This is a genomic window from Chryseobacterium sp. NFX27, assembly GCF_049887855.1.
GTDB lineage: Bacteria > Bacteroidota > Bacteroidia > Flavobacteriales > Weeksellaceae > Chryseobacterium.
Genome location: NZ_JAGEKK010000013.1, coordinates 57,672 through 115,342 on the forward strand (window position 1 = coordinate 57,672; position 57,671 = coordinate 115,342).

Annotated in this window: 53 protein-coding genes and 1 tRNA gene (2 of these 54 cut by a window edge); 38 read left to right on the forward strand and 16 right to left on the reverse strand. The window is 37.6% G+C overall.

Annotated features, from left to right (window positions below; translation table 11 throughout):
- The 5 genes from J4Q03_RS14840 to J4Q03_RS14860 all read right to left on the reverse strand — a co-directional run.
- Positions 1–387 carry the 5' portion of a hypothetical protein gene (locus tag J4Q03_RS14840; protein ID WP_426048916.1) on the reverse strand. Its footprint begins 255 nt before the window's first position, so 387 of the gene's 642 nt are visible here — the first part of the coding sequence; it begins with the start codon at positions 385–387; its stop codon lies beyond the left edge, outside the window.
- Positions 388–474: 87 nt separating this feature from the next.
- Positions 475–1,266, reverse strand: coding sequence for a hypothetical protein (locus J4Q03_RS14845; protein WP_426048917.1), 792 nt, complete (start codon positions 1,264–1,266; stop codon positions 475–477).
- Positions 1,267–1,415: 149 nt separating this feature from the next.
- On the reverse strand, positions 1,416–2,870 hold the full coding sequence (locus tag J4Q03_RS14850; RefSeq protein ID WP_426048918.1) for an LptF/LptG family permease: 1,455 nt from the start codon (positions 2,868–2,870) through the stop codon (positions 1,416–1,418).
- 109 nt (positions 2,871–2,979) lie between these two features.
- The gene (locus J4Q03_RS14855; protein WP_426048919.1) at positions 2,980–3,627 is read right to left on the reverse strand and encodes a LolA family protein; all 648 of its coding nucleotides are present in this window, start codon (positions 3,625–3,627) and stop codon (positions 2,980–2,982) included.
- Positions 3,628–3,691: 64 nt separating this feature from the next.
- Positions 3,692–6,238, reverse strand: coding sequence for a DNA translocase FtsK 4TM domain-containing protein (locus tag J4Q03_RS14860; protein ID WP_426048920.1), 2,547 nt, complete (start codon positions 6,236–6,238; stop codon positions 3,692–3,694).
- A gap of 619 nt (positions 6,239–6,857) precedes the next feature.
- On the opposite strand from J4Q03_RS14860, the gene ccsB reads away from it, so the two are divergent.
- From ccsB to J4Q03_RS14875, 3 genes are all read left to right on the forward strand, one after another.
- The gene (gene ccsB, locus J4Q03_RS14865) at positions 6,858–10,127 is read left to right on the forward strand and encodes a c-type cytochrome biogenesis protein CcsB (protein ID WP_426048921.1); all 3,270 of its coding nucleotides are present in this window, start codon (positions 6,858–6,860) and stop codon (positions 10,125–10,127) included.
- A 357-nt stretch (positions 10,128–10,484) separates the two neighbouring features.
- Positions 10,485–11,351 carry an SPFH domain-containing protein gene (locus J4Q03_RS14870; protein ID WP_426048922.1) on the forward strand — a complete coding sequence of 289 codons (867 nt, stop codon included), beginning with the start codon at positions 10,485–10,487 and terminating at the stop codon, positions 11,349–11,351.
- A gap of 139 nt (positions 11,352–11,490) precedes the next feature.
- Positions 11,491–11,685 carry an Arc family DNA binding domain-containing protein gene (locus J4Q03_RS14875; RefSeq protein WP_426048923.1) on the forward strand — a complete coding sequence of 65 codons (195 nt, stop codon included), beginning with the start codon at positions 11,491–11,493 and terminating at the stop codon, positions 11,683–11,685.
- A gap of 97 nt (positions 11,686–11,782) precedes the next feature.
- Here the strand turns inward: J4Q03_RS14875 and J4Q03_RS14880 are convergent, their stop codons facing one another.
- Entirely contained in the window at positions 11,783–11,935 is a 153-nt protein-coding gene (locus tag J4Q03_RS14880; RefSeq protein ID WP_040995320.1) for a histidine kinase, read from the reverse strand.
- Positions 11,936–12,071: 136 nt separating this feature from the next.
- Here J4Q03_RS14880 and J4Q03_RS14885 point away from each other — a divergent pair, with 136 nt between their 5' ends.
- From J4Q03_RS14885 to J4Q03_RS14935, 11 genes are all read left to right on the forward strand, one after another.
- Positions 12,072–13,622, forward strand: a complete 1,551-nt coding sequence (locus J4Q03_RS14885; RefSeq protein ID WP_426048924.1) for an aldehyde dehydrogenase family protein — start codon at positions 12,072–12,074, stop codon at positions 13,620–13,622.
- Positions 13,623–13,723: 101 nt separating this feature from the next.
- Positions 13,724–15,049, forward strand: a complete 1,326-nt coding sequence (gene lat, locus J4Q03_RS14890; protein ID WP_426048925.1) for an L-lysine 6-transaminase — start codon at positions 13,724–13,726, stop codon at positions 15,047–15,049.
- Positions 15,050–15,111: 62 nt separating this feature from the next.
- On the forward strand, positions 15,112–15,342 hold the full coding sequence (locus tag J4Q03_RS14895) for a DUF2007 domain-containing protein (RefSeq protein WP_426048926.1): 231 nt from the start codon (positions 15,112–15,114) through the stop codon (positions 15,340–15,342).
- Positions 15,343–15,647: 305 nt separating this feature from the next.
- Positions 15,648–16,160: a GNAT family N-acetyltransferase gene (locus tag J4Q03_RS14900; RefSeq protein WP_426048927.1), complete on the forward strand. Its 513-nt coding sequence runs from the start codon at positions 15,648–15,650 to the stop codon at positions 16,158–16,160.
- A gap of 116 nt (positions 16,161–16,276) precedes the next feature.
- Positions 16,277–16,732 (forward strand): transcriptional regulator, encoded by a 456-nt coding sequence (locus tag J4Q03_RS14905; RefSeq protein WP_116011749.1) that lies wholly within the window; start codon positions 16,277–16,279, stop codon positions 16,730–16,732.
- Position 16,733: 1 nt separating this feature from the next.
- On the forward strand, positions 16,734–17,918 hold the full coding sequence (locus J4Q03_RS14910; RefSeq protein ID WP_426048928.1) for an efflux RND transporter periplasmic adaptor subunit: 1,185 nt from the start codon (positions 16,734–16,736) through the stop codon (positions 17,916–17,918).
- A 3-nt stretch (positions 17,919–17,921) separates the two neighbouring features.
- Positions 17,922–21,068, forward strand: coding sequence for an efflux RND transporter permease subunit (locus tag J4Q03_RS14915; RefSeq protein ID WP_426048929.1), 3,147 nt, complete (start codon positions 17,922–17,924; stop codon positions 21,066–21,068).
- A 90-nt stretch (positions 21,069–21,158) separates the two neighbouring features.
- Entirely contained in the window at positions 21,159–22,574 is a 1,416-nt protein-coding gene (locus J4Q03_RS14920; protein WP_426048930.1) for an efflux transporter outer membrane subunit, read from the forward strand.
- A gap of 158 nt (positions 22,575–22,732) precedes the next feature.
- The gene (locus J4Q03_RS14925; RefSeq protein WP_426048931.1) at positions 22,733–23,230 is read left to right on the forward strand and encodes a GNAT family N-acetyltransferase; all 498 of its coding nucleotides are present in this window, start codon (positions 22,733–22,735) and stop codon (positions 23,228–23,230) included.
- On the forward strand, positions 23,227–23,706 hold the full coding sequence (locus tag J4Q03_RS14930; protein WP_426048932.1) for a MarR family winged helix-turn-helix transcriptional regulator: 480 nt from the start codon (positions 23,227–23,229) through the stop codon (positions 23,704–23,706). Before J4Q03_RS14925 ends, J4Q03_RS14930 begins: the two co-directional genes overlap by 4 nt.
- A gap of 170 nt (positions 23,707–23,876) precedes the next feature.
- Positions 23,877–23,950 (forward strand) — tRNA-Ala (locus J4Q03_RS14935).
- A gap of 165 nt (positions 23,951–24,115) precedes the next feature.
- Here the strand turns inward: J4Q03_RS14935 and J4Q03_RS14940 are convergent.
- Positions 24,116–24,589 (reverse strand): hypothetical protein, encoded by a 474-nt coding sequence (locus J4Q03_RS14940; protein ID WP_426048933.1) that lies wholly within the window; start codon positions 24,587–24,589, stop codon positions 24,116–24,118.
- Between the two features lie 2 nt (positions 24,590–24,591).
- Positions 24,592–24,948: a hypothetical protein gene (locus tag J4Q03_RS14945; RefSeq protein WP_426048934.1), complete on the reverse strand. Its 357-nt coding sequence runs from the start codon at positions 24,946–24,948 to the stop codon at positions 24,592–24,594.
- A 168-nt stretch (positions 24,949–25,116) separates the two neighbouring features.
- On the opposite strand from J4Q03_RS14945, the gene J4Q03_RS14950 reads away from it, so the two are divergent.
- Complete coding sequence (locus tag J4Q03_RS14950) at positions 25,117–25,761, forward strand: hypothetical protein (RefSeq protein WP_426048935.1); 645 nt, start codon at positions 25,117–25,119, stop codon at positions 25,759–25,761.
- A gap of 249 nt (positions 25,762–26,010) precedes the next feature.
- Here the strand turns inward: J4Q03_RS14950 and J4Q03_RS14955 are convergent, their stop codons facing one another.
- A complete protein-coding gene (locus J4Q03_RS14955) occupies positions 26,011–27,645 on the reverse strand; it encodes a hypothetical protein (RefSeq protein WP_426048936.1) in 1,635 nt (544 codons plus the stop codon).
- An 858-nt stretch (positions 27,646–28,503) separates the two neighbouring features.
- Here J4Q03_RS14955 and J4Q03_RS14960 point away from each other — a divergent pair.
- Both J4Q03_RS14960 and J4Q03_RS14965 read left to right on the forward strand, forming a co-directional pair.
- Positions 28,504–28,707 (forward strand): hypothetical protein, encoded by a 204-nt coding sequence (locus tag J4Q03_RS14960; RefSeq protein WP_426048937.1) that lies wholly within the window; start codon positions 28,504–28,506, stop codon positions 28,705–28,707.
- A gap of 283 nt (positions 28,708–28,990) precedes the next feature.
- Positions 28,991–30,343, forward strand: coding sequence for a tetratricopeptide repeat protein (locus tag J4Q03_RS14965; protein WP_426048938.1), 1,353 nt, complete (start codon positions 28,991–28,993; stop codon positions 30,341–30,343).
- A gap of 1,410 nt (positions 30,344–31,753) precedes the next feature.
- On the opposite strand, the gene J4Q03_RS14970 is transcribed toward J4Q03_RS14965, so the two are convergent.
- Positions 31,754–32,287: a hypothetical protein gene (locus tag J4Q03_RS14970; protein WP_426048939.1), complete on the reverse strand. Its 534-nt coding sequence runs from the start codon at positions 32,285–32,287 to the stop codon at positions 31,754–31,756.
- Between the two features lie 26 nt (positions 32,288–32,313).
- Positions 32,314–36,000 (reverse strand): DUF6923 family protein, encoded by a 3,687-nt coding sequence (locus J4Q03_RS14975; protein ID WP_426048940.1) that lies wholly within the window; start codon positions 35,998–36,000, stop codon positions 32,314–32,316.
- 442 nt (positions 36,001–36,442) lie between these two features.
- Here J4Q03_RS14975 and J4Q03_RS14980 point away from each other — a divergent pair, with 442 nt between their 5' ends.
- The 6 genes from J4Q03_RS14980 to J4Q03_RS15005 all read left to right on the forward strand — a co-directional run bounded on the left by J4Q03_RS14980 (position 36,443) and on the right by J4Q03_RS15005 (position 40,827).
- Complete coding sequence (locus J4Q03_RS14980; protein ID WP_426048941.1) at positions 36,443–36,832, forward strand: cupin domain-containing protein; 390 nt, start codon at positions 36,443–36,445, stop codon at positions 36,830–36,832.
- A gap of 131 nt (positions 36,833–36,963) precedes the next feature.
- Positions 36,964–37,788, forward strand: coding sequence for a helix-turn-helix domain-containing protein (locus J4Q03_RS14985; RefSeq protein ID WP_426048942.1), 825 nt, complete (start codon positions 36,964–36,966; stop codon positions 37,786–37,788).
- 210 nt (positions 37,789–37,998) lie between these two features.
- Positions 37,999–38,820 (forward strand): alpha/beta fold hydrolase, encoded by an 822-nt coding sequence (locus J4Q03_RS14990; protein WP_426048943.1) that lies wholly within the window; start codon positions 37,999–38,001, stop codon positions 38,818–38,820.
- A 112-nt stretch (positions 38,821–38,932) separates the two neighbouring features.
- Positions 38,933–39,841 carry an alpha/beta fold hydrolase gene (locus J4Q03_RS14995; protein WP_426048944.1) on the forward strand — a complete coding sequence of 303 codons (909 nt, stop codon included), beginning with the start codon at positions 38,933–38,935 and terminating at the stop codon, positions 39,839–39,841.
- 129 nt (positions 39,842–39,970) lie between these two features.
- Complete coding sequence (locus tag J4Q03_RS15000; RefSeq protein WP_426048945.1) at positions 39,971–40,342, forward strand: Rid family detoxifying hydrolase; 372 nt, start codon at positions 39,971–39,973, stop codon at positions 40,340–40,342.
- A 317-nt stretch (positions 40,343–40,659) separates the two neighbouring features.
- Complete coding sequence (locus J4Q03_RS15005; protein ID WP_426048946.1) at positions 40,660–40,827, forward strand: bacteriocin-like protein; 168 nt, start codon at positions 40,660–40,662, stop codon at positions 40,825–40,827.
- Between the two features lie 301 nt (positions 40,828–41,128).
- Here the strand turns inward: J4Q03_RS15005 and J4Q03_RS15010 are convergent, their stop codons facing one another.
- A complete protein-coding gene (locus J4Q03_RS15010) occupies positions 41,129–41,884 on the reverse strand; it encodes an SDR family oxidoreductase (RefSeq protein WP_426048947.1) in 756 nt (251 codons plus the stop codon).
- Between the two features lie 225 nt (positions 41,885–42,109).
- Here J4Q03_RS15010 and J4Q03_RS15015 point away from each other — a divergent pair, with 225 nt between their 5' ends.
- Complete coding sequence (locus J4Q03_RS15015; protein WP_426048948.1) at positions 42,110–42,583, forward strand: hypothetical protein; 474 nt, start codon at positions 42,110–42,112, stop codon at positions 42,581–42,583.
- Between the two features lie 103 nt (positions 42,584–42,686).
- On the opposite strand, the gene J4Q03_RS15020 is transcribed toward J4Q03_RS15015, so the two are convergent.
- Positions 42,687–43,370, reverse strand: a complete 684-nt coding sequence (locus J4Q03_RS15020; RefSeq protein WP_426048949.1) for a hypothetical protein — start codon at positions 43,368–43,370, stop codon at positions 42,687–42,689.
- Between the two features lie 412 nt (positions 43,371–43,782).
- On the opposite strand from J4Q03_RS15020, the gene J4Q03_RS15025 reads away from it, so the two are divergent.
- The gene (locus tag J4Q03_RS15025; protein ID WP_426048950.1) at positions 43,783–44,151 is read left to right on the forward strand and encodes a hypothetical protein; all 369 of its coding nucleotides are present in this window, start codon (positions 43,783–43,785) and stop codon (positions 44,149–44,151) included.
- Positions 44,152–44,167: 16 nt separating this feature from the next.
- Here the strand turns inward: J4Q03_RS15025 and J4Q03_RS15030 are convergent, their stop codons facing one another.
- Positions 44,168–44,836: a hypothetical protein gene (locus J4Q03_RS15030; RefSeq protein WP_426048951.1), complete on the reverse strand. Its 669-nt coding sequence runs from the start codon at positions 44,834–44,836 to the stop codon at positions 44,168–44,170.
- Between the two features lie 153 nt (positions 44,837–44,989).
- On the opposite strand from J4Q03_RS15030, the gene J4Q03_RS15035 reads away from it, so the two are divergent.
- The 13 genes from J4Q03_RS15035 to hisIE all read left to right on the forward strand — a co-directional run bounded on the left by J4Q03_RS15035 (position 44,990) and on the right by hisIE (position 55,711).
- A complete protein-coding gene (locus J4Q03_RS15035; protein WP_426048952.1) occupies positions 44,990–45,562 on the forward strand; it encodes a C40 family peptidase in 573 nt (190 codons plus the stop codon).
- A gap of 22 nt (positions 45,563–45,584) precedes the next feature.
- Positions 45,585–45,911 (forward strand): LytR/AlgR family response regulator transcription factor, encoded by a 327-nt coding sequence (locus tag J4Q03_RS15040; protein WP_426048953.1) that lies wholly within the window; start codon positions 45,585–45,587, stop codon positions 45,909–45,911.
- Between the two features lie 103 nt (positions 45,912–46,014).
- On the forward strand, positions 46,015–46,386 hold the full coding sequence (locus J4Q03_RS15045) for a DUF2255 family protein (protein ID WP_426048954.1): 372 nt from the start codon (positions 46,015–46,017) through the stop codon (positions 46,384–46,386).
- A 139-nt stretch (positions 46,387–46,525) separates the two neighbouring features.
- Positions 46,526–47,338 carry a 2,3,4,5-tetrahydropyridine-2,6-dicarboxylate N-succinyltransferase gene (locus J4Q03_RS15050; RefSeq protein ID WP_426048955.1) on the forward strand — a complete coding sequence of 271 codons (813 nt, stop codon included), beginning with the start codon at positions 46,526–46,528 and terminating at the stop codon, positions 47,336–47,338.
- Positions 47,339–47,463: 125 nt separating this feature from the next.
- Positions 47,464–48,561, forward strand: a complete 1,098-nt coding sequence (locus J4Q03_RS15055; protein ID WP_426048956.1) for a glycosyltransferase family 4 protein — start codon at positions 47,464–47,466, stop codon at positions 48,559–48,561.
- A 253-nt stretch (positions 48,562–48,814) separates the two neighbouring features.
- Positions 48,815–49,672 carry an ATP phosphoribosyltransferase gene (hisG, locus tag J4Q03_RS15060; RefSeq protein ID WP_426048957.1) on the forward strand — a complete coding sequence of 286 codons (858 nt, stop codon included), beginning with the start codon at positions 48,815–48,817 and terminating at the stop codon, positions 49,670–49,672.
- A gap of 2 nt (positions 49,673–49,674) precedes the next feature.
- Positions 49,675–50,949 (forward strand): histidinol dehydrogenase, encoded by a 1,275-nt coding sequence (gene hisD, locus J4Q03_RS15065; RefSeq protein WP_426048958.1) that lies wholly within the window; start codon positions 49,675–49,677, stop codon positions 50,947–50,949.
- Between the two features lie 4 nt (positions 50,950–50,953).
- Positions 50,954–51,985: a histidinol-phosphate transaminase gene (hisC, locus tag J4Q03_RS15070; RefSeq protein WP_426048959.1), complete on the forward strand. Its 1,032-nt coding sequence runs from the start codon at positions 50,954–50,956 to the stop codon at positions 51,983–51,985.
- Positions 51,982–53,076, forward strand: a complete 1,095-nt coding sequence (gene hisB / locus J4Q03_RS15075) for a bifunctional histidinol-phosphatase/imidazoleglycerol-phosphate dehydratase HisB (RefSeq protein ID WP_426048960.1) — start codon at positions 51,982–51,984, stop codon at positions 53,074–53,076. The genes hisC and hisB overlap by 4 nt, the downstream gene beginning before the upstream one ends.
- A 1-nt stretch (position 53,077) precedes the next feature.
- Positions 53,078–53,656, forward strand: a complete 579-nt coding sequence (hisH, locus tag J4Q03_RS15080; RefSeq protein WP_426048961.1) for an imidazole glycerol phosphate synthase subunit HisH — start codon at positions 53,078–53,080, stop codon at positions 53,654–53,656.
- A 3-nt stretch (positions 53,657–53,659) separates the two neighbouring features.
- Positions 53,660–54,382, forward strand: coding sequence for a 1-(5-phosphoribosyl)-5-[(5-phosphoribosylamino)methylideneamino]imidazole-4-carboxamide isomerase (gene hisA, locus J4Q03_RS15085; RefSeq protein WP_426048975.1), 723 nt, complete (start codon positions 53,660–53,662; stop codon positions 54,380–54,382).
- Positions 54,375–55,127, forward strand: a complete 753-nt coding sequence (gene hisF / locus J4Q03_RS15090) for an imidazole glycerol phosphate synthase subunit HisF (protein ID WP_426048962.1) — start codon at positions 54,375–54,377, stop codon at positions 55,125–55,127. The genes hisA and hisF overlap by 8 nt, the downstream gene beginning before the upstream one ends.
- Positions 55,124–55,711: a bifunctional phosphoribosyl-AMP cyclohydrolase/phosphoribosyl-ATP diphosphatase HisIE gene (hisIE, locus tag J4Q03_RS15095; protein ID WP_426048963.1), complete on the forward strand. Its 588-nt coding sequence runs from the start codon at positions 55,124–55,126 to the stop codon at positions 55,709–55,711. Before hisF ends, hisIE begins: the two co-directional genes overlap by 4 nt.
- A 295-nt stretch (positions 55,712–56,006) precedes the next feature.
- Here hisIE and J4Q03_RS15100 read toward each other — a convergent pair whose 3' ends face one another.
- Together J4Q03_RS15100 and J4Q03_RS15105 are read right to left on the reverse strand one after the other, a co-directional pair.
- Positions 56,007–57,194 carry a M28 family peptidase gene (locus tag J4Q03_RS15100; protein ID WP_426048964.1) on the reverse strand — a complete coding sequence of 396 codons (1,188 nt, stop codon included), beginning with the start codon at positions 57,192–57,194 and terminating at the stop codon, positions 56,007–56,009.
- 80 nt (positions 57,195–57,274) lie between these two features.
- Positions 57,275–57,671, reverse strand: partial view of a M28 family peptidase gene (locus J4Q03_RS15105; RefSeq protein ID WP_426048965.1) — the 3' end only. 788 nt of this gene lie beyond the right edge of the window; 397 of the gene's 1,185 nt are visible here — the last part of the coding sequence; the start codon falls outside the window, past its right edge; its stop codon occupies positions 57,275–57,277.

Sequence of the window (57,671 nt, forward strand, 5' to 3'; positions counted from 1 at the left end):
CACGATTTCTTGTCTGAATATGAAGAAGGGTTCTCCGTTTTTGATGAAATATTTTTCAGATGCTGAAAAATGGCTGTGTTCAGCATAAAAATGTTCTATCACTTTAATTCCATCCTTATCCGAAAAGAAAGTAACCTTTCCTGAAGGCTCTTCGTTACAATTGTATGTAAAACCGTTGGAACTAAGTTTTTTTGCCTCCAGTTGCCTCTGCAGGACACCATATTTCTTTTTGATTTCGGTTATAGGATCAGCTGCATTTTTCCGGAGTGAATCCTTTTTTACAATCATACTGTCCATGGAAACGGGTGTTGTAGGAGCCGTTTTATCTTTGTCATTTTTACATGAAAAAGGAAGAAACAAAACAGCTGTGATGAATATTGTTTTCATATAATATTGATTTGATGGTTTATAAAATTACAAAAATTCTCCAGCTACAAAAAAAGAGACTCTCAATGGAAAGTCTCTGTTTATTTTTTATTTACAATTCTCGTTGTAATCTGTGATCACTTCCTCCACAATTTCCGGGACATTGGACATGACGTCATCAATCTGGCTTTTGATCAGCTTTCCTAATCCGGATCTTTTCTTTTCGTCGTTTTTAAGAGAAGCGTAGGAACCGCTTGTTAACTTCCCTTTTGCATAGCTGCAGTCTGAAATGATCATTTTGGCTTTGGCTAAAGTCAGCTCCTCAATTTTACCTCCTCTTTTAGAGTAGATGTAAGAAGGGGAATTTCTCATTCTTTCTGTTTCCTTTTCGGCTACCGCGATCTGGCCGCCGGCAGAGAATGTAGTAGGGTAGCCATATAACTTATAGACTTTGATTTTACCGTCTTTTACCACTTCTGCAAACTGATTGCTTTTTGTAAGGTTGTTGAATGCTTTGATATTCCCGCTTAAACCTCCGGTAGCTGTATTGAAACCTTCTTTGGTGTTCGTGTACTTGATCATTTCAAAGTGCCTTTCATCATTGTTTTCATCAAAAGCAACATATTCTTTAATATCGTCCGGATCAAGGGTCTTGAACTTTTGTTTCTTTTTAGACTTGTCGATCTCCGAAACCGCAACGAATTTTACTTTTTTCTGATTGCTCCACGGGCTCATGGCATCTCCGTTCAGTCTTACAATCCCTTCAATTTTCTTTCCGCTTTTATCGATGATATAGCCGTATTTTTCGTCGGTTCTCAATTCATAATCCGTGTTGTCTTCCTGGGCATAGGCATTGAAAGATATCAATGTAAACAGGCTTAATACTAATACTTTCTTCATGTAATTATCGTTTTTAACAAATTTTTGTAAATATAGCTTTTTAAACCTTATGGCGAACGAATGAATACCACAGCTTAAACAAAAAAGACCCGGAATTTCCGGGCCTGAATATCTTTAAATGATTAAATTCTAAAATCTTTTAATAAAATTTACTGATATCTCTGATGTTCTTTGCTTTTCGAGAATCTCTTAGTGATCGGCTTGAACAGTGCTTTATATTTTTCAGCATCAAACAGCTGTGAGTCGGTAAGCGCTTTGTAGGTCATCCATACTCCAAAAGGCAGAAGGATAAGGTTAGGAAGCCACGCAGCCAGATAAGGATCCATTCCGCCTCCCCATGCAATGTTTTCAATACCGAGGTTCATCACATAAAAAACAATGAAAATAACGATGGCAATAATTACGGGAAGTCCCATTCCCCCTTTTCTGATGATGGATCCTAAGCTGGCTCCGATCAGGAAAAAGATGATACACGTTACGGAATAAGATATAATCCGCTGCTGGTAAATAACGACCTTGCTGAAGTATTTCACATTGGAGCTGAATTCACTCTTTTTACCCATCGATGTAGATTTCAGATTATCCAGTCTGTTGTAGGCATTAGCAATGATCTCCAGCTTTTTTTGTTCTTTCACAGTGTCCAGTTTGATCTGTTGTTTCGCCACTGCTTTGGATTTTGTTTTATCCATATAGTTGATCACGGAATTGGTCTGGCTCAAAACATCGGCACCGATATTTGAAAAGAAAGTAGCATTTTCTTTCTTATTTTTAGCAACCGTTCCGTTAAGCTGTCCATATGTCTGAAAACGGTAATCGTCCGTGATCTGTTCCTTTTCAATGGCCTTATTAATAATCTCACTGATGTCAAAATGTGACACTAAAGTATCAAATTTGATGGACTGATCCGGCTGTTTAAGCCTTACATTCTCTCCCTTTCCTGCGAAATTGTCTTCAAGTATATAACCGTTATAAAGCTCCAGTTTCAGATAGTTTTTATTGGCTGCAGGAACAAATTTTCCTTTTTCTGCCACAATAGACTGCTGATTTTCATACGTGCCGGCTTTTCTATGTATAAAAACCCCTTCAATGCTTTCACCGTTCTCACCATTAATCTTGTCAAACTTTACCATATATCCCGGAATCTGATCGATGAACTGTCCGGGGGTGAAATTAAGTGCGGGTTTGGTTTGTGCAATATTGAAAAGCATATTCTTTGCCTTCTTCTGGAAATCCGGAATGATATTATTAGAGAAAAAGAAAAGCATGACTGCCAGTATGATTGATACTCCCATCAGGGGCGCCATTACTCTTGTCAGGGAAATTCCTGCTGCTTTCATCGCTGCGAGTTCATACCGTTCCCCAAATTCACCGAAGGACATGATACTCGCCAAAAGGATCGTAAGCGGCAGTACCATACTGATAACACTTACCCCAAGGTAAAAAAGAAGTTTAAGGATCTGCCAGTAGCTTAATCCTTTTCCCATGAACTGCCCAAGCTGAACCCAGATAATGTTTACAATAAAGATGAAAAACAAAACGCTGAATATAAAGAAAAACGGTCCAAAGAAGGTTTTTATGATATATCGGTCTAGTATTTTTAACATGCGCCAAAATTAATCAAAAAGCCACAAAGTTGTACTTGTGGCTCTTATATTTTTATTACTTTTTATTTAACAGGGGAAAAGCAAATCACTCCTTTCCGTCTTTCCCCATTTAAAGCTCTGTGATCACGTAGTTTTTAAACTTATTTTTGTCAAAAACGAACATATTGGAATCCAGTGTCTGGTTTTCTTTGTATTCCTTGATGGCAATTACAGCTACATCTTTATTATTTCCGTGCTGCTCCAGTTTTACCATCTGTTTTTTTGCAGAATCTACAAAAAGATATACGTGTTGAATTCCGTTAGATTTTATCGGGGTTAGTTTAATGAAATCTGCATTCACTCCGTTTACATTCTTTTTCCCGTTATAGGTGACGTTATAATCATTTCTGTAGGTTGAAAGATAATTGATAGGGGAGAACATGCTGCTGCTTCCGTTAGGCTTTGCAATGGTTACTTCCATATCATCTGCATTAATATTGTAGATTTTACTTCCGTCAAAGATCTGTTCCGTATCCATGATCTTCAGCTTGTATTTATCCCCTGCGGAATAGTAAATTCCCGGTTCTGTTTTGGTTACCTGTCCGTTCACGCCGGTTCCGAAAGAAAACTTGAAGTAAGAGTTCTTTTTAGATTTGTAGTTGGCTGTGATGTCGTCGAGAATTTTTTTAGCTTTTGCATCAATTTTCTGTGCCTGGACAAATCCTACAGCACCTATTAAAAAACTTCCGGCTATAACTTTTGAAATAATATTTTTCATTTTCTTATTTAATAAACTTTAAACATTCTAATGCTTCAAGGTTTAATTTATAAAGCATTTTCCTTTAACTACGCAAATCTTCCAAAAACTGTTCCAAAGAATGCAGGTCACTGATAATCACCTCTCTTGCTTTTGCTCCGTTAAATCCTCCTACAATACCGGTGGCTTCAAGCTGGTCCATAATTCTTCCTGCTCTGTTATAGCCCAGTTTCAGCTGTCTCTGTAACATAGAAGTAGATCCCTGCTGTGTAGAAACAATGATTCTTGCGGCTTCTTCAAATAAGGCATCCTTTTCATTCGGATCAAAAGCACCTACCGTGCTTGTGGAATCTTCGGAAACAAATTCCGGAAGAAGGAATGCGGATGAGTAACCTTTCTGCTCGCCGATATATTCTGCCAGTCTTTCCACTTCCGGTGTATCTACAAAAGCACACTGAAGTCTTAAGATCTCATTTCCGTTGAAATAAAGCATATCACCTTTACCAATTAACTGGTCTGCACCCGGAGAATCCAGAATTGTTCTGGAATCCACACTGGAAATTACTCTGAAGGCAGCTCTGGCAGGGAAGTTGGCCTTGATCATACCCGTAATTACATTTACAGAAGGTCTCTGTGTAGCCACAATAAGGTGGATTCCTACGGCTCTTGCAAGCTGTGCGAGTCTGGCAATCGGAAGTTCCACTTCTTTTCCTGCTGTCATGATCAAATCCGCAAACTCATCCACTACCAAAACAATGTATGGTAAATAACGGTGTCCGTTTTCAGGATTTAATTTTCTTTCTGTAAACTTTTTATTGTATTCCTTTAAATTCTTACAGAATGCATTTTTTAGAAGATCATATCTGGTATCCATCTCTACACAAAGAGAGTTCAGGGTATTGATTACTTTATTTGTGTCTGTAATGATGGCTTCATCTGCATCCGGAAGTTTAGCCAGATAATGTCTTTCAATTTTTGAATATAATGAAAGCTCTACTTTTTTAGGGTCCACCATAACGAATTTCAGTTCGCTCGGATGTTTTTTGTAAAGAAGAGAAGTAAGAATGGCATTAATTCCTACAGATTTACCCTGTCCTGTAGCACCAGCCATCAGTAAGTGAGGCATTTTTGAAAGATCGGCCATGAATACCTCATTAGAAATGGTTTTCCCGAACACCACGGGAAGATCCATATCGGTATTCTGGAATTTGTGAGAAGCAATAACCGAACGCATGGAAACCATGGTAGGATTTTTTCTCGGCACTTCAATTCCTATTGTTCCTTTTCCGGGCATTGGAGCAATGATCCTGATTCCTAAAGCAGAAAGATTCAGAGCAATATCATCCTGAAGTTTTTTAATAGCCGCCACTCTGATTCCGGCTTCCGGAACAATTTCATATAAAGTAACCGTTGGTCCTATCGTTGCCTTGATCTCGGAAATACCGACATTGAAGTTCTTTAAAAGGCCTACAATCTTATTTTTATTTTCTTCTAATTCTTCCTGATTAATTGAGATTTCTTCGCTGCCATAATCTTTCAGCAATTCCACTGTAGGCATCTGGAAACCTGCCAGATCAAGTTTATGATCATAAAGGCCGTGTTTTTCTACCAGTTCCTGGGATTTTCTGTCCGAATCATCCAATACATCTATCACCGGAGCGATCTCTACATTAAATTTAATGTTGTCCTGAGGTTGGGTGGAAACTGGTGGAACCGGACTAACAGCCGGACTTACCGGGGTCATATCAAAAGCCTGCTCCGGCGTTGAAGTAGGTACAGAAGGTTTTGCATTCAGATTTAAGCTGACAGGCTTTTCTTCCTCTTCAAAAGAAGTCTGATTAGGCGTTACGATAGTGTCCAGATCTGCTACAGGCTGAACTTCAGGAAAACCTTTAGGAACACTTACCGGTTCCTGTTCTTCAGTTTTAGCCTTATTCGGAACATCTGTAACGGTAACATTAAGCCCTGCTTCTTCAGCTTCCTCCTGGAGTTCGTCGTCTGCTTCAAAGTTTTCTTCTGAGCTTGGTATCATGGATTTTACTTTACCGATTGTACTGTCGTTAATCTTGTCCAGCTTAGCTTTAATAGAGCTCGGACGAAGATTGAATTCCAAAATGAAATATAAAAGAATGCTTGAAACAAGGACCACCCAAAGTCCTACAGGTCCGATAATGGCGTTCAGATAGTCCATGATCTGGTACCCGTAAACACCACCCAAAACACCTTGCCCTTTAGTTACCGCTCCCATAAAAATAGGAAGCCAGCAGATAAAAAATAAAGAATGTCCGATGGTTTTCCATGGCTTAAAGGTCCTTTTTTTAAGAATTAAGGTTCCCACAACCAAAAATAAGAAGGCAATGATAAATGATGCGATCCCGATGCTTTCGAATATGAAAATATTTCCCAGCCAGTCGCCCACCTTCCCAAAGATATTTGACGATTTTATAGTTTTGTCGGTCATGGTTCCTGCCTGGCTCTGATCTGCTTTCCAGTTCATCAAATAAGAGACGAACGAAAATGCCAGAACGACAGAGAAAAGTATAAAGGTAAGCCCGAAAAATATGCGCGGCTTAGATAATATTCTGCCTTTGTCAGGCGATTCGGTCTGTTTTGTCTGTGTCTTTTTATCCATAATATCAATGTGGCAAATTTAATGTTTTTTCAACATTAATAGAATCTTTTTTTCTTCAAAAAGATAGCGTAATTTAGGGTTATTTTTTAAAATTATACAGCGTTTTTAAGACATTTTTTTTGCTGAAATGTACTACAATAGGTGCTTTCGACCTAACTCAAAAAGTAAGCAGCTATTGCTCCACTAATTTTGTTCCATAAAATTTAAAAGCGTAAAATCATGAAAAAATCCTGTCAGAAATGCTCTGGCATTTTACGTAACCTTATTTATATTAACAATATTACATTAAAAATATTTCGACTGGCGCTGAGAATACCAGTAAAACTGGCTTCTTATTAATATCACGGTTCTTAAGAAAATAGAAAGAAAAGGTCTTGAGGGAAAAATTACTGTTTACCAAGGCTTATTTAAATTAAAGGATAGAAGATCTCAATCATAAGGATAGGTAAATTATATCCTGAATTTCATGATCTTAAAAATTGAATTTTCTTTAATGAATTTTACATTATTAAGAATGGTTCAAAATAACCTAAATAGGCTTTTAAATGACAAAAAACAGCTTTTTTTAGCCTCTTTGTTGTTTATCATCCTTATTTTTGCATGTCAAGTAAAATAAATCATGAAGAAGCTCCAAGATATTCTTATCTCAACCAGAACAATGGCTGTGCTGTTACTGGTGTATGCATTTGCGATGGCTTATGCAACGTTCTTAGAAAACGACTACGGAACTCCTACAGCTAAAGCTCTAATTTATGAAGCAAAATGGTTTGAATTAATCATGTTTCTGCTCATTCTCAACTTCATAGGAAATATCGCACGGTATCGTCTCTGGAGAAGAGAAAAATGGCCAGTTCTGGTATTTCACCTTTCTTTTATCCTTATTTTTATAGGGGGTGCTATTACAAGATACATCAGTTTTGAAGGAACCATGCACATCAGAGAAGGTGAAACTTCCAATGAGATTGTGACTGACAAGAATTTCTTTAAGATCCAGGTCGAAGAGAAAGGAGATGTTCTTAATTATCAGGATGTTCCTTATCTGATGTCTCCACTGCATAAAGACTTTAAGGCTACCTATGATTTCCACGGAAAGGAGATAAAGGTGTTTACAAAAGACTATATCCAGAGAAAAAAAGACAGTTTAATTGCTGAGCCCAACGGTGCAGAATACCTTCACCTGGTATCTACCGGAACTACCGGAAGACAGAATATTTACATCAAACCGGGAGAGACAAAATCCATCAACGGAACTTTGGTAACGTTCAACAGAGCAATTGAAGGTGCTGTGGAATTCAAAAAGGAAGATGGAAAACTGTTCATCAAAACACCTGTTGATGCAGCCTTTATGACCATGGCGACACAGGCTACCGGAAGCACCAAGAAAGATGAATTCCAGCCTTTGGTCCTGAGAAGCTTATATACCATCAACGAATTGAAACTGGTTGTTCCGGAAGGTCTTAAAAAAGGAAGACTGATGGCTTTTGAAGGGGATAAAAAGAAAGATGCCATGGTACCCGATGTAATGAGAATAGAACTTCAGGGGCCAAAAACAAAACAAATGGTAGACCTTTCCGTGGAAAAAGGAAATCCGAATGCATACAAGCAGGTGACAATGGACGGTCTGAATATTATGGTAGGTTTCGGACCTAAAGTATACAATACACCTTTTGCACTGAAACTGGATGACTTCGTGATGGAAACCTATCCGGGAAGTACCTCTCCAAGTGCTTACGAAAGCCACGTAAAGATTATTGATGAAGGAAAAGAAACCCCTTATAAAATTTACATGAACCACGTTCTTAACCATAAAGGTTACCGTTTCTTCCAGTCAAGTTTTGATCCCGATAGAATGGGGACAGTACTTTCTGTAAACCATGATTTCTGGGGAACAATTATTTCTTACATCGGATACGGACTTCTGTTCTTAGGGATGTTTGTGATCTTCTTCTGGAAAGGAACTCACTTCTGGAAACTCAATAAAATGCTGACTGATGTTAACAAAAAGAAGACAGCAGCAGTCGTTTTAGTGCTATTAAGTTTAGGCTTAAATGCACAGAAAATTGAAACACACGGGACCACTGACGGAAGCAGGGAACATGTACATGTAGAAGGTGATGGGCATACCCATGCACCGGCTCCGTCTGTCCAGCCGCTTGATGGCGCTGCTCCAAAACAGAACTCTCTGGCAACACCAATGAACAAAATGAGATCTATCTCTCCGGATGAAATCATTGCAAGAAACAGAATCAGCAAAGAACATGCGGACAAATTCGGATATCTTCTGGTTCAGAATTTTGAAGGCAGAATTGTTCCTATCAACACGGAGGCTCTGGATGTTTTAAGGAAATTATATAAGAAAGACGAATTCAAGGGAACAGATGGAAAGTCTCTTACGGCTAACCAATGGTTCCTGTCGATCAATACAGATACACCAAGCTGGACTATGGTTCCTATGATCAAAGTAGGAACAAAAGGAGGTGACGAATTAAAAAATAAAACAAAGGCCGATGATGAAGGATACACTTCACTGATGAACCTTTTCCCGGCAGATGCTAACGGTAATCTTACCTATATCCTGGAACATGATTACAATACGGCATTCCGTAAAAAACCTTCAGAACAGACCAATTATGATAAAGAAGTAATTTCTGTAAACGAAAGAGTGCAGATCTTCAACGAATTTTTCAGCGGTCAGTTTATGAGAATCGTTCCTGTAAAAAATGATGCCAACCATACATGGCATTCTTGGCTGGATCAGAAATTCGAGCCGGATATGGAATCTCAGCAGGTAATGGGGCCTTATTTTGCGGAAGCTCTTAACGCTCAGAAAACAGGGAACTGGAGCAAGGCAGATGCTGAACTGGCAAAACTTTCAGATTATCAGCAGAAGTGGGGTAAGGCAGTAGTTCCTGCAAAATCTAAAGTAGATCTTGAGGTCTTCATGAACAAAGTGAATATCAACTTCAAATTATTGATTTTCTATACTATAATAGGCGGACTGTTATTGATCTTAGGATTTGTAGAATTATTTAAGTCAAATAAAATTTTAAATAAAACAATCAAGGTAATCATTGCTATAGGTTTGGTTGGGTATTTATGCCACTTCCTAGGCCTTGTAGCAAGATGGTATATTTCAGGACACGCGCCTTGGAGTAACGGATATGAAGCGATTATCTTTATTTCCTGGGTCGGTATTACGGCAGGACTTGTTCTCTACAGGAACGCCAATGCTCTGATTCCTGCCGCAGGATTCATGGTGGCGGTTATTATGATGGGATTTGCGCACGGAGGTTCAGCGCTTGATCCGCAGATTACACCGCTTGTTCCGGTACTGAAATCTTACTGGCTGATTGTTCACGTAGCCATTATTACATCAAGTTACGGATTCTTTGCCCTGTCGATGATTATTGCTGTAATCTGTTTGGTATTCTTTATTATTGCCAACAAGGATACCCACAAGCTTCACCACGATACAACCCTAAAAGAATTAACTATCGTTTCTGAAATGTCACTGACGATCGGTCTTTTTGCTTTAACCGTAGGAAATTTCTTAGGAGGTATCTGGGCCAACGAATCATGGGGAAGATACTGGAGCTGGGACCCGAAAGAAACATGGGCTTTCATTTCCATCATGGTATACGCATTCGTATTGCACATGAGATTGGTTCCGGGATTAAGAAGCAGATGGGCATTCCACGTGGCAACCATGTTTGCATTCTGTTCTATGGTCATGACGTACTTCGGGGTTAATTATTACCTGAGCGGACTTCACTCCTACGCAGCTGGAGATCCGGTTCCGGTTCCGGCCTGGGTATATATCGGATTAGGAACAATGCTCCTTTTATCAGCAGTTTCTTACTTCAGATTTAAAGCATTAACGAAGAAATAAAACGTTTACAACATAACAACTGAAATCCTGGAATTTATTTTCCGGGATTTTTTTGTTACGGGATGCGGGGCCGGGTTTTCAGTTTTGAGTTATGAATAATGAGTCTGTTGTAAGATCGGGAATGCTGCCTGCAATGTCTATGGATCACCAATTTATCTGGACCCACATTCCCCTTCCATGAGGGGGTGGATTTTTGCAAAGCAAAAAGACGGGGTAGTTAAGAAGCTATCAGGATCCAAATTACTACTACCGTATCCTGAAACCTGCATTGAAAAAAACTCATCATTAATAATTCAAAATCCAAAACTTATATATATCTTTATGATATCAAATTAATATCAAATTAAAATTACAATCATGGAAAAAGTATTAAAGCCCATGTCGGGCTATCTGGCATTAGTATTCTGTCTGGTTTTATTTGCCGGAGCAGTTTATTTTTTTATTTCCGGAGTTGAGCAGAGTATCACTTTTGTGGTTATTGCTATGCTTTGCTTTCTGCTGTTCTGTTTCTTCCTGAAAGGACTGATGATCATTCAGCCGAACCATTCCCGAGTTCTGAATTTCTTCGGAAAGTATGTGGGAACCGTAAAGGACAATGGATTATTTTTTATCAATCCTTTGTACTCTTCACAGAAAATGTCATTGCGTTCCGAAAACCTTCAGGGGCAGACGCTTAAAGTAAACGACAAAATGGGTAACCCAATCGAAATTGCAGTGGTAATGGTTTGGAAAGTAGGAGATACCTATAAAGCGGCTTTTGATGTGGAGCGTTATTCGGACTTTGTAAGAATGCAGAGCGAAGCTGCAGTACGTCATTTGGCGATGAGCTTTCCGTATGATAATTTAGAAGACGATCATGCACCGATCACTTTAAGAGAAGGGGGTGATAAGATCAATTCTATTCTGGAACAGGAGCTTACGGACCGTCTTTCAAAAGCCGGAATTGTGATTCAGGAAGCCAGGATCTCACACCTTGCTTATGCTTCAGAAATTGCAGGAGCCATGCTTCAGAGACAGCAGGCAACAGCTATCGTAGCTGCAAGAACCAAGATTGTAGAAGGTGCTGTTGGAATGGTAGACCTGGCCCTGAAAAAACTTTCAGAGGAAAATATCGTAGAGCTTGATGATGAAAGAAAAGCGGCTATGGTGAGTAATTTAATGGTGGTGCTTTGCGGTGAAAAAGCTGCCCAACCCATCTTAAATGCAGGAACTCTTTATAATTAAATAAAGAATGAATACTTAGATTTCAAACAAACTTAGCTGAGTAAAACGCCTTTGCGAACTGGTATAAAGTTTATTTAAAAGAAATCTTTGCGACTTTTGCGTTATTAAAAAAGTATTATTAAACAGGCAAAGAGAAAAAATGAAATCGGAAAAAACTTCAAAATCCTCTGAAACTAAAGGCAAAAAGTCATTCGTCATAAGAATCGATGAAGCTACCTATAAGCTGGTGGAGAAGTGGGCGAATGACGAATTCAGGAGTGTAAATGGGCAGATCGAGTATCTGCTGCATCAAAGCCTGGTCAATTCAGGAAGAAAAAAGAAAGACGAAGAATAAGTTAAAATAAGAATGAAGATTGTTTACAGTCCATAAAGATATAACAGCAATCCAGTTAACCTTACTAAAAAAGAAAAGCAGAGAAATTCTCTGCTTTTTATTTTATACAGCTCTGAAGCGTGTCCGCTCCAAAGTAAAATATGACGAGCCAAATCAAGCCTTTGATCGTGAAAAAAGCAAATCCTGCCCAGCCTACACGCTTGAACCACTTCTTGAACTTAGAGTTGTTATTTTCCTGTGAATTTTCCATGTCCGAATGTCATAAAGATTACATCACAAAGATAAGCATGTTTATAATTAGTCCAAATAAAAAGCATGTTAAAAATTAAAATTTTGAGGTTCGCATAATATTTCTATCTTTAGAGGAAACGAAAAGTAAACATTTTATGTCTAAAAAAGTAAAGGATTTCGGAATCGAAAAAACACTCAAAAACCTTGGTATTAAAGAAGAAAATAAGGGGACTTCAGTGGGCGGAAAATATTTTGCTTCGGGGAAAACGATAGAAAGTTTTTCTCCCGTAGATGGCAGGCTAATCGCTAAAATTAAGACTTCCGGAGAAAGTGATTATGACAAAGTAATTGAGGCGTCTCAGAAGGCGTTTCAGGAATTTAGATCCATCCCTGCTCCTAAAAGAGGGGAGATCGTTAGACAGTTAGGTCAAAAATTAAGAACATATAAAGATGACCTTGGAAAACTTGTTTCTTATGAAATGGGTAAATCTCTTCAGGAAGGTCTTGGAGAAGTTCAGGAGATGATCGATATCTGTGATTTTGCAGTAGGGGTATCCAGACAGCTTCACGGCTACACCATGCACTCAGAAAGGCCTGGTCACAGAATGTACGAGCAGTATCATCCGCTTGGCATTGTGGGAATTATTACTGCTTTCAACTTCCCGGTTGCCGTTTGGGCATGGAACACAGCTTTAGCATGGATCTGCGGAAACGTTACCATCTGGAAGCCGTCAGAAAAAACCCCATTATGTGCTATCGCATGTCAGAACATTATGTCTGAAGTATTAAAGGAGAACAATCTTGCTGAAGGTATTTCAAGTGTACTGGTTGCTGATCATGAGATCGGACAGAAACTGGTTGATGATAAAAGGGTTTCCCTGGTTTCTTTCACAGGTTCTACAAGAGTGGGAAGAATGGTTTCTTCCAAAGTGGCAGAAAGATTCGGGAAGTCTATCCTTGAATTGGGTGGAAACAACGCGATCATCATCTCTAAAGATGCAGATATAGACATGTCTATCATCGGAGCTGTTTTCGGAGCAGTAGGTACAGCCGGACAGCGATGTACGTCTACAAGAAGACTGATCATTCATGAAAGCGTTTACAACGAAGTAAAGACAAGATTGGTAAAAGCGTACGGACAGTTAAAAATTGGAAATCCATTGGACGAAAATAACCATGTAGGACCGCTTATTGATGTAGATGCCGTGAATCAGTATGAAGAGGCTATCAAAAAATGTAAGAAAGAAGGCGGAAAATTTGTTGTTGAAGGAGGCGTTTTAAGCGGAAAAGAATACGAATCAGGATGCTATGTGAAGCCATGTATCGCAGAAGTTAAAAATTCTTACGAGATCGTTCAGCACGAGACTTTCGCGCCGATTTTATATCTGATCAAATACAAAACACTGGAGGAGGCCATTGCTATCCAGAATGATGTTCCTCAGGGATTGTCATCCGCTATCATGACACAGAATTTAAGAGAAGCAGAATTGTTCCTTTCTCATGCAGGTTCAGACTGCGGTATTGCCAACGTAAACATCGGAACTTCAGGTGCAGAAATCGGGGGTGCCTTCGGTGGTGAAAAAGAAACAGGCGGCGGAAGAGAGTCCGGTTCAGACGTTTGGAAATACTATATGAGGAGACAAACCAACACTATAAATTATACAGCTCAACTTCCTTTGGCACAAGGGATTAAATTTGATCTGTAAAAATTAGGTTTAAGTCAATTCAACAAAAAACTAAAAATTAATAACCTGAATGTTTAAGACTTTTAATCATTCAATTATTAAATCACACAACTATTTTAATTATGGAACAAACAATTGATATAAAAGTAAATAAAGTAAAAGAAACCGTAGGAAGACACGTTTTGGCAGACGGTTTTGATTTTGTGATGGATATAGAAAAATCCCACGGATCATGGCTGTATGACAAACTTACAGACAGAGAATATCTCGATATGTTCTCTATGTTTGCATCAGCTTCAATAGGCTATAACCATCCTTATCTGGTAGAAAGATCAGAATGGCTGGGGAAAATGGCTGTTAACAAACCTACTTTAGCAGACGTTTATTCAGAAGAATATGCACACTTTCTGGAAGTTTTTGAAAGAGTAGTGATTCCTGAAGAACTGCAGTATGCTTTCTTTATTGAAGGAGGGGCTTTAGGAGTGGAAAATGCAATGAAGGCTTGCTTCGACTGGAAAACCCGTAAGAATTTTGAAAAAGGACTTCAGACGGAAGCCGGGATCTGTATCCATTTCAGACAGGCGTTCCACGGCAGAAGCGGCTATACTTTAAGCTTAACCAATACTTCAGACCCAAGAAAATATCAGTATTTCCCGATGTTTGAATGGCCAAGAATCTTAAATCCTAAGTTATCTTTCCCAATCACAGAAGAAAATTTAGAAGAAACCATCAAAAACGAAAGACTGGCACTTCTACAGATCGAAGAAGCCATCCTGATGAACCCTGATAAAGTGGCGTGTATCATCATTGAGCCAATTCAGGCCGAAGGTGGAGACAATCACTTCAGAGATGAGTTCTTAATGGGATTGAGAAAACTTTGTGATCAGAACGAAATCTTACTGATTTTTGACGAAGTGCAGACGGGTATTGCCATTACAGGAAAAATGTGGGCATTCCAGCATTTTACTGCAAAACCGGATATTATTTCTTTCGGAAAAAAAGCCCAGGTTTGTGGTGTTTTAGCCAATAAAGAAAAGTTTGATGAGATCCCTAATAATGTTTTCAGAGAAAGTTCAAGGATCAATTCTACATTCGGAGGAAACTTTATCGATATGCTTCGTTTTCAGCTGGTGATGGAAGTCATCGAAAAAGAAAACCTGGTTGAAAATGCCAGAGTTGTAGGTGATTATCTGTTGGAAAAATTAAAAGAACTGGCTCAGAAATATCCTGAGAAAATTTCAAATGCAAGAGGAAGAGGCCTGATGTGTGCTATAGATCTGCCTTCAGCGGAAGATAGAAACCACCTCATGAATGAGCTTTTCAAGGATGGACTGATCATTCTTCAGTGCGGAGATCACTCACTTCGTTTCAGACCACATCTCAATGTTACTCAGGAGGAAATCCAATTAGCTCTTGATAAAATTGAAAATAATATTAATAAAATTTAAAACCAAAGATTTGTAATTTTAAAAAAAACATTGTACATTTAGATACTCAAACGATATAGAATATGGAAAGAAGTACGAGAGTATCGGTTTTTGAAAGTGACAAACCTTCAGAAATCCAACTAATAAAGTCTAAATTGGATGATGCACAAATTACAAACAGCGTCGAAAACAGTTACCTTACATTTACGACAACGCCTACGGCAACATCATTAAAAGTTATGGTAAAACTGGAAGATGAGAAGAATGCATTTGAAGTGATTGATGCTTATCTTCAACAAAATGAAAATCAATAAAACAATTTCATAATTTTAAATTTTACTACTTCGAACCGAAAATTAATTTTAATTAGTTTTCGGTTTTTTGATTCAAATAATATTAATTATTAAAAGATTTAAGTATTTAAAAATTTAAGAAGTAGAGATTAGAAATATCGGATTATGACTCAATTAAAATAAAATAATTCAATAGCAGCGGGCTTTAGCCCGTCTTAAAATTAAAAATTACAATTGGCTTTAGCCAAAACTAAAAAACATAACAAATCTCTTAAAATTTAAATTTTAATATACTTAAAATCATTCAATTCAATAAACAACCAACAATGAATTCAGAGACCAAACTTAGAAAAGCAGAAATTGATGACAGAGATGTAATTTGGGGAATCATCCAACAATCCATTGAAAGAAGAAAACAGGATGGGAGCACTCAGTGGCAGAATGGATATCCCAATCTGGGAACCGTAGAAAGTGATATTGCAAAAGGCTTTGGATATGTCCTTACCGTTGATGGAGAAATTGCCGTATATGCGGCACTGATCTTAAATGACGAACCGGCTTACAGCACCATAGAAGGAGCATGGCTGAGCGACAGGGAATTCGTTGTTGTACATAGAGTAGCCGTTGACGGAAAATTTGCAGGCCAGGGAATGGTTAAAAAATTATTTGATCACATTGAGGACTTTACAAAATCACATGGAATTCAAAGTATAAAAGTAGATACGAATTATGACAATATGACTATGTTGAAGATCCTCGAAAGTAAGGGTTATTCGTATTGCGGTGAAGTACTTCTGGCCGGCGGAATGAGAAAGGCCTATGAGAAGATTATAATTTAAGGCAAAAGTTAAATCAACTTTCATTGAATTTTTAAAAGACCCTCTATTTATAAACTCTATCATGTTTGTTCGTTTAGTTCTGAACTAATTTCTACTTTTGTCAAAATTTTTATATTATGCACCAAAGTATAGAAATTGATGAAAAAATTTTTCAAGATGCCGTAAAATTTTACGGCACCGTTTTCAATCTACCGCCTTTAGCTTCAAAGATTTATGCTTACCTGCTTTTCGATTATGAGAAAGTGGGAATTACCTTTGATGAATTTGTGGAAGTACTTTCCGCGAGTAAAAGCTCTGTTTCTACCAGTATTTCATTACTGCTGAATGCACAGCTTATTATCGATCACAACAAAATGGATGAGCGAAAACGGTATTTTTTCATCAATGATGAGTATAAGAAGATCCGATTTGAAAAAATTGTTCAAAAAATGGAGGACGAACTCAAATTACTGGATGACCTAAACAACTTTAAAAAGAATCATGACAATGAATACAACGAACGAATAGAAGCCTATAAAGCACTATTAAATAAGAACATAGAAAATATTCAGGAATCTCTTAATAAACTTTAAAATGAATAATAAGCTAGTTATACTTTCTGTTGCAGCGCTTTCACTGACTGCCTGCAAAAAAGAAGCTCCAAAACAGGACGGACCGAAACCGTATCCTGTTGTTTCTGTGGAGTCTAAAAATATAGTGGGCTATCAGACCTTTCCGGCTACAATACAGGGAAGGGTCAACAATGATGTCCGTGCAAAAATACAGGGATATATTACTCAGGTGCTGGTAGACGAAGGACAGTATGTAACAAAAGGACAGCCGTTGTTCCGTCTTGAAACCAATATCCTGACCGAAAATGCCGCTGCTTCCAAAGCTGGTATCGGTGCCGCTGAATCCACAATTGCTGCAGCACAGGCCTCTGTAAATGCAGCGCAGGTAGAAGTCAATAAACTGAAGCCTCTTGTTCAGAAAAATATTATCAGTAGCGTACAGCTGCAGACGGCTCAGGCCAATCTGGCCCAGGCTCAGGCCCAGCTGCAACAGGCCCATGCTGCAAAAAGACAGGCTGTTGCCAGCTATAAAGGAGTAGAAGCCAATATTGAGTATTCTATTATCCGTGCGCCTATTTCCGGAGTGATCGGAAGGCTTCCACTGAAAGTGGGAAGTTTGGTAGGACCTACTGACCAGACCGCATTGACGACAATCTCCGATACTTCTGGGATTTTCGCCTATTTCTCAATGAATGAAAAAGAATATTTTGATTTCCTTGAAAAATCTCCGGGTGCATCGATGCCTGAAAAAATTAAAAATCTTCCGATGGTAGAATTGCAGCTGGCCAACGGAAGCCTTTATCCCGAAAAAGGAAGAATTGAAGCAATTACCGGACAGATAGACCCAACGACCGGAACCATCCAGTTCAGGGTAGCCTTTACCAATGCTCAAAAATTATTAAGTAACGGTAACAGTGGAACGATCAGATTCCCACAGCATTATGATAATGTATTGGTAGTGCCGGAAAGTGCAACTTACGAACAGCAGGGTATTGTTTATGTATACAAAGTAGATAAAGACACTGCTAAAAATGTTGTAGTAAATATCATAGACAGAATAGACAATCTTGCCCTTATAAAATCTGGTGTGAACAAAGGAGAAGTCATTGTTGCAGCAGGTATTGGAGGATTAAAACCGGGGACAGCTATTAAGAAAAAACCTGTCAAAATGGATAGCCTTGTTCAATCAGTAAAACCGAAATTCTAAAAAATGATTAAAAATTTTATTAACAGGCCGGTTTTATCCACCGTAATTTCAATTTTAATTGTTATTCTCGGTGTTTTAGGACTTATCTCGCTGCCGGTTACGCAGTACCCGGATATTGCGCCTCCCACGGTAAGTGTTTCTGCCAACTATACAGGAGCGAATGCGGAGACAGTAATGAAAAGTGTAGTGGTACCTTTGGAAGAGCAGATCAACGGAGTGGAAGGGATGGACTATATCACTTCCAGTGCCGGAAACGATGGTTCTGCCCAAATTCAGGTTTTCTTTAAGCAAGGAATAGATCCGGATATTGCAGCCGTAAACGTACAGAACCGTGTGGCAAGAGCTACACCGCTTTTACCTTCCGAGGTAACCCGTTCCGGGGTGGTAACGCAGAAACAGCAGACCAGTGCTCTGATGTATATGTCTTTCTATTCCGAAAACAAGGATCTGGATGATGTATACCTTCAAAACTTTCTGAATATCAATATTATCCCGAACCTTAAAAGGATCAATGGTGTAGGGGATGCTAACGTTTTCGGCGGTAAGAATTACTCCATGAGAATCTGGCTGGATCCTGCTAAAATGGCAGCTTACAGTGTGACGCCTACAGATGTTACCAATGCCATCAATGAGCAGAGTAGAGAAGCCGCAGCAGGCTCCATTGGGCAGAACAGCGGAAGCTCTTTTGAATATATCATCAAATATGTCGGTAAGTTCAATGATAAGGAGCAATATGATAATATCATCATCAAATCTCTTGGAAACGGACAGAGCTTAATGCTGAAAGATGTAGCTAAAGTAGAGCTTGCAGGTCAGTCTTATTCAGGTGTCGGAGAAAATGGAAACAACCCTGCCATCAGTATGGGGATTTTCCAGACTCCGGGATCCAATGCCCAGGAGATCATTAAAAATATTAAAGAATATCTGAAATCGGCAGAAGGTACTTTTCCGCAAGGAGTTAAGTATACCTTTAACTTTGATACGAACGAATTCCTTGAAGCTTCTATTGAAAAAGTAGTACATACCCTGATCGAAGCCTTCATTCTTGTATTTATCGTTGTCTATATTTTCCTTCAGGATTTCAGATCAACCCTGATTCCGGCCATTGCGGTTCCGGTATCTATTGTGGGAGCGTTCTTCTTCCTGAATTTATTTGGATATTCACTAAACCTGTTAACTTTATTCGCATTGGTACTGGCCATTGGTATTGTGGTGGATGATGCGATTGTCGTCGTCGAGGCGGTTCATGCGAAGATGGAACATGGTATTTCGGATGCCAAGAAAGCAACCGTAGAAGCAATGGATGAGATTACAGGAGCTATTATTTCTATTACTTTGGTAATGGCAGCAGTATTTATTCCGGTAACTTTTATTACAGGTCCTACAGGAGTTTTCTACCAGCAGTTTGGGATTACTCTTATTATAGCGATCATTATTTCTGCGATCAACGCCTTGACTCTGAGTCCGGTTTTATGTTCACTATTTTTAAAACCTCACTCAGAACATCATAAAGAATATAGCAACCTTAATTTCCTTCAGAAGTTCTTCTATAAATTCAATATTGCTTTCAAAACAGCCACTGAGCGTTACGGAAGAGGATTTGTATTCCTGTTGAGACATAAATGGGTAACCCTGGTTATTTTTGCTGTTACCGGAGGTATTTTATTCTGGGCGAGCAGTACTATGAAAAAAGGTTTTGTACCTACAGAAGACAGAGGAATTATCTTTACAGATGTTCAGCTTCCTCCGGGAGCTTCTATGGAAAGAACATACAATGCTCTGAAGACCCTTCAGGCCAATGCAATGAAAGTTCCGGGTGTACAGAATGTGACAATTTCCACCGGTAGAGGATTCCTTTCCGGAAACGGAAGTAACAACGGACTTGCTTTCATTAAACTGAAACCATTTGATGAAAGGAAAAAAGACGGACAGACTTCAGAAGATATTACTAAAAAATTATTTGGAATTGTAGGATCCGTTCCCGATGCCAAAGTTGTATTCTTCCAGCCGCCAAGTGTACCCGGATTCGGCAGCAGCGCCGGTTTTGAAATGGTACTGCTTGATAAATCCGGAGGTGAATATGCAGATCTGGATAATAAAACAAATGAATTCATCGGAAAACTGATGGAAAGACCGGAAATTGAATTTGCCCAGACTTCATTCAATACAAAATATCCTCAGTATCAGATGGAGATCAATGTTCCTCTGACCAAACAGCTTGGAGTTTCCGTAAGTGATATCCTGGCTACCATGCAGGGATATATCGGAGGTGTTTATACCGCCGACTTTACAAAGTATGGAAAACAGTTCAGGGTAATGGTTCAGGCACTTCCTGAAAACAGGAAAAACATCGAAAACCTGAATGAGCTTTATATAAGAACAGGTTCAGGAGTCATGTCTCCGATCTCCCAGTTCGTCACTTTGAAGAAAGCATACGGACCTCAGTCTGTAAGCCGTTACAACCTGTTTACTTCAGTGAAGGTGACAGGAGCCAACTCTGCAGGATACAGTTCAGGAGACGCCATTACCGCTGTACAGCAGGTAGCGGGAGAAACATTAAACCAAAACTATGCAGTTGAGTTTACCGGATTGACCAGAGAAGAATTAAACTCAGGATCTCAGACTCTTCTGATTTTCGGATTAAGCTTAGTCTTTGTTTACTTTATTCTTTCTGCTCAGTATGAAAGTTATATTCTTCCGCTCATCGTCGTAATTTCCCTTCCTCTTGGGGTAATGGGAGCTTATTTCGGGCAGAAGATCATGGGCTTGGAGAATAATATTTACTTCCAGATCGCCTTAATCATGCTCGTGGGACTATTAGCGAAGAACGCAATCCTTATCGTCGAATTTGCGGTCCAGAGAAGGCATCATGGTGAAACCATTGTCATGTCTGCCATCAATGCGGCTAAAGCAAGGGTAAGACCAATTCTGATGACTTCATTTGCTTTTATTTTCGGTTTATTACCATTGGTTTTAGCGAGTGGAATTGGTGCGGTAGGTAACAGATCTATTGCAACGGGTGCCGCAATCGGATTATTAATAGGTACAATTTTAGGGCTTTTTGTAATCCCTGTTTTGTATGTAATTTTCCAAACTTTACAAGAAAAAGTGAAGCCGCTTAAAAAAGAAGAGATCAGTTTAGCAGAATAAAATTAATTAGAGAAGGTAGAGGTTGGATATTAGAAATTAGTTCTAATATCCAGCGTCTAACCACTAATATCTAACTTCTAATTTCAAATAATGAAGAGTTTATTAAACATCATAAAAGGAATAACTTTTTCAGCTGTCATACTGGGTGCCATTACATCGTGCATGGCCAGAAAAGAGTATGAGAGACCGAAAAATGTTGTCGACGAAAAGCTTTTCCGAACAGATATGCTGCCTTCAGACAGTGCCAGCATTGGAGCTGTTTCATGGAAAGAAATTTTTACGGATCCTGTATTGCAGGGACATATTTCCAAAGCTTTAGAAAACAACCTGGATATCAGGATTGCCCTGCAAAGCATTGGTTCTGCAGAAGCGTACCTTAAACAGAGCAAAGCAGCTTACCAGCCGACGCTTTCCGTAGGCCCGAACTATACATTCCAGACCCAGTCTATCAATACCCAGTTTGGACAGATCATCGGAGACAGACGTTATGTCAACCAATTCGACATTACGGCAAGTATAGGATGGGAAGCAGATCTTTGGGGAAAATTGAAAGCCCAGGAAAAAGCCCAGCTTGCTACTTATTTGGGAACGGTTGCTGCCCACAAAGCGGTTAAAAGTGATCTTGTAGCCTCTATTGCTTCTGCTTATTATCAGCTTTTAACATTTGATGCTCAAAAGAGAATCATCAATGAAACAATTGCGGTAAGAGAAAAGAATTTAGAAACAACCAAAGCATTAAAGATCTCAGGAAATGTTACAGAAGTAGCTGTACAGCAGAGTGAAGCTCTTGTTTTTAATGCAAAATCTTTATTGATTGATATTGAAACCCAGACTCAGCTGCTTGAAAACACTATGAGCCTTCTGATGGGGGAGTCTTCTCATTCTATTGCAAGATCTACCCTGGAAACCCAGAAGCTCCCGATTGATCTTAAATTAGGATATCCGGCACAGTTATTAGCTAACCGTCCGGACGTTATGAGAGCGGAATATAATCTTATGAATGCCTTTGAACTGACCAATTCAGCAAAAGCTCAGTTTTATCCTACTTTGAAGCTTACAGGAAGTGGTGGACTGCAGTCGGTAGACCTTGATCATTTATTCAGTGTAAATTCATTGTTTGCCAATGTGGTAGCCGGTCTTGCACAGCCGATTTTAAATAAAAGACAGATCCAGACAAATTATGATGTAAGCCTGGCAAACCGGGAAACCGCTTATCTGAACTTCAGAAAAACGGTTCTTACAGCCGGAAAAGAGGTATCAGATGCCATCCGGGTATTTTCAGTACAGGATTCTTTTATTGAATTAAAGCAAAAAGAGCTGGATGCCTATAAAAAATCCGTAGAATACTCTCAGGAGCTTGTGAACTATGGGATGGCCAACTATCTTGAGGTACTGAACGCCAGTGTCAATTCACTGAATGCAGAACTTAATATTTCCAATGCGGAATACAGTAAGATGAAAGCGGCTGTCGAGCTTTACCAGGCTCTTGGTGGTGGCTGGAAATAAGAATCTTATTTTTATAAATAATACAAACGTACATCGGATGGTGTACGTTTTTTTATTGAAAACCAACTGGATAATAATGTTAAAAATAGCACAAAATAATAAATCCAGTTGTATATATGTAGTAAACTACGTAGTTTTGTTTATAAATAAAAAGATGCATGAAATTACATATCCAGCCATTAGATAATAGCTATTCTGATCAGCTTATAGACCTGATCCTTACTATTCAGCAGAAAGAATTTAACGTACCTATCACGATAGAAGATCAGCCGGATCTTAAAAGTATTGAGAATTTTTATATGGAATCCGGCGGGAATTTCTGGGGAGCTTTTATAGAAGGTGAACTGGTGGGCTCCATAGCATTGGTTAAATTTGATGATAGGGAAGCAGCGGTGAGAAAGATGTTTGTAAAAAAAGAATTCAGAGGAAAAGAACTGAATATTGCCCAGGAACTTCTGGAAGTTTTGATTTCTTTCTGTCGCGACAATGGAATAGAAACAATATATTTGGGAACAGTTTCAATACTGAAAGCGGCAATACGGTTTTATGAAAGAAATCATTTTTTACAGGTTAAAAAAGAGAATCTACCAACCCGCTTTCCATTGATGAGTGCTGATAATGTTTTTTATTATTTAAATGTAAATAAGACTGTATGAATATAATAGATGAATCGGGGATTCTGGCTATTTCAACGAGGCTGCAGCGTCTGAGTGAACAGCTCAGAAAGGATGGCGCCATGATCTATCAATCTTTCGGCATTGATTTTGAGCCTAAATGGTTTCCCGTGATCTTTACTTTACACCATAAAAAAATGCTCAGTGTAGTAGAAATTGCTAACGAAATAGGGTATACGCATCCTTCAACCATAAGCTTGTTAAAAGAACTGGAAAAACAGAAACTTATTCAATCTAAAAAAGATAAACAGGATGAGCGGAGAAGACTGATCATACTTTCTCCGAAAGGTCTTGAACTCATTGAAAAGATGAAGCCGGTTTGGGAATTGATCTCAAAAGTGCTGGGAGAAATTGCAGACAATAAAAATCATCTTTTGGCAGCTATTAATGAAGCGGAAGAAAAAATTGCTATGCAGTCTTTTTACCAGCGTGCTATGCAGATGAAGAAAGGAGACTGAATCATTTGAATATCAGTAATTTGTTAATATTATATTCATTTTTTGTGACTGAATCGCTTTAAGTATTGATGGGCAGAGGGAAAATTTAGCATGAATTCTAACAAAAAAAGTGGAAAAATATTTGGATTTGTAGTTTAATTACTTACTTTTGTACCGCTTTAAGAAAGTAGGGGGAATTAGCTCATCTGGCTAGAGCGTTAGACTGGCAGTCTAAAGGTGACGGGTTCGATCCCCGTATTCTCCACAAAAATTTATAACAGACATTATATCAATAGATTACACATAATGCCTGTTATAAATAGTAAATGACAGTAAATTTGGATTCATGTCCTCAATTCCTATGAGACATGGAAGTCAAATTTGAGTTTTTTCAGGATAAATAAAAAAGAGAGATCATACTCTCTTTTTCTTATTGGTAGATATATTGTGCCATGAACCCTAGATCTATAAATGTCAGACTTTCTAAACCTGGCATTGTTATTTTCCATCCGTTAGGTGTCGGAACCTGAGTAAAATAGGTACAGCTTGTTCCTGCCATGCCAGCAAAATTACTTATTGTAGTATAAAATCTCATGCCTCTAAATACTACATCCGTTGTAGTACTACATACCGGCGTTGGAGATGAACCGCATACATATGCGTGTGTAAGTTGGTTAGCTGGAACTACAACGCCAGTATTCATATTTGTAAGAACATTTGAACTTGTCAGTTTCAACGGAATCATGTCTCCATCGTAACAACCCATTCCATTAGCTGGACTTGAATAATAAACAAATAAACCTTCTACATCGTAACTTCCAAAATTATAATAAAAGGTTGGGACTGCCATTACAAAATTAACTGCGCCCAATACAAGCGCAACTGATAAAAAGAGCTTTTTCATAATTATTTTTTTAAGTTAAATGCTGTAAGTATAATAGTTTTATAGTCGTTGTCAAATTTATTGATATCCTCTTCCGTATATCCATTTTCCATAAGAAGCTGTTTGCATTTTGGCAGTAATTTCATTGCCATATCTTTTTGCACTTCCTCCTTAGTTAAACCGGACACAGAGGAATGATAATCCTTTGTTGTAAAATGTTTGAGAAGGTTTTCGATTTCTTGCTGAGTTTTGTTAACAGACTTGTTCGCTGCTACCACCTGATTCCGGTCTTGAGTTTCTTTTTCTTGATGAGAATCTTCTGAGCAACTAGTAAAAACCAGTGTAGTTGCACAAGCTAATGTAAAAATTAATTTTTTCATAAAAATATATAATTTGGTATTAATAAGGTAAATATAATGTGTATAATTTAATTATAAACATTTTACATTAACTTTATTTTTAATATTTTATAAATTAATATTGTACCAAAAGTGGTTGTAATTAATTTTATTTATCTATATTTGGTGATATAAAACTAATTATCTACTATGAAAAAACTATTACTGATTGCAAGCAGTGTGCTGTTGCTTTCGTGTACAACCAATGAGGAATTAGAAACCGCGGTAACTCCAGAATCAGACTCAAAAGAAATGACTTCAAAGATGGCTAAATCCACTAAAGCCAGTGTTTTTGGAGGTGAAAACATCTTATTAAAATGCGGATCTTCAAATTACCAAAATCCCATTAATGTAAATCCTAATTATCCTTACGTAAGTTCTTATGAAGTGCTTTATCAGGATATGGCTGCATTGTATGGAAGAAATCAAATTAGGCTTTCAGAGTTTGTTGCAAAACACATTTGGGGCTATGGCGGACACTCCACCAGTTTAACTGAGGTTTATATTGGATCTAATACAATGAATGATTTTCTAAGCTCAAATGCAAATTTTAGCTACATGCAAGATTATACAATAGGACAAGACGGAGATAATGCGCAAGTATATGGACACATGTTTCCTTATAATGTTCCTATGACGGATGATGCAGCAAATACAGTTTATCACGGTTTTAAAACTTATATAGACCAGCTAACTTCCCAAGGTAAGCAAATAGTGGCAGTTCACCTTTACACCGACGGTCTACTGTGCATTCCAAGTGTGAGATTTATTAAAATGACAGTAAAAGTATTATAATTTTTAAAAATAAAAATGCCCCTAAAAAGTGTCTAACTTTTTGGGGGCAGTCTAATTAAGGAGCTTTTTATTTTGTAAAAGGGAAATATTGTTAAATTGTAGTCTGTAATGACAACAGCAGAATACACAGAATACGCCCGTATCCTTGAAATGAAGCTGCATTTTATAGCTCTGAAACCTCAGGTGTTACTGCCTCCATTTCTACAACGACAATTATTATCGAGACTCTTTGTTCTTCTTTCCGGACTATTAGTTATCTTTAGTAAAAACAGTAACTCCCATTGAACCTTTACCCCAGTTGAAATTATTTCCGGAGGTCGCCCACATGTTAAACCTTGTAGGTAGATTAGAAGATTCTATATACCCATTTAAAGTATAAGTTATGGTAACAGGAGATGAAGAAGAGTTTGTTAGGGTTTCCGAAAACTTGCCGGAGATGGAAGCCATTTGTGAACCATTATCTCCAACAGGGATAGAATACTTTCTTGAACCTTCGGGAGCTTCTGTCCCATTCTTAAGAAACCGTATTCCATAATAACCTAATTCTGTTCCTGCAGAACCAACAGTTCCCACGGGAACACTGTAATCTACAGCAATTTTTGCAGTAGAATTAGCCGGAATTGTAATAGGTACAGACAATCCTAGATTAATATTATTGACAATAACACCACTGGCTATCGCTGCCTGATCTACCGGAGCAGTTGCAACACTCGTAAAAACTCCTAAAAGTTGATAGTCAGTTGTCTGTGGGCTTAGCTTACTCCACTGTGGTGCCACTGAAGTTCCTGAATTATAATAAAGTCCATCTCCATAGGGAGATAATGCAGTGTTGGAATTGTAAACCATAAGTCCACTTGCAGGGGAGGGAACGGTAGCTCCATCTGTCGTTGATGTTAATGATACCCTGGGCATCAAAAACCCTCTGTTAGTAGCACTAAGATCAAGCAAAGCCGAATTATCAGGAGCATTGGTGCCTACTCCCACATTTCCTCCTGTCGGATTTAATACTAATGGGAGACTTATAGAAGTTGTTTTGTTCTGACTGGCAATATAGGATCCAAAAGGAGCATTAGCATAGGTTCCGAAATCCAGAGCATGGTTGGTATTTCCGTCAACTCTAAACGTGGCAGTGGTATTTGCTATGCCTAATGCTGATGGCTGAGCATTAGTACCGGCCACCACCAGTTTATTGGTAGGGGTGGTTGTACCGACTCCTACACGGTCATTGGCTGCATCTACTGACAAGGTATTTCCGTCTACAGAAAATGCATTGGTCTGTGTCCCTGTAAATGCCAGGGTATTGGCCCCTTGTGTTACCGTTCTGTTATCTGTAAGAGTACCATTTGTATTATAAATGTTAACCGAAGAGGCTCCCAACAGACCACCTTCCGTAGACCTCCAGAATGAATTACTGAAAATAAACTCCAATGCTTTGCCATTAGGAACGGTCACTCCGTCCAGTGTAGCACCAAATCCGCCTGTGGTATTATTATAGACAATAAGGCGCTGGCCTGCATTAGGAGCGGCGGGTGACGTAATTGCTACTACAGCAGTAGCTGCTCCGGTAAGCTGCACCAGGCTTACATTGCTTGGAACGGAAACTGCATTGCCTGCAACAGTCAATACTGTTTCACGGTTGGTAATGGCTCCGTTCACATCCAATGTAGTACCGGGAGCTGTAAGACCAAGTCCCACATTACCGTTGGAAGTCGTCACCAAATCATCTTTGGCTTGGATTGCAGTTGGAATTCCTGTTGATGGATTGTTTTTCAATCCATCAATATTAAATATCCCCTGGGGATTGCTTGTGTTAATCCCCACTTGTGATTTTACCGCTAAGGAAAAAGTGATAAACAAGCCTGTTAGTAATAAATTTTTTTTCATGTTATAAATAAATTAAGTTTAAACTAAATTAATATCTTCTTTCAGTACTCATATGGATTACAGATTATTTATGCGTGCAAAGAACAAGAGATTTATTTCTTGGCCAGCAGCTAGCTATTCATTATATTGGTTTAGTTGATAAAAAGTAAGGAAACTTGTATTGAGACAATTATTTTTTTGATAAGCTTAATCTGGCAACAAAAGTAATACTTATTGCAGTTTATGATATGATTGCACGTACAACATACATACAGCATTTGCATATTATTACGAATTTCATGTACTTTTTTACAATTAGTATAGTAAATAATGATTTATAAAGAGCTTTTTCATAAATAATTATTTCTTCTATGGATCAACTAAAAAGCAGAACACAAGTCTGCTAATAATAACTTTTTTATAATGTATCGCTAAATAATTAGAGTTTTTATAAAATGGCCTGGTCAGTTACTGCTGTTATATTTGTCCAAGTGTAAAAACGGAGGTGATGACCTTGCATTATTATTTTGATATTTGCTCTATAAACTTCTTTATATTTTAAAAGATGGGTTAAAACACCTGCCGAATGAAACCAGTATACTTATTGTAGTAGGGAATCAATGCACTTGAAATCATAAAAGAAAAGATAAATAAGCTGATTTTAAATGTTTTGCATACCCAAATAAGTGTTTTTTAATCGCAGAACCTCTTAAAGGTCATTTGGGTGCATTAATTATAATGATGTATTTATGATGTACATCATTATAATTCATTTTCCTGTTTTTTTATTAATATTGCCGGATTAACACAAACATTTCACATATACATGAAAAATAGTTCTTAATCTGTTTTTTAAAGTATATTAAATAACACAAACACATGAAAAATGCATTCTTTTTACTGTTTATTATTTTTATTTATTCTGTTCAGACTAATAAAATTAATACTACTTCAATACTACCTTACAAAACTGCAGATTATTATCAGATAAATGGTTGGGAAAAAAGATCTTTTGATATTGTTCCAAAGCCAATTATCATTGTACATAAAAATGTAGAAAAAGTAACATTTAAAAAAGAATAATTATTTAAAAATAAATTATTAGGCTTAGGTATTTCACTCTGTCAATTCTGTAATATTTATATATTATACCTAATTAGAAATATCCAAATGTGATAAATCTACCATATAGTGTATTAGATTTATTCCAGTTCTTTGTTATTTTACGTAATTATTTACCATGATCCTTTTCTTAAAAAAAACCAATATAATACTTTGTTTTTCTTTCATAATCTGTTGTTCTGAATTATTTTCACAACAATATACCGAAAGAGATATTGATTCTCTATTGATAAAAACAAACGAAGTGCTTCGGACCAGAGTACCTGATAAAGATCTTATCCTTTGGAATAAAAATATCATAAAATCGGCAGTCAAAATTGGCTACCACAACGGAGAGGCAATGGGGTATGTCAATATTGCGAACCGCTATATATTTGAAGGAGACACCAAAAGAAGTCTGGAATACTTAAACAAAGCAGCAGATATATCTAAAGGAAACGATGATAATTTTCTTTTCGGTAAAATGTATCAGGAGTACTCCCAGACCTATAATAAAATGAACCTGAACAGCCTGGCTCTTGATTACAGTTCAAAAGCTATGCATTATGCCTTAAAACTGAGAAAAGATAACCGCGACTGCCGCTTGTTTTTACGCTATGTTTATTCAACAAGATCACTTTCTATGTATACTGTTAATAAGCCTGATTCTGCCATTATCTATCTTCATAAAGCTATTAAAATAGAGGCAAATCCCCTGGATGTAGCTCATATTGGACGTCATTATACTTTATATATTAAAAAACCTGATTCTGCTGAATATTACTTCCGGAAAGCTTTTGATCTTCTCGAAACTAAAAATTTCAAACATAACAAATATCAGAGAGCTGTTGTTTTGAGTGATTATGGATTATTCCTGCAAAGTCAGAAAAAAAATGATCAGGCTATCATGGCATTCAAACAATCAATTGAGCTTGCAAAGCAAGTAAAAAGGCCAATTCTTATTCTTGACAACTATAAAAGATTGTCTGAGCTTTACAAAGAAGCGGGCGATCCTAATCAAGAAAATGAATACCTGAACAAAGCAAATTCATTGAAAGACAGCCTGGATAATAACCAAACCCAAGCCATTGATCTTTCTATTATTAAACTAACCAAAGAAAAAGAAAAAGAAAAAATTCGGCTCGAAACTAAAAGCAATACTGTTTTGTGGTACGGAGGTATTTCATTATTATTGATCATTACATTGACTCTTTATTTTTATTTACGCATAATAACAAAGAGAAAAAAGCTGGCGGAAAGTAACAAAATAATTCTTGAAATAGAAAAAGAAACAAAAAAGTTAAGGAAAAAACTGAATGAAAATTACGACAGTATCATCCAGCTTGCCAGAGAAAATAATATCGATTTTTTTCCTAAGTTTCAGGAAACATATCCAGAGCTGTGTAATGAACTGTTAAAAATTAATCCTAACCTTTCCAAGTCCGATCTATCCTTTTGCGCCATGATATGGCTGGGATTTTCTTCAAAGGAAATTGCTCAGTCCACCTCTATGGAGCACAGATCTGTACAGACAAAAAAGTACAGGATACGAAAAAAACTGAATTTAGAAAGCGAAGTCGATCTTCATCATTTTTTCAGATCATTATCAGATACATAGATTCATATTTATCCATAGAAGACGGGTATAAAATTTTGTAACAGGCATATAATGTATAAGTGATGTACCTAATATGCATATATGATGTAGGAATAATTTGCTAAACATGTCTCAAGTAAACTAATATTGTACTAACAAATGATTAGATCAACAAATGATGAAAAAAAATTTATTACTAACAGATTGTTTATCATCTTCTCCTTTAGGGTAAAATCACAAGTGAGAGTTAATACAAGTAATCCTCAGGGAATATTCAATGTTGACGGGTTAAAGAATTATCCGTCAACAGGTATTCCCACAGCGGCCCAAGCTCAAGATGATTTGGAGATCTACCGACTGAGATACCGCTAGGGAAGAACAGCAGCAAATTCTTTAGGTTTTGCATCATATATTCCTAATGCTACCAATTCCTACTTAGTGCAAGATGATACAAGATTGGGAAGTATAAATAGTAACAATTCCCGTACAATATCAAGGAACAACTGCCTAATTTTCGGTTATCCGGTACAAAGAATTCAGTGGCGCCCTGTAGCACAGCAGTTTATCAATATAAGGCCTCAAAGCTTAAGTGTGAATATGTTTGTTTATTGGGAAAATAATTATTCCAAAAAATTAGAAATACAAGAAAATGGTTATGATATTAAATGACAGTACCTAATAAAAAAATGAAAAGATACTATTTATCCACCCTCAAAGTGAAGCTCAGCAAAACTGATCCTTCGGTAAAGAACTGTAAAAGTGAGCATTTTTTCTTACCTCCGCATTAAAATATTGTATCAACTTTACTGATAATAGAATATTTAGTCCTGATAAACCTTATCTATGATGACTGACGTTGAAAGTAATTAGAATTGATAAATAAGGATTTGTTTTTTCAGTTTTCCCATTAAATCAAAAAAAGCTTCCTTAGAGGAAGCTTAAAAACATAATTAAAAAAGTTCCATAAAAATGGAAAGTATAAATATAATATTTAAAATAGAAAAAAACGGAATATTTGAATTTATTTAATCAAAATGAAATTTATATGCTTCCAAATGGCTATTTATATCGAGTAGCAGGAATTTTTATAATAAATAATATATTTAGTTTTAACATAAACATTGCTACAATTTGTGTATTTCTAAAGTAGAAAAAACTAAAAAATATGGATTTTATAAAATATAATATTAGAACAAAAAAAATTCATTTTAAGATATAATTTTTCCAATACACATGATTCTTTTATAGTTGGGATGATGAGAGATTACTCATGAAATTATCAGAAAACCGGCTATCCGGAATATTTTAATAAAACTGAGGTATTATTGTTTTAATTCAACAGAATAAGACGTTTCAGAAGTTTTACTTTTAAAACAAATAAGCAACCTCATTTTTGAGGCTGCTTATTTTGCTTTTCATTTCGGTAATATCTTACTGTTTCCAAAAAGTCCAGACTTTGCCGTTAAAAACAGCTAACTGTTTATTAAAAGTATCATATACCATCATTCCCGGAGCAGGGTTGACGATAGTAAGATGCGGGCTGGCCACTTTCGGCAATATCATTGCTTTATTACTATCTTCCAAAACCAAAATACCTGGAGTAGAGGTTGGCGTACCTACAGATGTTTTGGCAGCCGTATTTTCTGTAGCTGCATTTTGAATAGTCACACCATCCACATTAGTCACCGGATCAACGGTGGTTCCTGAAGTGTCTACCGAAAGGTCTTTCCAGCCTGAGGCATATTTTACCTTCACTTTTTTATCGATAAGGTCATATACCATTGTTCCGTTCACAACACCTGCTACAGCTCCCGTTGAAGTTACCCAGGGCAAAATCATTCCCCGGTTAGCAATTTCAAAATCCAGCGAAGCGGATGGAGACGAAACGGATGTTTTACCTATTGCAATCTGTGAAAAAAGAACTTCACAGAATAGGCTTAATATGATTACAAAAATATTTTTCATCTTGAATATATTTAAAAGTAAGTTGATTAATTAGTAGGACAAGTTTGGGTATTAAAGCATGCCCATCCGGCAGCAGTTCCATTCGTGTTCACCTGTAAACAATCCAGGGTAATATTATAGACCATCATTCCTTCTACGAGATTTGCAGCTGGAATATCAATAATCTGTGCAGAGGTCAGCCTGTTGAGTACAAACCCTTTCGTTTTGGCTTCAAGAGCAGTCCAGGCACCTTTTCTTACCATCGGCCAATTATTGCCTGCTGTAGAAACGCCTGCTCTGGCAAGAGAAGTAATTCCCATAGGCGTATCTAAAGCTGTTCCTGCTGTCACCGCCGACTTGTAACACACTGCCTGAGTATCCGTGTCTGTTGCCGTATTATTGGTATTATTGACCTCAGTTATGTTAGACGGAGGGGTAATGGTTACTGTATTGACAAGGTTTCCAGAATAGGCAAAAGGTATATTTACCACAACTGTATACGTTACAGTACCTCCAACAGGAAGGCTCACCAGGTCATTAATTGCTCCTGATTGTGTTCCGGATACGGAGGTAGTGGCTCCGCCTGCCACCACTGCAGTGTAAGTGACATTCGCAGGTGGAATTCCTGCAGGAACAGGATCTGAAACAGTAGCACCCAGAACTCCAAAAGGCCCGCTGTTACTTGCCGTTATAGTATAGGTGGTAGCGGTACCGGGAGCATATGTTGAAACTCCGTCTGTTTTAGTTACAGCAATATCAGCACTAAAAGCTATAGGGGTAGAAACACAATGTGCACCATCGTTTCCGGAACTTGGGGGTGCATTTGAGATGAGAACCCTCTGTCCTGTGGTGAGATTAAACTGATAGAAACCTCCTGCATTATCAACTCCATACATTTCACTTGTGCTGGAAGCAAACATGGCTCCAAAACTCGCAGCTCCAGGCGTAATTCCTATGGGAACCACAGTTCCTGTAGTAGGATTAATGGACACAAGCTGTCCATTTGTTGAGTTTACACCATACAGCAGTCCGGTAGTTATGCTATATGCCATATCAGGTAAATTGACACTTGCTGAAAGTGTAATCAATGTAGCGGTTAAGGTTGTAAGATTTATTCTGTAAATCTGGTTATTATTGGTATTTAATTTCACATAGTAGTTCCCCAGGTTATCTATTTCTCCGGAGTTGTATATAACTGCACCAGGCAACCCTGTTACCGTCCCGAGTGTATTATAGGTACCGTTGGCATTGATACGGATAACGGTATTAGAGTTGGTAAGCATTCCGTACATGAAACCATCCAGTGGATTAATGCCTATCGCATTATAATTTGTAGCAGAAGCAGGGCCGATCTGTGTATAGGTAAACGGATTGGTAGCAGTATCTACATTATATAAAGTATTGAATTGAGAAAGGTACATATTGGTAGCACACCCGAATCCTGTCAAACACTGAGTATCCTGAATCGCTGAATTCGCTGAAGTCCCGACTCCTTGCCCCTGATCCGCCCCTGAATCTGCAGCGCCACCAGAGTTTACAATTACCGGTACCCCTTGTGCGTCAACAGCTCCTGCAATACTTCCATTTGGATTTAGCTGGGCAACAACTACATTTTCATCTCCTTCAAGAGAATCATAACAGCCATCTCCGTCAGAATCCAGATCCAGATAATCTGGTGTTCCATCTCCGTCTGTGTCTCTGTGATTACAGAAAGTAACTGTATTTTGTGAAATAGTTATCAATCCTCTATTTCCTCCATTTCCGGCACCTGTACCAGCAGTACTGGTAAATGCCGTGTAGTCCCATGTATAGGTATTACCGTAATTTATTTCAAAAGGTAATGTTGAGGCCCCAGTGGCTGGATTAGTAGTATTCTGGAACTGCATCCTCGAATAATATCCGCTTCCCAGGACTGCTCCGGAATTGGCTGCGTTAAAAGCTGAAAACAAATTGAGCGCAGTATTGCTGCTATAAGAAGATGTTCCCGTTACTGTAGGTAAACTTCCTAGGGTAGTAGTGAAATTTCCCAATTGGGTAATTCTACTGGTGCTTAGCAGATATCTGAACCATGAATCTGGTGTATTTGGTGATGCCCCGCTCTGATCTTCAGTGGTTGTATTATTAGCAGGTAAACTTGTATACAAAGAAGTTGTATTAGGAAGTATTCTGAATTCAGTGGCTGAAGTATTGAATGCACTCCAGGTATGGTTTTGTGCATTAACCGTATTATTAAAGTCTGAATAGGCAAAAGGAACACTAAAACTACTTCCTAATGAGGTTACTGCAGGACCGGAAGTTAAGGCATAGACCAGATTAAAGTTTCCGCCGTTAATCCCTATCGTAGCTCCTGCCAGGGTGCTGGCCATATTCAGAGTATAGACGCTTTGAGATGTGCAAAAGCCTTCAGCTGTATCTGGAATGCCGTCATTATCATCATCCAGATCCAGGGCATTACTAATTCCATCACCATCTGTATCAATAATAACCGGCGTAGGAGTTACGCTGGCGGTATTATTTGTGGTGTCAGGATCCAGAAGGTCTCCGGAAATAGTAGCTGTGTTCGTATAGCTACCTGCGCTATTTACAGTAGCATTGACTTGTAAAGTAGCAGTTGCACCAGCATTTAGATTTCCTATAGTCCAGACTCCGGTTCCGCTATTATAAGTCCCTGTGGAAGCTGTAGAACTTACATACGTGTATCCAGTTGGGAGGAGATCATTTACAGTTACATTGGTATTGTTAGAAACTCCTGAATTACTTGCGGTAACAGTAAAATTAATAGTGCTTCCTACAGGAGGGCTAGAGTTATTTATTGTTTTTGTAACTCCCAAGTTCGATTCTGATGCAGTTACCCCCAGCATATATCCATCTCCTGCTGTGTTTGAGGTTCCATGCCAGTTAGTCCCCGTGTTGGCAGCAGCTCCCCGTGTAAATATTCTTAAAGTTATTGTTGTTATGCCTGTACCTGATACTAATACTGTTCCCCTTGAAGCATTTGCTGCTGCACCATCAGGAGTTGTGGCTGAATTCAGTATCTGAGTAGAAGTGACGTTCAGAAGTGCTGTACCCGATACTTTTGAAAAAGAAACCGGGACATTGGAAGACACATAATCAAATTCTGCAGTATAAGATTGTGCGTTTGAGGTTCCTCCTAATGCATTGATCTGCAGATATGGATTATTAACAGGTCTGCTAAAGGTAAGAGTTAAGTCTGCCATTTGCCAGCGCTGATTTGTAGCTCTTCCGGCAGCTGTCAGCGGCTGAACATTGGTGGAAAAATTGATCGCTCTGTTTGTTGTAATGTCAATCCCGGTCCCTACCGGTGCACCACTGCTCGTAAAAGGAGTATTTGCAGTTGTACTTCCGAAAGCATTCATTAATGTTAGAATAGGTTCCGCCGGATAACCCATGAACACAACTCCGTTATAACCTGCGAAGTTGGCTTGTGTATACTGTTGGTTACTCATAGTATAAGTAACGTTAAAAGCAGTGGGATTTGCGTAAGTAGCATAAGTACTGCCGGTAGGGTTGTCCGTATTATTTCGCAGTCTAATTACAGTACTTCCTACAACATTTGTTACATTGGCAGTGGGATTACCGTCGCCAGTGGCCATCTCTAAGGAAGGAGATTGAGCTTTTAAACAAACAGTGGATAGCACCACTATCAATAAAAAAAGTCTGCTCTTAATAGCTTCCTGATCTATGATGACTTTAGAAAATAGGCTTTTTCTCATAATTTATATTTTACACTAAAATAGTAATTATTATTTATAAATAATAAGTATTTAATTATTTTTTTGTTAAGATTTTAATTAAACATCGTATTCATTGGTAATATGGATGTTTAAATCATTTCTAATAAAAAGATTTTCTGAGTTTTTCATAACAGCTATTTTCTACCTTTTGTTTTTAAATTTTTCAGTGATAAAAGTCAATTGATTGTTTTATCTCCGGGATTTTTTTATTCAGTATAAAAGAATAAATCTGCTTATCATTATTATCAGATTTTTTCAAAATACGCTCATGATATTAATGAAAACATTCTATCACTTAAAAAAATAAAAATCAGCAGAGGCAAAAAGTGCAATTCAAAGCGAAAACCATCCATTGTTATGCGTGAAGAATTAAGTCAACTTTGTATTATTAAAAATAACAACAATTCAATATTTAAATAACATGAAAAATTTAATTTTAAGTCTCGGATTATTTACAACATTAATATCCGGCTCTGCATATGCACAACAGTCAGGGGTAAAGCGAACAGATCTTCAAAGACATACCATTGAAGCTGAAGACTATGAAACTATTCAGGCACGCATAGATCTGGAACCAGGCAAATCAGTGGGCATGCACTCCCATCCCGGAGAAGAGCTTATTTATGTGCTTGAAGGTATATTTGAATACCAGTTAGAAGGTGAGGAGCCTGTAATTCTCAAAGCTGGTGAAGTACTTTTTGTTCCGGCCGGAAGGAATCATTCAGCAAAAAATATTGGTGAAGGGAAAGCCTCAGAACTCGCAACATATATTGTCAGAAAAGATAAGCCTCTGCTTTTATTTAAAAAATAACCGGAATCACAAAATCAAGAATAAAAGCCAGCAAAACAGAGAAATCATAGTATTGCTGGCTTTTAATTTATTAATTTTACAAACAGACATTTTAACGCGAAGAAACTAACAACAATCTTTCAAATCCTGCAATGATAAAGGAATTTTCATACAAAAAATTTGGCAACCTGGAATTCAGTAAAACCTCAATTCAAAACGATTCACTCACAACAATAAATGAGCATATCAAAGTCCTGTTTATTCCCCAAAATGCTATCATTCAGGTGGATTTTCAGGAAATCGAAATGAAAGCCGACACCTTATTATTCATCAATCCACACGTCATTTTAAAACCCTGTGAAACTATCGGAGGGCAGCTAATGCATTTTAACCGTGACTTTTATTGTGTAGAAATTCATGATCAGGAAGTAGCGTGTGACGGTATATTGTACAATAATGTGTTTGAAATCCCTTTTATAAATTTAAACGAAGAACAGTCTTCCGAAATTCAAAAGATCATCAGAGATATCCAGTCTGAATTGAAAGATGAAGATTCCGGGACAGAAGAGATGTTAAGGACATTGCTAAAACTCATTATTCTGAAATCTACCCGTATCTGGAAACAGCAGCATCAATTATCTGACAAAGAGCAGCAGGCGGATGTTCAGTTTTTAAGAAAATTCAGCAAATTGGTCGAGCAACATTACAAAACGTTTCACACCGTTGCGGATTATGCGGATTTGCTGTGCGTTACTCCAAAAAATTTGAGTAAAAAAATAGGATTAGTCAGCAAGGACACTCCCAATGATATTATAAAAAACCGTATTATTCTTGAAAGTAAGCGGCTTTTGGCACATACGACAATGAACGTGAAAGAAATTGCCTATAGTCTGAATTATGAAGACGATGCTTATTTTGTCCGCTTTTTCACAAAGCATGTAGGGATATCACCAACCAGCTTCAGAAAACAGTTTTAAAGAACCACGTTTTATGTAAACACCCAAAGCACGATCTGACAGATCGTGTTTTTTTATACTCTGAATTCCTGGAGATAGCTTTTGATTTTTCATAAAACCGATTAGGTAAAAAGTGCAATTCAAAGCGAAAACCATCCATTGATAGGCCTTTAAAATTACCCCAACTTTGCAGTAACAAAAACAAAGTAATAACAATTAAATAGTAAAGACATGAACAAGTTTACAGTAAAAGACGGAACAGAGATTTATTTCAAAGACCTGGGCGAAGGACAGCCGATATTCTTTCATCACGGATGGCCATTATCATCTGACGACTGGGACGCACAAATGATGTTTTTCCTGGAAAAAGGATTCCGGGTAATTTCCCATGACAGAAGAGGGCACGGAAGATCTACACAAACGTATAAAGGTAATGATATGGATACTTATGCTGCGGATGTAGCAGAATTGGTTGAATTCCTGAATCTGAAGGATGCGATCCATGTGGGACATTCAACAGGTGGTGGTGAAGCTATAAGATATGCTGCACAATATGGTAAGAACCGGGTCGCTAAAGTTGTTTTAATAAGTGCTGTAACACCTTATATGATAGCCGATACAAACAATCCCGACGGAGTTCCACTGGCTGTATTTGACGACATCCGACATAATACACTGCATAACAGACAGCAGTTCTATCAGGATCTTACCATACCGTTTTATGGCTACAACAGAGAAGGCGCTGTCATAAAGAAAGGGATACAGGATAACTGGTGGCGACAAGGAATGATGGGAGGTATAAAAGCGCAATACGATTGTATTAAGGTATTTTCTGAGACGAATTTTACGGAAGACCTGAAAAGTGTAGAAATATCTGTTCTGGTTCTTCATGGTGATGACGATCAAATTGTTCCCTATGCGGCAACAGCAGTAAAAGCTGCAGAAATTCTGAAAAACAGTAAGCTGATTATTTATCCGGGTTTCTCACACGGTATGCCCACAATCAATGCTGATGTAATTAATGAAGATATTTTATCATTCATAAAAGAATAAAATCAACCGGGAAAAAGTGCAATTCAAAGCGAAAACTGTCCATTGATGTGCCTTTAAAATTACCCCAACTTTGTACTATCAAAAAATAACAACAACTCAATATTTAAAGATCATGAAAAATTTAATTCTAGCAATCGTATTATTTACAACATTAATTTCCAGCCATGTATTTTCACAAACTAAAAGAACTCCTGCATCCTTCGGAAGGGAAGAATATATTGAAGTAGAAAAGAATGTGCGGCTTCATGTAACCGATCTTGGTGAGGGTGAGCCTATTGTTTTAATTCACGGATGGCCATTGAGCGATGCCATGTATGAATATCAATATGCCGATTTTATTCAAAAGGGTTACCGGGTGATCGGGATTACGTTAAGAGGATTCGGATTATCCGATAAGCCCGGAGGAAAGTATAACTATGATGTTTTTGCGGATGATATTAAGGTTGTTTTAGACAAACTGGACATTAAGAATGCCACAATTGGCGGATTTTCCATGGGAGGTGCAACGGTGATTCATTATGTAGCCAAATATAATGCGGCCCATGTTTCCAAAATGGCATTATTCGGAGCTGCAGCACCTATCTGGACAAAACGCGCAGACTTTAATTATGGTTTATGGACCAAAGATGATGTCAATGGGCTCATTAATCTCAACAATACAAACCGTCCGGAGTTATTCGCCACATTCGGTAAAATATTCCCTGCCAATGATACCAGTGTATCTCAAGGGCATGGTGCCTGGTTAGGAAATATTCAGGCTCAGGCATCACCTTACGCCATGGCAGAAGGGCTAAAAACCCTAAGAGACAGTGACCTGCGTAATGATCTGAAAAAAATAACAATCCCAACTCTGATCTTACACGGGAAGTTAGATAAAATCTGTTCTTACGACCTTGCTGAACAAATGAAGGATTTACTTAAAAATGCCACTTTGGTACCTTTTGAAAAAAGTGGTCATGCACTTTTCATCGAGGAACTGGAAAAATTTAATAGCGAATTATTCAACTTCATCAAAAAATAAATGAAAACCAAAAGAGGTTAGTTTGCAAAAGCTAACTTCTTTTATATCTTATAAGTCATTGATATGAGCAAATTTATATTTTTCCTGTTTTCGCTGACATTGTTGTCATGCAGTATAAAAAAAGGAATTATGACGGTAAAACATACTGATTTAGCCGAACCAATAGGCCCTTACAGCCATTCAGCCAATTATGAGAATTTGATATTTGTTTCAGGTCAAATCGGATTAGATCAAAACACAAATAGTTTAAAACCGGGAATTGAAGAACAGACAGTTCAGATTCTCGAAAACCTAAAGATTATCCTAGAAGACAACAACTCCGATTTTGAACATATTACAAAAACAACCATTTTTGTTACCGATATGAAGCATTTTGAAATAGTCAATAAAATATATAGCAGATATTTTCGTAATCGTTTCCCTGCAAGGAGCACTATTGAAGTCGCATCTTTGCCTCGAAGCGCGAGTATAGAAATTGAATGTATAGCTGTTAAGAAATAGCCATAAATCCTGAAAAGGAAAATATTCTGTTTCGTTTTCCAAAGATCAATGTTATCTAAAATTCATATGTCTTATTTTGAAGTGATCCGTTCATAATGACATTTGGAAGTTATAAAGATAAAGCATTCAAAGTGATTAATATAATGAGACTAAATAGTTTTTCCAAAAAAATGAAAATAAGAGATGTATATCGATTTTAAAATATTGATATAAGAATTCTATTATTCTGTTAAAAATCAATAAAATAATTCACCATGTGTTGTGTAATTTAAAATGATTTTGGATATTTACTTATCAATTAAATCAAAATATCAATTATGAAAAATCTAAGAAAATTAAACAAAGGAGAATTAAAGACTATTAAGGGGGGAAGACCTCCTCTTGGGTGCAATAGCTGGGACCCCGTTGCCGGTTGTTGCAGAGCATGGGCTGCCGGCTACTGTGGCAATTCTACATGCCCAGATTCACCTCCTCCAGCTTGCTAATTAATTTTTCTCAGTAATAATTTGAACTGTTGCAACAAGTTCTGAGATCTAAATCTGATTCAAATTATCAACACATAAACTCCAGTGCCTTAATCTTGTGGTATTGGAGTTTTTCTTTAATTAGCCATGATACTTTCTCTTGGCGCGCAATTTCAATATACAGTTCAACAATGTTAAACAAATAAATCTGTAATTCTCAGGAATTACAGATTCATTTCTTGAGTAGAATTATTAATAATAGATAACGTGATTTTTATAAACCCAATTATCCACTAGCTGATCAATGAATGCCAAGCTTGGACTATCTTGTTGTATAACCTCCGTTAGCAAAAATAGTCTGTCCGGTAATCCACCATCCGTCAGTCACTAAGAACTCTACTAACGGGGCGATATCATTAATATTTGTCAATCCGCCTAATGCCGATGCCGATTTGTGGTAAGCTACTGCATCTTCACTTTCCTGTCCGTAGAAGAAAGGCGTATCCATTGGGCCAGGCGCAACAGCCGTTACAGAAATTCCTCTTGCTCCGAATTCTTTGGATGCTGCTCTTGTGAAATGTTCTACCGGAGCCTTGGCACCTGCATAAGTAGAGTATAAGCCTGTGTAAGCAGCCAGCAATGAAGTTACAATTGTGCAGACCTTCCCTTTATCGTTTAACTTTTTACCGGCTTCCTGTAAAAAGAAATAAGCTGATTTAGAGTTGATTCCGAACATTTTATCATATTCTTCCTCAGTAGTTTCAGTAAATGGCTTTTTCAATACCATACCCACCGTGTTGATGGCAACATCAATACCTCCGTATTTCGCAATAGTTTCATCAAAGAATTTGGTGACGTTTTCTACTTTGGTGAGATCTCCCTGAAACAAAAATGCTTCCACTCCTAAAGCCAGAACTTCTGATAAAGTTTTTTCACTTTCTGTTCTTGAGCTTTCGCTATTGTAATGTATGGCAAGTTTTGCTCCCTTAGCTGCAAAATCTCTGCTTAATAATCCTCCCAGATTTTTACCCCCTCCGGCAATTAATACAACTTTTCCTTCTAAATCATTTTTTGACATAATATTGTTTTTTTATTTTTTATACTCTACAAATATGATTATTTAATTATCTCTAAACATGGTGAACTTTTCAGAAGTTGTTAGAATTTCTGAATTTATTTTGACATGACGTGGGATTAAATTATGAGATCGGGAATCTGATTTAGCCGAAAGATTGGTCAATGTCTATTTACAGTTCTTGATTTATGTATATTGCAAACAAATATCAAACATCAAAATCATAAAATGCAGAAAATATTGCAGGAAGAATCTTTTTCAGCACCTCAATGGCTAAAAGTGATTAGTTACATTTTGAGCACCGTTTTGATATTGATGGGAATTGCTTTACTTCTGATGAGAGATGCGGTCGGGGAGGTTGTTTTTCTGGTTCCCCTCATATTTCTGATTGCGGTTTCTATGTTTTTCTATACCAGGTTAAAACTGATTATTTCCGATAAAGGAATTTGTTTTACAGGCGGCTTGAGGAAAGATACTATTTTCTGGAACGACATTACGAAAGTAGATATGGTTAGACTGGGAAAGTATAAAACACCCAAAGCCATTATACATTATTCTGGCAGAAAGTTAGAGCTGCATAAAGGCTTCTATCTCAAAATAAAGTTCAACAGGATTTTGTTACTTTTAGAAATGAAAATTGCTCCTGAACTATTTACGGAAAGATATCAGGAGATTCGCAGCAGCATTAATGTATCGGTTTAATGAATGGTGGCTGTCTTTGCAACTATTAATTAGAATTATACATTCTACAAAAAATAGCCACATTATAAAATGCAGCTGTTTTTATTTTTATGAAAAATTTTTCTTAGTTACTTCTTGTGCGTGATATGGATAGAAGATAGACCAGATGGGCAAACATACTTCTTTTCACAGACTCTACCTTAATATCACCTGTTGTCTGATTGATTGTGGTTGCCAGATCTGCATTACATTGCCCGGAAAAAGATCCGCTTCCTAAATAGTTGGCCGCATTGGCAACAGGATAGGAGATTCTGGGATAGTCAGGGGCAACCTGTTCAGCGGCTGTTGTTCCGCCTACATAACCTTTGTTATCAATAAAACGGGCAGCCCAGGTTCCCAAAAACTGTCCGTTAGCCGTATTGATGGTTTGCCCTATCACAATCTGGGTGTCTATAGCACGGTTAAAACCGGCACAGGAGCTATAATGATTCACACTAACCGTACAGGAAGAAGCATTATCAGTTGGTTGGAAACATTTTCCTTCATAAACAGTCAGCCTTTGTTCAGCAGGAGACGTAGAAGTGTTTAATAATGCTTTTGGAGAAAAAATTTCTTCAGGTGATACTAAAGTTAAAACTCCCTGCTGATCTGCTGAAACTATTTTTCTTTCCGCATTGGCCAATCCTCTGACTCTAACCAATCCGTTGACGTCCAGAGTATGGGAAGGAGATTCAGTATTAATCCCAACTTGGGATTTTAAGCTACCGGATAAAACAACAGCAGCAAAAAATATTATTCCTGTTTTCATCTTATTAATTGAATTTAATGGTTTTATTAGATTTTTCACTAAAGTAAGAAATAATTATAATTTTTAAAACAAATTTTTAAAAAAATATTTTTGATAGAAAAAAATTAACTTATACCTGAAAACGAAATCAATTATCACATTTATTATATCAACAGTGATGATATTTTATGCTTATTTTTAATATCTAACCGTGTGATTGCTTGTTTCCATTTGATAAATAATTGTATTTTAGCCGAAATATGCAACTTATTCATAAAAATATAAACAGCTGATTAAAATTCAGATAATCTGAATGAAAAAAATTAGTAGATTTGCACGGAACAAGCCAGAACACTGATTCAGCTTTCTATTTTTAAAGTAGAAGATGAATAATAACAATAAAATTTGATTAGCTTATAAACTATTAGAAACTATGAAGAAACTTTTTTTACTTCTTTTAACAGCTTTTTTATTTATCGGATGCAGCTCTGATGATGATACTATTTATGATTATATAGGAACATGGTCGGGAAAATACACCGGAAGCGATGACGGAACCTGGAACCTTGTGGTTGCCAGTGACGGAAAAGTAACCGGAACAATGCATTCTACAGTCAATGATGAAAATTATAACATTTCCGGGAATTTGACTGATACCGGAGATCTTACTGCTGTAATTGGGCTTCCTTCCGATGGAGAATTCAAAGGAACCCTTTCAAGAGAAAAAAATGGAAACGGAAACTGGTCAAACGCTGTTCCTACACCGGCTAGATACGGTACCTGGACAGGAGGCAAACAATAAACAGAAAGCCTGCAGATCAACCTGCAGGCTTTTTTATTTCAATAAATCCCATGTGGGTAATTTCTTTTTTCCTTTTAAGTACTAAAAAGCAGAGTAGGAGTCCTGCATTTTGAAAATACTTCTTACAACGGATTTCTTCATTATCATTCAGTAAAATATTATCTTCAAAATATTCAGCAGAATAGTCTTCCAAATCAGGCTGTATAGAAACAAGCACAACTTCATCTGCTGAAAGTTCATCAATTCCATATAGAATTATATCTTCCTTTTCTTCAAAGGCAAAAATTTCAGGATTTAATTTCTTTTTACTTCCAAATGTGAACTCCTTGAGAAGGTTCAGCCCTTGCTCAGTAAGAAGTCCATTTTGTACAGTTCTTTTTCCCTTCTCTGAAACCAGATCTAAATCCTTGATCGCTGTCATCAGCTTTGCAAATCTTTGGTAAAGCAAATGTTCATTACATTCTTTTATATAACTTTCAATACAAGTCCGTATCGTTTTACCAGCTTTTGAACAGTGTCCGAATTCAGAGCTGTTCTGTCTTACCTTTTCATAAGTAGGGCTTTTCTTGAAAGCTGTTTTATTAAATCCGCTTTTCTTCCGTACCACATTTTTACCGTTCAGGCTGTAAAAAACCAGATCGCCTACGCTGCCTTTAATTTTTATCAAACTTTCGTACGTTGCCATATCATAAAATTGAATTCAAATATACTAATAAATCTAGATATTTATAATTTTAACATATATTTATTATATAGTTGTAGTATAGTTATAGTATAATTAATTTATAAAATGTATCTTTGTCGTATAGTTAGTTACTTCATTTAAAATCAGATGACTATGATACCGGGATTATTTGAAAAAAACTTAAGAATAAAGCAGCTATCCGTTCTGATGATAGCCTCTGCTATTGCAGTGTCCTGCGGATCTTCAAAGAATGTGTCTTCCAAAAAAAATACAGGAAATAAAACTGTTGTAAAAGCTGAAAATCTCAGAAAATTAGATTCTAAATTTGATGGGAATATCTCAAGATCCATCAGCGATATTCTGAAAGATGCTGAAAAGTATCTCGGAACACCTTATAGATTCGGAGGGAACACGTCTTCAGGCTTTGACTGTTCCGGATTTACCGTAAAAGTTTTTGAAGAAAATGATTTCTCACTTCCGCGAAGATCAACAGATCAGGCCGGTGCCGGTAAAAAGATAGACATCAAAGAAGTAAAGCCCGGAGATTTACTTTTTTTTGCAACAGCTGGAGGAAGCAGGGTTTCCCATGTAGGCATCGTTCATGACATTGGGGCAGACGGAGAAGTGAAATTCATCCATGCTTCCACTTCAAAAGGAGTCATTATCTCTTCATTGAACGAAAAATACTGGAATAAGGCCTATCTTCATGCTCAGAGAGTATTATAATAAGGCTAATTGAAAACTGCTTATGGAGAACCGGACCTTTGCGTTTATTAAAACAGATAAAAAACTGGTAAAGCTTTTCTTCAAAGACATTACGATTATAAAAGGTCTGGGGAATTATGTGGAGATCCATACCATATCCAACAAAAAGCATATCTATTACAAAGCTCTTAAGGAGCTTATAGAAAGCCTCCCGGATGAATTCATGAGAGTTCACAATTCTTATATTGTCAACTTAACCAATATTGAATATTTCGAAGATAACCAGCTTGTATACCGGGATCAGAAAATTGCCGTGGCCAAGAGTTACAAAGATTGCCTGATTACTGCATTGAATAAAATGATGCTTTGAAAGCCCACATCAGGAAAGTGCTGTTCTGAATACTATTTCCGCCATACTGCATAATAAATTGGTTAAGCTGTTTTATTCATTTTAGATTTGTGAAAAATTAACAATGAATAAAGACAAAGCTCTACATTACATCAACCATCACAACCTTATTGAAATAAAAGCGGGAGAGGAAAGAACAACTTTTCTTGAAATTTGGATGATTACCGTTAACGACAGAATATTTGCAAGATCGTGGGGTCTTGCAGAGAAAAGCTGGTACAATACCTTTTTACAAGATCCAAAGGGCCAAATCAAATGTGGAGAAGAAGTATTCCCTATAAAAGCACTTATTCCGGATGATCTCAGAGATCTTACCTCAGATATTAATACTGCTTATTTAACAAAATATAATACAGGTTCAAATCTTAAATATTCAAAAGGAATTATTCAGCAAAAACACGTTGAAAAGACCATGGAATTCATAGTTTGTGAATAAAGTATTATAAGAAACATTAAATTATGACGATTTACGGCCTATGACTGAACTTGTATACTAAAACAATCTTTTGTATTTTTGACCCTTCAGAACTGCGGGAAGATGCAGGGATAATTTATACTAAAATCAAACAAGAAACATGTCGTTACAACAAACTATTGAAAACATTTGGGATAATAGAGATTTATTACAAAACGAAGACAGCCAGAAGGCAATAAGAGAGGTTGTTTCCTTATTGGATTCAGGAGAGCTTCGTGTAGCTGAGCCTACGGAAAACGGATGGCAGGTGAATGAATGGGTGAAGAAAGCTGTAGTAATGTATTTCCCGATCCAGAAAATGGAAACTATTGAAGTAGGTCCGTTTGAATTTCATGATAAAATCCCTTTGAAGAGAAATTATGCTGAAAAAGGAGTAAGAGTTGTACCGCATGCAATTGCAAGAGAAGGATCTTTTGTTGCTCCAGGAGTAATTTTAATGCCTTCTTATGTGAATATTGGGGCGTATGTAGATTCAGGAACTATGGTAGACACGTGGGCAACTGTAGGAAGCTGTGCACAGATCGGTAAAAACGTTCACCTGAGCGGTGGTGTAGGTATCGGTGGAGTATTGGAGCCTTTACAGGCAGCTCCGGTAATCATTGAGGACGACTGTTTCATCGGTTCCAGATGTATCGTGGTAGAAGGTGTTCACGTAGAAAAAGAAGCTGTATTGGGAGCTAATGTTGTACTGACTGCTTCTACAAAAATTATTGATGTTACCGGTGACCAGCCTGTTGAGATCAAAGGAAGAGTTCCTGCCCGTTCAGTAGTTATTCCGGGAAGCTACACAAAGCAGTATCCGGCCGGAGAATACCAGGTTCCATGTGCTTTGATTATCGGTCAGAGAAAAGAATCTACAGATAAAAAAACATCCCTTAATGATGCTTTAAGAGAGAATAATGTAGCGGTATAAGCTGTGTTTTTTCTAAATTTTGAAGTTTCATTTTAAAATTTATACAATAAACCCTGAATAGTCATTTAGGGTTTATTTTATTTATACCTTTAAACAGTTAAAAAAAGCTTATTAAAAACTTTGATATGAAAATTGCCTTCGATGCAAAACGTTTTTTTCACAATACGTCCGGATTGGGCAATTATTCAAGAGACCTTGTCAGGATACTCTCTCAGTATTATCATGAAAATGAATACCTTCTGCTGAACAAGAACAGTTCAGAAAGAGGCAGTGATATTCTGAAAAATCCCAATGTCCGGTTTGTGGAAACCTCAAAAGGAAGCCTTTCCCGCCAGCTTAAAATGGGGAAAGATGCCCAAAAAGAAGGAGCAGATATATTCCATGGACTTTCCGGTGAACTTCCGCTGAAATGGGGCAAAGAACCTATCAAAAAAATCGTAACAATTCATGATCTGATTTTTATGCGTTATCCACAGTATTATTCTTTCTTTGACCGGAAAATACACCTGTGGAAATTTAAAAAAGCCGCCGCTTCAGCAGATAAAATCGTTGCTATTTCAGAACAGACGAAAAGAGATATTATCACCTATTTAAAAGTTCCTGAAAGCAAAATTGAAGTTATTTATCAGGGGTGTCATAAAGCTTTTAAAGAACAGCAGTCCAATGAATTTATTCAGGAAGTAAAGGACAAGTTTAATCTTCCTGAACGCTATATTTTAAACGTTGGGACCATCGAAGACCGTAAAAACCTGCTCAATATTATTAAAGGAATCAACGGAGCAGATATTCCGTTAGTTGTTGTTGGAAGAAAGACTACCTACTACAAAAAAGTAGAAGCTTTTATCAGGAAAAACAAAATGGAAAAACAGGTGATTTTTCTGGAAGGGGTGTCCATGGATGAGCTGGCTGTGATGTACAAACTGGCAGACATTTTTGTGTATCCGAGCTTTTTTGAAGGATTTGGGATTCCCGTAATAGAAGCCCTTTTTTCAAAAACAGTGACTATTACAAGCAACACCAGCTGTCTGCCTGAAGCAGGAGGTAAAGACTCCGTTTACATTGATCCCGCTAATTATCTGGATATCGGTGCCAAGATAAAATTTCTCTGGGAAAATGAATCCGAGAGAAAACGCCGTGCAGAAAGGAGTTTCGAGTTTGTCCAGAAATTTAATGACGAACCTATTGCAGCTCAGCTGATGAATCTCTACAAAAAAAATCTGTAAAAAAACTTTGCAGTTTAAAAATAAATCCTACATTTGTACCACAATTCAAACAATGAAACCGAATTTTTTAACACTTCATCATTACTATCATCATCTCTGCTAAGACGGAATTGATTGATAGAAACATGTGTTAAAATCAAAAAATAATTAAAACCGTCTGAGTAAACAGACGGTTTTTTTGTTTCCCGGATTATTCCGGAAGTATCCAACAGATCAGTTTTCATTTACTCAGATTTATCTTAAAAATAATACAATGAGTAAATTAAAAATTGCGATTCAGAAAAGCGGCCGGCTCTACGAAGATTCTCTTCAGCTCCTCAAAGACTGCGGTATTTTTGTCAACAACGGAAAAGACCAGCTAAAAGTATCCGTAGATAATTTTCCGATGGAGATCATGTATCTCAGAAACTCGGATATTCCGCAATATCTGGAAGACGGAGTGGTAGATATTGCTGTCGTTGGTGAAAATCTTTTGGCAGAAAAACAGAAAAACATCCAGATCGTTCAGAAGCTTGGATTCTCAAAATGCCGTGTTTCCCTAGCCGTTCCAAAAGACGTGGAAACCGATGATCTATCTTATTTTCAGGGTAGAAAAATCGCTACTTCATACCCTAACACCCTTAAAAACTTCCTTGAAAAAAAAGGAATCATTTCCGACATTCACATCATTTCCGGTTCAGTGGAAATAGCCCCCAACATTGGATTGGCAGACGGAATCTGTGATATCGTAAGCTCCGGAAGCACTTTATTTAAAAACGGACTAAGGGAAACCGTCACGATTCTGAAATCAGAAGCTGTTTTGGCAAAGACATCTTTGCTCGACACTCAAAAAGAAGCCATTCTGGATAAGTTCCTGTTCCGAATCAAATCTGTTTTAAAAGCAAAAAATTCCAAATATATTCTCATGAATGTTCCTGATGATAAGATCAGCGATATTGCTTCAGTTCTTCCCGTTATGAAAAGTCCTACCGTTATTCCTTTAGCCGAAAAAGGATGGAGCAGCATTCATTCCGTGATTGACGAAGAACGGTTTTGGGACGTCATCGATGAACTGAAAGAAAACGGAGCCCAGGACATCCTCATTATTCCAATTGATAAAATGGTTATTTAATTATGAAAATATACAGATATCCGGAAACAAAAACATGGCCTGATCTGATCCAGCGACCTGTTTTCGAACGTAAAGAAATCTCAGGACTCATTGCGGAAATATTTGAAGCCGTTGGCAAAGACGGAGATCAGGCACTTATTGAATTCAACAAGAAATTTGATAGAGCAATTACATCGCAAATAACAGTTTCAGAAGCAGAAATCGACAATGCAGAAAATGAAATTTCTGAAGATTTAAAGAAAGCCATCAAACAGGCAAAAGAAAATATCTCAAAGTTCCATGCTTCCCAAATTGTAGAAATACAAAAAATAGAAACCGTAAAAGGAGTAACCTGCTGGAGAGAAAACCGCGCAGTTGAAAAAGTAGGAATCTATATTCCGGGAGGAACTGCTCCTTTGTTTTCAACAGTTCTCATGCTTGCAGTACCCGCAAATCTGGCCGGATGCAGGGAAATCATTTTATGTACACCACCGGACAGCAACGGGAATATTAATCCGGCTATTCTGTTTACAGCGAAGCTTTGCGGTATTACAAAAATCTTTAAAACCGGAGGAGCGCAGGCGGTAGCAGCCATGGCCCTGGGAACAGAAAGTATTCCGAAAGTGTATAAAATCTTTGGACCGGGAAACCAATATGTTGTTGCCGCAAAAGAATATGCACAGCGTTACGGTGTGGCGATTGATATGCCTGCGGGTCCCAGTGAAGTTCTTGTCATTGCAGACAGTGAAGCTGTTCCGGAATTCTGTGCGGCAGATCTCCTGTCACAGGCAGAACACGGAAGCGACAGCCAGGTGGTTTTTATGACTACAGATTTTAAAATTTTCACCGAAACCATTGAAGCCGTGGAAAAACAGGTTAAAAAACTTCCAAGAAATGAAATGGCAGGTCAGGCGCTGGATCACAGCCTTTTTATTCTCGTCAATTCTATTGATGAAGCCTTGGAATTCAGTAATTTGTATGCTCCGGAACACCTTATCCTTGCGTTGGAAGATTCTGATCAGTATGTGCCGATGATTGAAAATGCAGGATCTGTTTTCCTTGGGAATTATTCCTGTGAGAGTGCCGGGGATTATGCCAGCGGAACCAATCATACCTTGCCCACCAATGCTTATGCAAAGAACTACAGTGGTGTGTCTCTGGACAGTTTTGTCAAGAAAATCACCTTCCAGCATCTCTCTAAAGAAGGTTTGAAAAAAATAGGAAAAACAATAGAAATAATGGCAGAGGCAGAGGGCCTTATTGCCCACAAAAATGCAGTATCTATCAGATTAAAATAATACAATGAAAGAATTTAACCTCAATACTTTAGTAAGAAAAAATATACTGAATCTACAGCCTTACATCAGTTTCAGGGATCACAATGAGTTCAATGCTCCTGTAATGCTGGATGCCAATGAATGCCCGTTCGGGGAATTCAACAGGTATCCGGATTCTTCACAGAAAAAACTTAAGAAAAAACTGGCAGAACTTAAGGGCGTTTCTCCTTCAAAAATTGCGTTAGGAAACGGAAGCGACGAACTGATCGACCTGATCATCAAAATCTTTTGCGAGCCTAAAAAAGATGCCATTCTGATGATGAATCCTTCCTTTGCTATGTACGCATTCTATGCCGCAGTGAACGAGAATGAAGTTTTAAAGCTGGACCTGGATGAAAATTTTAAAATTGTAAAAGATGATTTTTTAAAGATTACCGCTGAACGCGAAATTAAGATTTTCTTCCTGTGCTCGCCCAATAATCCAACAGGAAACAGCGTAGAGGATATTGAGTTTTTTGTTCAGAATTTTGACGGAATCGTTGTCATCGATGAGGCTTATATTGAGTTTTCCGGAAACCGATCTGCAATTGAACTGCTGGACAAATATTCCAATTTAATTGTTTTGCAGACGTTTTCTAAAGCCTGGGGAACAGCCGGGGCGAGGGTAGGATCTGCCTATGCTTCCGAAGAAATCATTCGTTTTATCAATACGGTTAAAGCACCTTATAATGTGAATTCCTTAAGTCAGGAACTTATTTTAAACCTATTGGACGATAAAAACCGACTTAAAGAAAATGTTGACAAAATACTTCAGGAAAGAATCTGGTTGGAAGAACAGTTTAAAACCATTGAGTGTATAGAAAAAGTATTTCCGACTGACGCCAATTTCTTTTTGATTAAAATGAAAAATGCTGAAGGCGTATACAACAGAATGCTTGAAGAAGAAATTCTTACCAGTAAAAGAGCGCCTGCGATTCCGGACTGTATCAGGATCAATGTGGGAAGCCGTGAAGAAAATGAAAAATTAATCAATGTTTTAAAAGGTATAGTCTCATGAAAAAAGCACTGTTTATAGACCGTGACGGAACACTTATTATGGAACCGCCGGAGGATTTCCAGGTAGATTCGCTGGAAAAGCTGGAGTTCTATCCCGGAGTTTTTCAGAATCTTTCCAAAATTGCCAGAGAAATGGATTACGAATTGGTGATGGTCACCAACCAGGATGGCCTGGGAACTGAAAGCTTTCCTTATGAAAATTTTATAAGGCCACAGGAAAAAATGCTGAAGACCTTCAAAAATGAAGGAATTGTTTTCAGTGATATTCTGATCGACAAAAGTTTTGAACATGAAAATCTTCCCACAAGAAAGCCTGGAATTGGAATGCTTTCAAAATATAGTTACGGAAATTATGATCTTGAGAATTCTTACGTTATCGGGGACCGGGTTACAGATATTCAACTTGCTCAAAATTTGGGAACTAAAGCTATTTTTATCAATGAAAGCTTTAATGAAAATGCTGAGCTTACAACAACAGATTGGTCTGAGATTTATCGCTTTTTAAAGCAGGAATCAAGAAAAGCTAAAGTTTACAGAAAGACCAATGAAACTGAAATTGATATTGAAATAGATCTTAATGGAAAAGGAATGGCAGAAATTTCAACCGGACTTCATTTTTTTGATCATATGCTGGATCAGATTGCAAGGCACGGAAATTTAGATCTTAAAATCAAAGTTACCGGAGATCTTCAGGTGGATGAGCACCATACGATTGAAGATACAGGAATTGCTTTGGGAGAAGCTTTTATAAAAGCACTGGGAAACAAAAAAGGAATTGAAAGATATGGCTTTCTGCTTCCGATGGACGATTGTCTGGCTCAGGCTGCCATTGATTTCGGAGGCCGGCCATGGATGGTTTGGGATGTTGATTTTAAAAGAGAAAAAATAGGGGATGTTCCTACAGAAATGTTCTTTCACTTTTTCAAATCATTTACAGATGCTTCAAAATCCAATCTCAACATCAAAGCGGAAGGCAGCAATGAACATCACAAAATAGAATCTGTTTTCAAAGCATTTGCAAAATCCGTTAAAATGGCGGTGAACCAGTCGGACACCAGTTTTAATTTACCATCAACCAAAGGAAGTTTATAATATGATCGCACTAATAAAATATAACGGTGGAAATGTAAGCTCGGTCCAGAATGCTTTGGCAAGGCTTGATATTGATTCTGTCATTACAGACGATCCTGAACTGATCTTAAAAGCTGATAAAGTGATTTTCCCAGGTGTTGGAGAAGCTTCTTCAACGATGAAAGTCCTTAAGGAAAAGGGGCTAGATATGCTTATCCCAAGTCTGAAACAACCTGTTTTAGGAATCTGTCTGGGAATGCAGCTGATGTGTGGTGATAATGAAGAAGGAAATACAAAAGGAATGGGAATTTTCGATGTTGACGTTAAGCAGTTTCCTCCTGAAGATCTGGTTCCCCACATGGGCTGGAATACCATTTCCGGACTGAAAACACCGCTTTTTTCAGGAATTGAGGATAACAGTGATCTTTACTTTGTTCACAGCTACTACTGCGGGCAATCAGTGTCTACGGTTGCGGTATGTGATTATATTCTTCCGTTCAGTGCTTCCCTGCAGAAAGATAACTTTTTTGCGGTACAGTTTCACCCGGAAAAATCGGGACTGACGGGCAGTAAGATATTAAAAAACTTTATAAAACTGTAAATGATGAAAATTATTCCAGCTATTGATATCATCGACGGGAAATGTGTCCGTCTTTCAAAAGGAGATTATTCTACCAAAAAAATATACAGTGAAGATCCTGTAGAGACTGCCAAAGAATTTGAAAGCTTTGGAATTCAGTTTCTTCACCTAGTAGATCTGGACGGGGCTAAATCTAAGCATATCGTTAATCAGAAAGTCCTGGAAAATATAGCCAGAGAAACTTCGCTTCATATTGATTTCGGGGGCGGATTAAAAACCGGGAACGATATAGAAATCGCTTTCAGTTCAGGAGCTCAACAGATTACTCTTGGAAGTATTGCGGTACAGGATCCGGAGTTCTGCTTTGAAATGATTCAAAAATATGGTAATGACAGAATTATTTTAGGGGCTGACTGTGAAAACAGAAAGATCAAAACATCCGGATGGCTGGAAGAAAGTACTTTAGATATCATAGACTTTCTCCTTCAGTATCAGGAAAAAGGGATCAGCCAAACCATATGTACCGATATTTCAAAAGATGGAATGCTGGAAGGCCCTTCTACAGATCTGTATCAGGAAATACTGGATAAAACTTCGGTAAGACTTACGGCCAGTGGTGGAATTTCCTGTATTGAAGAGGTATACAGCATGAAGGAAATCGGGTGTTCGGGGACTATTATTGGAAAGGCTATTTACGAGGGAAAAATAAGCCTGCAACAATTTCAGAAATTTATTGAAAATGCTTAAAAAAAGAATCATTCCATGCCTGGATATCAAGGATGGAACTACAGTAAAAGGAATTAATTTTGAAGGACTCCGGAATGCCGGCGATCCGGTAGAACTTGCCATTAAATACGAAATGGAAGGTGCTGACGAGTTGGTTTTTCTGGATATTACGGCAACACTAGAAGACCGAAAAACATTTGCAGATCTGGTAAAGAAAATAGCCCGGCAGCTCAGCATTCCGTTTACGGTAGGTGGTGGCATTTCTTCTCTGGAAGATGTCAGGAGGCTTCTGGAGGCCGGAGCAGACAAGATCAGCATCAATTCTTCGGCCGTTAAAAAACCGCAGCTTATTCATGAGCTTGCCAAAGAGTTTGGAAGTCAATGTATTGTTGTAGCTGTTGATACACGGCTTACAGACGGGGCAGATCTTGTCTATATCAGGGGTGGAAGGCTGGCCACCAGTTTAAATACCGTAGATTGGGCCAAAGAAGCCGCATCTTTGGGAGCGGGTGAGATTCTATTGACCTCAATGGATGGAGACGGAACAAAAAACGGATTTGATATTCGCATCACGAAGCTGGTTTCAGAGGCTGTTTCAATTCCTGTAATTGCTTCAGGAGGAGCTGGAAGCGCAGATGACTTCATTCAAGTATTTCATGAAACAAAAGCTACAGGAGCATTGGCAGCCAGTATTTTTCATTTCAATGAAGTACCCATCCAGGAATTAAAACAACACTTAAAAACTCAAAAAATACCCGTACGATGAAAATAAATTTTGACAAAAATAGCGGACTTGTCCCGGTAATTATCCAGGACAGCAGAACACAGCAGGTACTCATGTTGGGGTATATGAATGAAGAGGCTTTTAAAAAGACAGAAAAGGAAGGTATTGTTACCTTTTTCAGCCGTTCCAAAAACAGACTCTGGACAAAAGGAGAGGAGTCCGGTAATTTTCTGACCGTAAAAAAGATCAGTATAGACTGTGATCAGGATACGGTTTTAATACAGGCCATTCCTAAGAATACAGTCTGCCATACCGGAAGTTTCAGTTGTTTTGGTGAAAAGGAAAGTAAAGGGTTTTTATATGAATTAGAAGCAAAAATTGCCGAAAGAATTGATGATAAAACTGAAGGTTCTTATACGTATTCCCTTTATCAGAGAGGCATTAATAAGATGGCTCAGAAAGTAGGAGAGGAAGCTGTAGAACTGGTTATTGAAGCCAAAGACACCAATGATGATCTTTTTAAGAGCGAAGCCGCAGATCTGCTATATCATTTCCTGATCCTGCTTAAGGCAAAAGGATTTGCGATGGAGGATATTGAGAAAGTTCTTCTAAATAGGGATAAATAGACAAGGAAAGGATAAAACGAAGACTTAGTCAAATCGATTTCTGATCGGTTCCGCCTTTGCAACCCTTAAGAATATACATAGCTACTGTAAAACTTTGCGTTTAAAATCTGAAAATTATTAAATAACATGGGTTCGGATTAAGAATATTGATAGTATGTATCCAGGAATAGTTTAGGAAAGGAAATTAATAAAAACTGACCTGTAGTTCTGATTTTGAATTCAACAACTTTCCGAGATCAGATTAAATTAAAAAGCAGGAAGTAATTCCTGCTTATATTCTTGTTTAAATTTCAGATTATCTTTCAATCAGAATTTTTCGTACAGCAGTCTGTCCATCAGCTTTAATGATTCCAATATAGGCTCCTGCAGCCAGCCCCGAAACATTAACTGTCTTTTCGTTAGCAGTTTTAAGGAGTGATTTTCCTGAAAGATCTGTAATTTCAAAGCTGAAATCTTTTCCACCGGTATCTGGAAGTTCAATATTGATGGTATCTTTAGATGGATTAGGATAAACAGATACGGTTTCAAGAGAATGATTTGAAGCGGTTTCCTTTGTTCCCAATACAATAGAACTTGCAGAAGTGGCAACAGCAAAATGCTGCAGGGCTCCCACTGTTGCTTTTCCTATTTTGTAAATATAAACAGGGTCTGTATTCGCAAAAGTATCGTTGGAAGTATGCGGATAAGTACTTCTTATTCTTTCAAAAAAGCCGGTGATTACTTCGCCTTTTCTTTCAAATGGAATATAATCTGTGTCCTCTGCAGGATCCACATCTGTCAGAAGAGGAGAATAAAGTGCTGTACAGTTTCTGAGCTGTTGTGTTACTGCTGCCGAAGCTGCATTATTACCCGTAGGCCCTGCCATGTCCTGGTCACAATATACCGTATTGTTGTTATTGCCCATAACACCGCCTACCTGATCAAGATTGAATACCAGCTTGATGTCCAATACCCTTATCCCATTCTGATACGCTACATTATTCACGTAATGGGTACTTCCTCTCAGTCCTTGCTCTTCACCGGAAAAATGGATAAACTTAATTGAGTATTCTGTAGGAACATTTTTTAAAATCCTTGCAGCTTCTAAAATAATAGAGGTGCCGCTTCCGTTATCGTTCACTCCCGGACCATAGATACTGTCAAAATGCCCGCAGATGATCACATATTTATCAGGATAAAGAGTTCCTGTTTTGGTGATGACCAGGTTCTTGGAACTTGTACTCCCAAACGTGAAAGGATCTTCGACAATCTGGCTGGCAGAATATCCAAATGAAGTGTACTTATTTTTCAGCCAGGTTAATGCATTGGCATTTTTGAGTGAGCCTGTCGTTTTGATGCCCAGGTTTGAGAACTGCTGTAAGTTGGTGGTAATATTGGTTTGTGAAACCAGATTGGCTCTATCCTGATAAGCCTGGATAAAGGTCTGGGCTTTACTGCTGAATACTGCCAGGCAGACAGACAGAGCTGTGATTGTTTTTTTCATTTTAATTATTTTAAGATTGTGGTGATTGGTGATGAATCTGAACAATAAAAGTCCCGGGTAAAGCCGGAAGATAATCCGTATTACTTTTCAATAATGATCTTTCTGGTAATACTTAAACCTTCGCTTTTAACAGTACATAAATAAATTCCGCTGTCTACATGTGAAACATTCACCTGGGACTTATTTTCTGCTTTCAGTACAGAAAGTCCTTTCAGATCAGTAATTTCAACTGTGAAATCTTTTATTGCGGGATCTGGGAGCTCCACTGTTAAAATATCTTTAGCAGGGTTTGGATAAATTTTCACGGATTCCAGTGATTTTACTGGCTTTTCTTTACCTGCAGAAACAGCTGTAACGGTGGAAGAGGCTGTTGCGAAATGCTGCATAGCACCTACCGCAGCCTTGGCTACTTTAAATACATAAACTGGATCTACATTAGCAAAGGTATCGTTTACCGTGTGTTCAGTATAACTTCTG

Excerpts from the sequence above, each read along its gene's own strand:
- hisF (WP_426048962.1), top strand. The coding sequence starts at position 54,375 with ATGCTTAAAAAAAGAATCATTCCATGCCTGGATATCAAGGATGGAACT.
- J4Q03_RS15005 (WP_426048946.1), top strand. The coding sequence starts at position 40,660 with ATGAAAAATCTAAGAAAATTAAACAAAGGAGAATTAAAGACTATTAAG.
- hisA (WP_426048975.1), top strand. The coding sequence starts at position 53,660 with ATGAAAATTATTCCAGCTATTGATATCATCGACGGGAAATGTGTCCGT.
- J4Q03_RS15000 (WP_426048945.1), top strand. The coding sequence starts at position 39,971 with ATGACGGTAAAACATACTGATTTAGCCGAACCAATAGGCCCTTACAGC.
- hisH (WP_426048961.1), top strand. The coding sequence starts at position 53,078 with ATGATCGCACTAATAAAATATAACGGTGGAAATGTAAGCTCGGTCCAG.
- hisG (WP_426048957.1), top strand. The coding sequence starts at position 48,815 with ATGAGTAAATTAAAAATTGCGATTCAGAAAAGCGGCCGGCTCTACGAA.
- J4Q03_RS14955 (WP_426048936.1), bottom strand. The coding sequence starts at position 27,645 with ATGAAAAAAAATTTATTACTAACAGGCTTGTTTATCACTTTTTCCTTA.
- J4Q03_RS14970 (WP_426048939.1), bottom strand. The coding sequence starts at position 32,287 with ATGAAAAATATTTTTGTAATCATATTAAGCCTATTCTGTGAAGTTCTT.
- J4Q03_RS14960 (WP_426048937.1), top strand. The coding sequence starts at position 28,504 with ATGAAAAATGCATTCTTTTTACTGTTTATTATTTTTATTTATTCTGTT.
- hisC (WP_426048959.1), top strand. The coding sequence starts at position 50,954 with ATGAAAGAATTTAACCTCAATACTTTAGTAAGAAAAAATATACTGAAT.
- J4Q03_RS14915 (WP_426048929.1), top strand. The coding sequence starts at position 17,922 with ATGATTAAAAATTTTATTAACAGGCCGGTTTTATCCACCGTAATTTCA.
- J4Q03_RS14880 (WP_040995320.1), bottom strand. The coding sequence starts at position 11,935 with ATGGAAAATTCACAGGAAAATAACAACTCTAAGTTCAAGAAGTGGTTC.
- J4Q03_RS15010 (WP_426048947.1), bottom strand. The coding sequence starts at position 41,884 with ATGTCAAAAAATGATTTAGAAGGAAAAGTTGTATTAATTGCCGGAGGG.
- J4Q03_RS14885 (WP_426048924.1), top strand. The coding sequence starts at position 12,072 with ATGTCTAAAAAAGTAAAGGATTTCGGAATCGAAAAAACACTCAAAAAC.
- J4Q03_RS15025 (WP_426048950.1), top strand. The coding sequence starts at position 43,783 with ATGAAGAAACTTTTTTTACTTCTTTTAACAGCTTTTTTATTTATCGGA.
- J4Q03_RS14925 (WP_426048931.1), top strand. The coding sequence starts at position 22,733 with ATGAAATTACATATCCAGCCATTAGATAATAGCTATTCTGATCAGCTT.
- J4Q03_RS14945 (WP_426048934.1), bottom strand. The coding sequence starts at position 24,948 with ATGAAAAAATTAATTTTTACATTAGCTTGTGCAACTACACTGGTTTTT.
- J4Q03_RS15040 (WP_426048953.1), top strand. The coding sequence starts at position 45,585 with ATGGAGAACCGGACCTTTGCGTTTATTAAAACAGATAAAAAACTGGTA.
- J4Q03_RS14990 (WP_426048943.1), top strand. The coding sequence starts at position 37,999 with ATGAACAAGTTTACAGTAAAAGACGGAACAGAGATTTATTTCAAAGAC.
- J4Q03_RS15020 (WP_426048949.1), bottom strand. The coding sequence starts at position 43,370 with ATGAAAACAGGAATAATATTTTTTGCTGCTGTTGTTTTATCCGGTAGC.
- J4Q03_RS15050 (WP_426048955.1), top strand. The coding sequence starts at position 46,526 with ATGTCGTTACAACAAACTATTGAAAACATTTGGGATAATAGAGATTTA.
- J4Q03_RS14905 (WP_116011749.1), top strand. The coding sequence starts at position 16,277 with ATGCACCAAAGTATAGAAATTGATGAAAAAATTTTTCAAGATGCCGTA.
- J4Q03_RS14845 (WP_426048917.1), bottom strand. The coding sequence starts at position 1,266 with ATGAAGAAAGTATTAGTATTAAGCCTGTTTACATTGATATCTTTCAAT.
- J4Q03_RS15035 (WP_426048952.1), top strand. The coding sequence starts at position 44,990 with ATGATACCGGGATTATTTGAAAAAAACTTAAGAATAAAGCAGCTATCC.
- J4Q03_RS14910 (WP_426048928.1), top strand. The coding sequence starts at position 16,734 with ATGAATAATAAGCTAGTTATACTTTCTGTTGCAGCGCTTTCACTGACT.
- J4Q03_RS14855 (WP_426048919.1), bottom strand. The coding sequence starts at position 3,627 with ATGAAAAATATTATTTCAAAAGTTATAGCCGGAAGTTTTTTAATAGGT.
- J4Q03_RS15100 (WP_426048964.1), bottom strand. The coding sequence starts at position 57,194 with ATGAAAAAAACAATCACAGCTCTGTCTGTCTGCCTGGCAGTATTCAGC.
- J4Q03_RS14870 (WP_426048922.1), top strand. The coding sequence starts at position 10,485 with ATGGAAAAAGTATTAAAGCCCATGTCGGGCTATCTGGCATTAGTATTC.
- J4Q03_RS14980 (WP_426048941.1), top strand. The coding sequence starts at position 36,443 with ATGAAAAATTTAATTTTAAGTCTCGGATTATTTACAACATTAATATCC.
- hisIE (WP_426048963.1), top strand. The coding sequence starts at position 55,124 with ATGAAAATAAATTTTGACAAAAATAGCGGACTTGTCCCGGTAATTATC.
- J4Q03_RS14895 (WP_426048926.1), top strand. The coding sequence starts at position 15,112 with ATGGAAAGAAGTACGAGAGTATCGGTTTTTGAAAGTGACAAACCTTCA.
- ccsB (WP_426048921.1), top strand. The coding sequence starts at position 6,858 with ATGAAGAAGCTCCAAGATATTCTTATCTCAACCAGAACAATGGCTGTG.
- J4Q03_RS14940 (WP_426048933.1), bottom strand. The coding sequence starts at position 24,589 with ATGAAAAAGCTCTTTTTATCAGTTGCGCTTGTATTGGGCGCAGTTAAT.
- J4Q03_RS14850 (WP_426048918.1), bottom strand. The coding sequence starts at position 2,870 with ATGTTAAAAATACTAGACCGATATATCATAAAAACCTTCTTTGGACCG.
- J4Q03_RS14950 (WP_426048935.1), top strand. The coding sequence starts at position 25,117 with ATGAAAAAACTATTACTGATTGCAAGCAGTGTGCTGTTGCTTTCGTGT.
- J4Q03_RS14975 (WP_426048940.1), bottom strand. The coding sequence starts at position 36,000 with ATGAGAAAAAGCCTATTTTCTAAAGTCATCATAGATCAGGAAGCTATT.
- J4Q03_RS15045 (WP_426048954.1), top strand. The coding sequence starts at position 46,015 with ATGAATAAAGACAAAGCTCTACATTACATCAACCATCACAACCTTATT.
- J4Q03_RS14900 (WP_426048927.1), top strand. The coding sequence starts at position 15,648 with ATGAATTCAGAGACCAAACTTAGAAAAGCAGAAATTGATGACAGAGAT.
- hisB (WP_426048960.1), top strand. The coding sequence starts at position 51,982 with ATGAAAAAAGCACTGTTTATAGACCGTGACGGAACACTTATTATGGAA.
- lat (WP_426048925.1), top strand. The coding sequence starts at position 13,724 with ATGGAACAAACAATTGATATAAAAGTAAATAAAGTAAAAGAAACCGTA.
- J4Q03_RS14920 (WP_426048930.1), top strand. The coding sequence starts at position 21,159 with ATGAAGAGTTTATTAAACATCATAAAAGGAATAACTTTTTCAGCTGTC.
- J4Q03_RS15030 (WP_426048951.1), bottom strand. The coding sequence starts at position 44,836 with ATGGCAACGTACGAAAGTTTGATAAAAATTAAAGGCAGCGTAGGCGAT.
- J4Q03_RS14875 (WP_426048923.1), top strand. The coding sequence starts at position 11,491 with ATGAAATCGGAAAAAACTTCAAAATCCTCTGAAACTAAAGGCAAAAAG.
- J4Q03_RS14985 (WP_426048942.1), top strand. The coding sequence starts at position 36,964 with ATGATAAAGGAATTTTCATACAAAAAATTTGGCAACCTGGAATTCAGT.
- J4Q03_RS14930 (WP_426048932.1), top strand. The coding sequence starts at position 23,227 with ATGAATATAATAGATGAATCGGGGATTCTGGCTATTTCAACGAGGCTG.
- hisD (WP_426048958.1), top strand. The coding sequence starts at position 49,675 with ATGAAAATATACAGATATCCGGAAACAAAAACATGGCCTGATCTGATC.
- J4Q03_RS15055 (WP_426048956.1), top strand. The coding sequence starts at position 47,464 with ATGAAAATTGCCTTCGATGCAAAACGTTTTTTTCACAATACGTCCGGA.
- J4Q03_RS15015 (WP_426048948.1), top strand. The coding sequence starts at position 42,110 with ATGCAGAAAATATTGCAGGAAGAATCTTTTTCAGCACCTCAATGGCTA.
- J4Q03_RS14995 (WP_426048944.1), top strand. The coding sequence starts at position 38,933 with ATGAAAAATTTAATTCTAGCAATCGTATTATTTACAACATTAATTTCC.
- J4Q03_RS14860 (WP_426048920.1), bottom strand. The coding sequence starts at position 6,238 with ATGGATAAAAAGACACAGACAAAACAGACCGAATCGCCTGACAAAGGC.